The sequence below is a fragment of the Cellvibrio sp. KY-YJ-3 genome (genome assembly GCF_008806955.1).
Classification (GTDB): domain Bacteria; phylum Pseudomonadota; class Gammaproteobacteria; order Pseudomonadales; family Cellvibrionaceae; genus Cellvibrio.
Genome location: NZ_CP031727.1, coordinates 2,730,418 through 2,788,088 on the forward strand (window position 1 = coordinate 2,730,418; position 57,671 = coordinate 2,788,088).

Here is a 57,671-nt window from a genome sequence, read left to right on the forward strand (position 1 = left end):
CGAAAATTTTATCAGTTTGGTTGGGCGTTTAGAGATGTGATGCGCAATGCGCCAACTATTTGTTTGCCTGATGATCACGATATTTTGCAAGGTAATTTATGGGGTGAGGGCGGTGCTGCTGCGCCAACAGATGCACCTATTGCTGGTAATGTAGATGCTTGGGGTGGTTATGTAACGCCAGTCCATGTTGTTAATGTGGTACACAAAACCAATACGGCGCATCACCCGGAACCCTATGATGCAACCCCTACGCCGCGTGGTATAAGTGTTTATTACACCGATTTAGTATACGGCAATGTAGGCTTTGCGATTCTTGCTGATCGTCAGTGGAAGAGCGGCCCGGAACGGTTAAATATTCAAGTGGGAGTAACTGGGGAGGGTGAGGCCCCAACCTATATCAATCCCCAATTTGATCGTGCCGATTTACACCTGTTAGGAACCAAACAAGAAGAGTTCTTGGCGCAATGGGCTAATGATTGGCGCAGTCATTCATTAAAAGCTGTGTTAAGCCAAACTGTTTTTGCTGGTATATCAACACATCAACCGCTGCCTACCAAATATTTAAAATATGATTTTGACTCCAGCGGTTGGCCTGCCAGTGCACGCAATCGCGCAATTGAAATCATGCGCATATCAAAAGCGTTGCACATTTGTGGCGACACACATCTGGGTTCGTTGTGTCAATACGGCGTTAATGCTCAGCGCGATAGTAACTGGGCCTTTTGTACACCTGCTATTGCAGCCGGTTGGCCAAGATGGTGGCGCCCTGATGATATCAAAATTCCTTTTGCTCATCGTCCTGTCCATGGTCACGCGCAAACTGGCGAATATTTGGATAGCTTCGGAAATAAAATTTATGTTTATGCTGTTGGTAATCCAGAAGTGGGTAAATCGCCTAATCGTTATATTCAAGCGCATGAAAAGGGCAGTGGCTTTGGTTTTATTGTGTTTGATACTGTCGCAAAAACCTATACCACTCAAGCGTTTAAATTCTTAGTGGACGTTGCAAGCAACAGATCGGAAAATCAATTTTTGGGTTGGCCGGTGACTATTCATCAAGACGAAAATATCGGGGTGAATAGTTTGAGCTAATTGTTTAATTCCTATAGCTGATCATCCACATGTCTTTCTCTTCTTAAAGCTGCGGCCTTATGCCGCAGATTTTTTTGTTTAGACGAAAAGGTTATTTTCCTGACTATTGAATAATGTTAACAATTAACATATATTTGGGTTGTATTGATTAGACATAGATGTCGCCTGACTTATAAAAATAATAATTAACCTAGTTCAATTAACGTCATATCAACAAGCGTTTTTCCGTCCCGTATAAAAATAATTTCGTGGAGTTCTGTTATGAAAAAGCATATTTCATGCTGTATTGCATTAATGTTGAGTTCAGTAGCTTCGTTGGCTGCAGATTGGGATGCATATCCTGTGCCCGCTAGTGCAGGTGCTGGAAAAGTTTGGCAGCTACAACCTCAATCCGATGAATTCAATTACAACTTCTCTGCAACCCCATCTGCAGCCACCTTCGGCGGTAAATGGACTAACTTTTATCACAATAGTTGGGAAGGGCCTGGGCCAACTCGTTGGATGCGCGAAAATACCTCAGTATCCGGCGGACAATTACAAATCAAAGCAACACGTGTTGCGGGTGAAACCAAAACCTACGACGTGGATTTAAATCTCGATGGGGTTAATGAGCAATTCACTTCTCCTGCTACGCGTGCTGGCTGCATCACCTCAACGACTAGAGTGAAATATCCGGTATTTGTTGAAGCGCGGGTAAAAATTGCCAATGCGGTAATGGCCTCTGATGTCTGGCTGCTCAGCCCTGACGACACAGAAGAAATTGATATTCTTGAGGCTTATGGTGGCAAAGCGGCGCGCAATGATTGGTTCGCGCAACGCTTGCATTTAAGCCATCACTTATTTATTCGCAATCCATTTACCGATTACCAACCGCGCGATGCCAGCACTTGGTACGCAGGGGCAGGGGTAACTTATTGGGCTGATAATTGGGTTCGTATAGGTGTGAATTGGGTTAGTCCAACCCGCCTTGAATATTATGTAAATGGCCAGTTAGTTAAAGTGATGGACAAACTGAATACCGTCAACGGCATTGATGGTATAGATCCGTGGAATATCACGGGTGGTAAAGGTATTACTAAAGAGATGGATATCATTATCAATATGGAAGATCAAAATTGGAATGCAGCGCAAGGGCGCCAACCTACGGATGCTGAAATTACTAATGCAAGTAATCACACCTTTAAAGTGGATTGGATTCGTGTTTATAAGCCTGTAACCGCAACAACCAGTTCATCGTCTAGTAATAGTAGCGCTGCTAGCAGTGCTTCAAGCAATACAGTTCAGCTGATCGATTTCGCCAATTATTTTGATACAGGTAAGGTTACGGCGAGTGTTTCTGGCGATAACTATATTGGTTTTAATAAGTCCGGTGGCGGCAATATTAATTACAACACGGTCGGTGATTGGGGTGATTATTTAGTGACACTGCCTAGCGACGGTAAATATAAATTTGAAATTATTACCGCATCGCCTATGACCAGCGGTCTTGGTGCAAAACTCATTATTGATGGAATTTATGTGGGAACCATCAGTGTGGGTTCTACCGGTGGGTGGGAGGTGTATAGCGCATTTGCGCTGGCTAATAGTATCTCCATTGGTGCTGGTACCCACACTGTGCGCATTGAAAGCACTGGTAGCAGCAGCTGGCAATGGAATGGCGATCAAATTCGAATTACTCGAGTTGGCTCACTCTAACCTTTAGCTAGCTTGTTAAATAATGATTGTATTTTTTACGGTTTCGTTAATATAAAAATAACTTTTGGAGTTTTTGCAATGAAAAAAATCACTTCATGTATTGCTGCAGCTTTGTTGCTGTCGGCTCCTTTGGCATCATTCGCTGCCGATTGGGATTCAGTTCCTATTCCTGCAGCAGCTGGAACAGGTAAAACGTGGCAGTTGCAGTCAATATCAGACGAGTTTAATTACACTGCTAGCCCCACCGTTAAACCGGCGGAATTTAATACACGCTGGAATCCCTCTTTTATTAATAGTTGGACTGGCCCAGGCGATAGTGAATTTAACGCTGGTCATTCCTATACTTCGGGAGGTTCTTTGGCCTTGCAATCAAGTGCAAAGGCGGGCACCAACAAAATCTATACCGGCATTATTTCGTCCAAGGAAACGTTTACTTATCCGTTGTATTTAGAGGCGCGGGTAAAACATACCGGCAACACTCTGGCAAATGCGGTGTGGATGCTAAGTGCTGATTCAACGCAAGAAATTGATGCCATGGAATCCTATGGTAGCGATCGTGCAGGGCAAGAGTGGTTTGATCAGCGTATGCATGTGAGCCACCATGTATTTATTCGCAGTCCGTTTCAAGACTATCAGCCAAAAGATGAGGGATCATGGGTTGTAAATCCGGCGGGTGGCACTTGGCGTGGCGCTATGCATGTTTACGGAGTGCACTGGAAAGACCCTTGGAATTTGGACTACTACATTGATGGCGTAAAAGTTCGTACAGTTTCCGGTCCTGCGATGATTGATCCATATAACTTTACCAATGGCACAGGCATCAATAAACCGCTGCACATTATTATTGATGTGGAGCATCAAGATTGGCGCGATGTACGACCAACAGCAGCAGAGTTGGCTGATACTAGTAAGAGCATAATGTTTGTGGATTGGATTCGCGTATACAAGCCGGTTACCAGCAGCGCGACTAGCTCCAGTAATAGTGTAAGTTCTTCAAGTAGTAGCCTGAGCAACTCAAGTAGCAGTAGTGCGACTACGGTTATTGATTTTGCAAATTATTTTGATACAGGTAAATCAACAGCAAGTGTAGCGGGTGATACCTATGTTGGTTTTAACAAGTCCGGTAGCGGCAATATTAATTATAATACTGCCGGTGATTGGGCTGACTATTTGGTTACTTTGCCGAGTGATGGGCAATACAAAATTGAAGTTACCACTGCATCGCCAATGACTAGCGGTATAGGTGCAAAGCTCAGCGTTGATGGTATTTATGTCAGCACCACTAGCTTGGCTGCAACCGGTGGTTGGGAGTTATATAGTGCCTCCACGCTGGCAAATAATTTGTCGATTGGTGCAGGCACCCATACGGTTCGCATTGAAAGTACCGGTACTAGTGCATGGCAATGGAATGGTGATGAAATTCGCGTGACCAAAGTAGGCAGCGCACCTGTCGGTTCGCCGACTACGCCAGCACCGGTGGCCATGATCATACAAGCGGAAAGTTTTTCAGCAACGGGCGGTGTTTACGATGGCTTTAAGACCTATAGCGTAAATGGAGTAAGTGCGATTAATTACAATCAGCGTGGCGACTGGGCGGATTACGCCGTTAATGTAGCGGCCGACGGCAGCTACACCTTCAACGCTTATGTCAGTTCACCCATGTCGGGTGCTGCGCTGGAAGTCAGTGTTGATGGAGTAAAAGTATTAACTCAAGCCGTGCCCAATAATGGCAGTTGGGATAGTTTCCAAAAAGTCAGCTCTGCCAGCAAAATTGCCCTAACCAAAGGCGCGCATACTATTCGCGTCACTAGTGCTGGCACCACCTCATCGACCTGGGAGTGGAATGCAGACAAGTTTGAATTGATACCCTAATAATATTTTGCGCGCGTAGTTTTAAATATCTATTAAATAATCAATGATAAAAAGATCCAGCAATCGCGATATGTTTATATCTCAATTGTTGGATCTTTTTTTTGGTTAAACAGGATTTTTGGAATTGGATGAATCCCTGCAATTAGCTTGTAGTGGTAAATCTAATTAAGATAAAACTTAAGGATTTCATAAATGAATATTAAAAATATCTTCATATTACCTTGCGTTATCTTAATGCTTTCTGCTTGCACAGGGCGGGAGATTGTCTCCGGTGTGGCTCAATTTGAAGCAGATAAATACTGCAGTAACACCAGTGATATTAGCTACTTGCAATGTGGAACCCAGGTTGATGATGAGTATGTAAAAAATAGACTGTTAAAAGAACAGCAATTGCGTGAGGCTGATGAAGCTCTGCGACAAGAAAAGTTGGAGCAATTAAAAAAAGCCAAATAACTAAGGTGGGTGATTGGCCCTTATCAAAAACGTAATCTGTTGCTGGAAAACCTTAAGAAAATCGAATGGAAAGCGGGTGAGCCTGCTATATTTATTGCTGCTGAATCAGCCCGGATGCAAGCGATAAAGCTATATGTAAAGAGTCAGCCAGGTTATAGTAAAATCCAAACTTACGCATCTGGATACTGGAAGGCATAAATACAGAATCTCTCATATCAACTATCAAAATGAAGATGCTGAGGCTGCATTAATTTCCGGGGAAAATAAATACAGCCTCAGCTCGACAATAGGTTTGACACTCGCGATCGCGATTATTGTTAAAAAAATAGTTTTTCTTTTATTATTTTCCAAAACGCTTAATGTAAAGGCTTTTATTGACTTCTTGCGCCGCCTTTACTAAGGGTGTGTAGGGGATGTCGGCAACACTTACAAAACCCACATTATAATTCTCACCGTCATAAGCCCGCCCAGTTAATGGCGAGTCAATATACTGAAACCAGTGTGCCCCCACAAAATAGGGGTTTTCAATCACACTATTGAGATAGCTTTTATATTTTTCACCGCGATCAAATTGAGATTCTGCATGTATTAACCCAGGGTTTAAGAGGCCAGAGTCAATGGCGCCATTATGGAATTCACCAATAATGCTGGGTTTGTCTAACTCAGCTAAAAAATCCCAATAAGGTTGATCAATACCTTCCCTATAGTAGTTGTAGCTCATCACATCTACATATTTTGCGGCGGCTTTTAGTACTTCAGGTGTCATAGCCCAATGCGCAAAGCGTGGGCCCATATACAGATGATTCGGCATATATTTTGTTAGTGCTTTATCTACGCGACTGAAGTAGGCATCAGCATAAAGATAAAGCAATTCAGAGAAGTCACCCAGCATTTGTGCATTATAAGATGTCAGCTCTACCGGCCGAGACAGCTGTGCCCAAGAAGTATGTTTTAAATCCCATGCGGTATTTAAACTTTCTATATTCTGATACTTATTTTTCAGATGATTGATAAACTCCTGTTTTAAGGGGCTGTCATTAGCATACTTTTTTAATCCATTGATAACAATTCCATACTGGAGCGAAGGGCTACCCATGCTCCCCCAGCTTTTTTCATTATCAATAAATACGCCTACACACCATGGGTTGTTTTTTACTTCATCGGCTATTTTTTTAATGGCCTTGTTGGTGCGCTGTGTAAATACTGGGTCAAATGGATCGGGCATGGCACCCCAATAGTCGTTGCCTGAATTAACTGTTTTGAAGTCACCAATAATCCAACCATTAGCAAAATAAGGAAGTCTATTCATTTGATAGAAGCTAGCGTCCACCCAATTACCAAAGGATGTAAAGCCCCAATTATGCATACGTTTGATGGTGGTGTCGCGCCAGTCTTGCATTAGTGCTTCTTCATTTTGCGTGGCGTATTTACGGGCTAAATTAGCTCTATAGAAACTAAAGGTTTCGCCTTTTTTTAAGCTGCCAGAATGTACGCTGCGGCGATATCCATAATTGGCGCCTGCAGCTTCACTGTAGCTGGGCAGCCAAGTAAACATATCAGCCCTCAATTGGGAGCTTATATGACGCGATGACCAAGCTTGTTTCGGGGCAGTGTTTAAACCTATCGAATCTTCGGGGGTGTAATCGCCAGCATCTCGTTGTTTGATTAGGGCAGCATCAAAATCATAACCGGTAATGGTTGAGGTGTTCGCCATGCGAATATTGGCAATACCATTCGAGAAAAATAGATATCCTTCTGGATCAACGAGAGACCATTTACCCTGATATTTCTCAGCCCGAAAGTAACCGGTACTTTTTAACTTGGGGCCATTTATCCAGCCATTAAATGTTGAACGGGATGGGAATTGTTGGTCAGTTAAATTTTCTTGCTCTTGTTGTGAAAAACTACGTAATTGATCGGCGCTGTAAACCTTCCCAGCGAAGTCTTGTTTTGCATTTTGGCCATACTCATCAACTAAACCAGTGAGGTATTCTGGGTCAAAATTATTAGGTTTAACTACGCGGAGGTTATCAATGATTAATTGTTTATTTTCCAATACGCCTGAAATAAGCAGACGAATAGATGTGATTGCACTAGTGTCGAGTGTTTTTGTGCCGCCTCGCCAAATAGTTGAAATATAGTTATGGGGCCAACTGGGTGGGTCGTTGCGAATTCCGGTATTAAGAAGAAAAGATGGTACTTTAAGTTCAATTAAGTAACTGTTATTTGATTCAGCTGGTACGGCGACATTACTTAGTTGAAATGCTCCGCTTTTATCGTAAGTATATATGTAGATGTGGGTTGAACTTTTTGTTGAATTTTCAATATCTAACACGAGAGCTGCTGATTCATAATCATTAAAATTCCATGTGTTTGACGGGTTGATGTAAACCGATGAATCATGATTGTTGAGTGAGTCAAAATTGATTTCTAACCCGTGATTTCCCTCATTAACAATGAGTTTCGATCTGGCGTTTTGTAGCTCAATTGCTTTTATGTCGCTCTCGTTTTCAAAATCAAGCAGAATGCGTTCTTTAACTTCAAGCAGGTTAATTTTATCATTCTTGCCTTTTTTGTGTTTTGGTTCAGCGCAGGATGCTATTAAAAATAGACTAATTATGCACAATATAATTTGATTAAGATGTTGTGAGTTTTTCATTGGTAGGTTCCTGGTGCTAATGGCCAACAGTATTTTTTTTCATTAGGTTTTTAATCTGCGGTTCATCAAGAGCCGAGTCAAAGATGTATAGTTCATCTAATTGCCCGCGGAAAAAACGATTATTTTGATTGGTGTTTTGATCATCAAACGCAATATTACGACCCATGGTTAATGGTTTTGAATTTGGGTGATTAAGGTCGGTAAAGACTTTAGCTATAGATTTGTGATCGCTGTATTCTAAGTTGCCATCTACATAAATAAGGACATTTGTACTAAGATTTGCGTCTTTGCCACCAAATAAAACAATTGCTAAGTGATGCCAATTGTCATCGCGTAAGTCGGTAGTTCCCACTATTTCACCTTGATTCGTTCCTATACGGATGCGACCAAGGGGGCCACTAACAGCTAATGGATTCAATGAAATTTGCCATGCGGATTGCACATCGCTCAAACCCCAATTCAATATTCCAAACCCTTGTGATAAAGAAAAATCTTTAGGTGCTTTCAACCAAAAAGCCACAGTTCGAGGTTTGTGCCCGCCGATCCCTTTATATACAGTGGCCAGCCAGCTGTTTTCACCATCAAAATTAACGGCATTTCCAAATTTACCTGGTACGGTTGATATGCCTGCAAGTTTCTTGTTTAGTGAATTTACTTTTGCGTTGTAACATTTTCCGTCTATTCCCGTCCCGACACAGGAAAATTCTTGTTGTGACAACTCATCAAAAGACCAATGCAGGTAATTGGGTTGTGCTACTGATTGACCAGGAAGGCTGCGCATAAAATGATTGGGGTTATTTTTAATGTGAATAACCTGTTGTTGTAAATCAAAGGCGCGCGCTTGATCTTTCACTAATAATTGGTAGGGTTGATCGGTGCTGGCTCTTACTTTTACTTCACCGGTAAGTACGTGCACCTGACTTTTTCCATCATCTTCAACACTAACGCCAAACTCTGTACCTAAATCAATAATGCTCGAACTGGGCGTGTCAACTTTGAAACCGGTGGCGGCTGGCGGTACATTGGCCACTAGTTTTCCGCGTCTTAACAATAGGTGCTCATCCGATAGTATATCTACACTCATTGGTGCTTCTAATAAAAGACGAACACCATTTTTCAGCGTGATTTCGGCATAACCTTGGCTTAAGGAAAAAGGGCCTGATAATATTTTCTGCCCTTCAGTCAATGGTTTGCCTGAAGAAATGGCGGAAACAACTCGATATACCGCACCTACCTCGGTAATTTCCGGGGAAAAAATCTTTAGTACAAACAGAAAAGAAAAAAAGCTAATGGCTGCAGCTAGTGCATACCAGTGTCGCTTGATATTGAATATCTTTACAGTTTGGTTGCGTATGGCAGGTTGGCTATTATTGCCATAACGACTATTAAGTTTCTGTTCTAGTTTTTGCACAAAATCATCTGTTGAGTTTTCATTTAATAAGTGACCCAATTGCCTGTGCATGGCACGTTGACTAGCTAACTTATTTAACAGCTCTGGATTTTTAGCAATGGCTTCTGCCAATTGCGACCCAACTTTTTCGCCTGCGAGATAGTCCGCTATTAATTGTTCGTCATGATTTCTCATTCGCTTTCTCCTTGCTGCTGTTTAATAATGCAATCGCGCAGCCATTCACGGCAGCGATATAGCCGCATGGTCATTGTTGAATGTTTTACGGTAAATTTTTCACAGAGTTGTTTCACACTAAAACCCTCAACGTAATGATCGCGTAATATCGCCTGTTGATCAGGCTCAAGCTTCAAAAAACATCCTGAAAGCCCGGTAAAATCAATTGCATCCTCCGTGCTTATGCTCCCGCTTAATTGTTGTGTGTCTAGTAACTCTTGAATAATGTCGGGTTCATAAGGTGTGGAGCGCAGATGCTTTCGGCGATGATTGCGGATAAGATTTAAAGCAATACCAGAAATCCATGAACGAAAAGCGGCAGGGTCATTTATTTTTTTTAAATTCTCATAGGCCAATATAAATGCCTCTTGTGCGAGGTCATCTACATCTTGAGTGTATTCAGTGCGGCTGGCTATAAAAGCGCGCAAATAACGTTGATTTAGCTGCACTAGTTTACTGAAAGCAGACCGATCACCCGCTTGAGCCGCCTTTACATTGGTGCATACATCTTTGTCGGCTACTTTATTTTCCATAAAGCTACTCTTGGCTGACTCATGAAATTTTCGAAAAAAGAATGAGTTTTAAAAAACCTATTACAGATTTAATTAGGGGCATTCTCTTGTAAACGCTAAATCTTTACAGAATTTCAATTGCAAATAGACTGGCGGGAGCGCCAGCTTCAGTATGAGACAATTCGATATTTAAACAATTGGACAGCAGTGGAGGGTTAAAATGAATGATCTTTATGCTTTGATAATTTCCCGCGCAGGCATATAGCTCTTCGCCATATGCATTTAATACGCGGATGGTCTGTACACAACAAGGCATTTGAGTTTCTGGATGCTCCATCAGTACAGTTTCTAAGGCGTGATCAGCATCAGTATCGAAAAATAGTTTTAGCCCAGTTATTTTAACGTTATCTGACCAAGATAATTCGATATTAGGGTTTTTATCTTCAAGTTTAGCAACCCAAGCATTTGTGCCGAGATAAGGGCGAATAAAACCACCGCGTAAATGCTCTGCCGAATAAGGTTTGAGTGCGGGCGATAGGTGTAAGGCAAGATTATGTCCATTGGGGCGACGCTCAGGCGTCCAAAATTCAAATGCGTCTAAACCACTATTTTCGGGCGGGTCTTGGCGCCCAGTGTTTGAAACAGCCTTATGCACTTTGTTAAGCAGTGTGCATAACCCAGTTATACGTTGGTCGCTCAACGCCAGACTCAGGGTGTTATTGCGCATAAAACATAAAAACCCATATTGTTGCTGACTTAATTCAGCCGTAAATTCTATATCGATATTTTGTTCACCTGGTGTAAGTGGTAACTCAATTCTTTCCACTAAAATATCGGGCGTATAGTTTCCGGTTTTACTGCTTATGCGTAATTCGCAGATCAAAATGCTTTCCGTTTGTGCGCGCACATCGACACTTATCTTTGGCACCGGGCCTGCGTTCAATGGGAGTAATTGCGCCAAACTTTGGTCTAATGTTTTGAATTCACCATTAGGGCGCAAATCATTTAATTCGAATGTGGAGCTGACTTTAATCTTGGCTTTTTGCATTAAAAGAGAAGGTGATATCGGAATCAGGGGGATTGACTGTCCATTAAGATTCAAGCGTTGTTGAAGTTCTCGCATGTGTTTAGGCGCAAGTAGTGCAGCGGGTTTGCAATTCAACTCACGGCAAAAGGCGGCAGCCTCGCCAACTGCCTGACCACCATGGGCACAGGTAATCATTACGCGAGTGGATCCAAAAGCCATATGGCTTGCACTGATAATGCGTCCCGCTAAAAATAGATTATCAATATCACGACTCACAAAACAACGATAGGGAATTTGATAAACCCCTTTAGAGTGAAATTGCGAGCATGCAGGCTTATCGCTATAGATGCCTTCGGCTGGATGTAAATCAATCGCCCAGCCGCCGTAAGAAACTGCATCGTCGAAAATGTGTTGCGTCACAATATCCTGTTGCTTCAGCATGTAATGCCCTTCGAAACGCCTACTTTCGCGCTTGCCCGGAATAGTGCCCACCCATTCTAAGGTTAAGTTTTCTACGTCTTCAAATTTTCCGCTATTTTTTATGTAATCCCAAATGCCATAAACAATTTTCCAAAGCTCCCATTTTATATCTTCACTTTGGTAGATCGTATCAAGCACGCCGCCAAATTCTAACCACCAAAACTTACAACCGGAATCATTGCCATTAATATTTTTGCAGCGAGGAATAGCGGCAATTTCTTCGTGGCTATAAGCAAAGTCAGGTTTGGTGAATACCACTGGACGGTCTAATTTTTTACTGTAAAAAAATAACGAATGACCGAGTAAGTCGGTACTTTCATTTTTAGGCGCCATGAGTTCGCCAAACTCATCGCAAGACTCTGCACCCATACGAAAACTTGCACCAGCATTAAAAGCCAGTATGCCATCACCACTTGCGTCACAAAATAACGGGGCATTAATATGGTATTGAGTAGAGTTTTGGCTACAAAAGGCTAAAACGCTGTCTATGTGTGTAGCTAAGGTTTTATTTACTTGAAATACTGCAGTGTTTAACAGCAGAGTGATATTAGCTTCAGCGGCAACTTTATTTAACAAAATACTATCAAAAATTAGCGCATTACCCAGTTGATTTTGTTTTAAGTTGTCAAGCATGATCTCATCAATCACGCCTCCCTCACGCGACCAGCGATTATTATTGCCCATGTGAGAGGTGGCACCGAGGGCCCAGAGTCTAACTTCGGAAGAGGCATTGCCACCGAGCACAGGACGATCTTGTACTAATACTACACGGCTGCCTGCGCGCGCTGTAGTTATAGCTGCACAAACTCCCGCTAAACCACCACCTGCAATCACTAAGTCGGTATTAATAACTATTTCTTTGTTTAAACGTGATGTTGAACTAAAGGGTGTAGTAATCATGAAGGGACTCTGAAAATTCTATGTTTTAAAATTTAGATTATGGATTGGATTTTCTAGCTTTTATTTGATCGGGGCTTAGACTCTGATAGAAATATACCTCAGGTTTATGCACCAGATCTGTTTCTTTCATGTCAGTGTTATTGCTGTCGGGGATTAAATTACAATCAAATCTGCCGAGAAAGCTGAATTTTTTATCAGATTTTTCTTTGTCGCAAAAATGTGCTAGCCCCCAGCGGATTCCTTGCCCATTACCGGAGTCATCAAACGCATCTGGCACATAGGGGCCTGCTGCAATCGGCATTAAAGAGCTGACAGCCGCTAAGCTAAAGTTCACGCCATCTTCTGCATATTGAATCGTATTGTTTTCATTGCCATTGCGTGTAGCTAAGGCAGCAATACCTTTTTTAAAGGGGAAAAAACATGTTTCATGCCCTGAATTTAATACGGGGTTTAAGGCGTGTTTTTTAAAGGGTCCCAATGGTGATTCTGCGATAGCCAAACCATTAGCCACTAAATATTCAGGCCTATCACCAAAGGCGGCTTTGTAATAAAGATGAATTTTATTGTTATAGATAAGTAAATAAGGATCATGAATGGAGTATTGATCCCACTCACCGGGTGCACCATTAGGTACCACCACATTGCCGCAGGCTTGCCAGGGGCCATTGGGTGAATCAGACATCGACATGGTTACCGGGCAGTGATCACCCTTAAGTCCACTTGCTTCCATGAACGCCTGATAATAAAGATAGAATCTACCCTTCCAAATTAGAATGTCAGGAGTGCTCACGGAGCGCCAGCCAAGCTCAGGTTTTTGTGGGCGTTTGATTGCCACTCCTTGTTCTTGCCAACTAAAGCCATCTTTGCTTGTCGCGTACCATATTTCTGCTAAATCCCAATCTGTTGATGGAATTTCATCGCTACATTTAAGCGGCCCTTGGGGTGCTGCGATGGTGTGACGTTTGGTATACCAAACATAAAAAATTTCATTGTGTTTAATGATTTTAGAGGGGTCTCGACGAGAAACTCTCCCTGTATCACCTTGGTAATCAAAACCTTCTATTCGCGTATATTTAAAACTGCTGAATAGATCATTGTCCTCTGGGCGAGGGCTTTGGTAATTATCATAGAGTCTACTCATTGCGGCACTTAACTCACGCTTAGGGCGCTGTTGAGGAATGTCCCATGGAAATCCGCCAGAATCTTGGTCGCTCATTAATTGCTCCTTGAAAACAATTTATCTTTACCTAAAAGTATCAGAGCAATTGCAGTAATAGCTAAGCCCATGGTGGTAATAATAAGGGTGCCAGTTTCAGCTGTTACACCTAAAATAAACATCGTTAAACCCACGGCGGAAATTCCAATAGCAATCACCCGAATACCGCGGTTATTTTCAGTTGTGTTTTTTGTTTCTAAGTTGGAGGAGTTTTTTTCATGAATTTTTTCAGCTGAAAATTCGCCTATCTTTTTATGACCAGGCGCTTCGTAGCCACGCACTCTAAGCCGCCATTCAAATATAGCTAGTAGGAGCGCAGGCAGGAGCACGCCTAATAACATTTCTTCTGTGCGATTTAAGGTGATATTGAACAGAGTGGGGGATATAAATTTAAAAAAGATATTGACAGATAAGCTTATGAATGTGGTTGCCAAAATGCTCGCGCCAGTTTGAAAACGAGAAAATAACAACCATACCGGAGGCAAAAATAATGCGCCTCCCGTTAGTGCTGCCATGGTCATAACTACATTTACCACACCGCCTAAAAAGGGCACCAGTAGTGCAACTGTAATAGTGCCAAACCCTAATAAAACAGTGGCTAGTCGGCCCACAAATACTAAATGACTTTCTGATGATTTGGGTCTAAGAATACGGTACACATCATTGGTGATTACGCCTGCAGTAATATTTAGTGCAGTATTGATTGAACTTGAGGTTGCGAAAACCATACCTGCAACAATTAACCCTAACATGCCTGCCGGTAAAACTTCTTGGCACATCAATAAGTAAGCTCCCTCGGCTTCACTGAGGGATAAATTAGGATTTATCAAACGATAAGCCATAGGCGCGATCATCCAAATTAAGGGGCTAACCAAGTAGAGTGCGGCAAATAACCATGCTACTTTTTTTGCGTCTTTAGGTGTGGATACACAGGTGAAACGTTGAATGTAGGCCCAGTTCCCAGCAATAAAAAATAAATTAAATAATCCAAATGCAAAGATGAATGACCAAGTAAATTCGCCCGCAACAGGTGCAAAAAAATCCTCTGGCGCCTGTTGAATAAATTCATTTAATCCGCCAATACGATCAAGCGCTAAGGGTACTACAATTAATACCGCCGCCGTCAGCACTACAAATTGTAAAATGTCGGTCACAATGACGGCCCACAAACCACCCACTGCAGTATAAGCGAGAATAATTAGCCCTAAAATAATAATGGTTTCAGTGATCGGAATGCCTGTAGATACTTGTACAATTTTAGCGACAGGGTATAAAAATGTTCCGGTAGAGAATGTGCTAATAATTAAAAATGTTACCGTATATACTTTTTGCACTCTTAAACCAAGCCGAATTTTAATAAATTCGGCTGCTGTTAAGACCTGAGTCGCCTGCCATTTTCCCGCGATAAAAAATCCAATTAAAAGTCCAGCTATACACATAGTCCATTGAATGGTGATAGCTACCCATCCGTAGCTATAAGCGATAGAACCCCAAACAACAAAGGTACCGGCGGAAAAAAAACTCATGAATAGCGATAAGCCACTCATCCACCAGGGCAGCGCGCCACCGGCGGAGAAAAAACCACTGAGGCTTTTCCCTGCACCGGAAAAACTAAGGCCACAAGACACTACAATAAACGTAAATATGGCAATGACACTTAAATCAATTACACCCATTTTATTATTCTCACTGATTCATCCCCACTAGGATCTCCCTCGGCAGAGAGATCGCATAAGTACATTATTTTTTACGTGTGTAATAGCGCACATAATCAATTTTCATACTGGTACCATTGATGGCGTCGGTAACGGGCCCGGCTATTTCAGCTTTTAAAATAGCCAAGCTAAATAATATTGTCTGCTCACTGAAGCAAACATCATTGCGCATGCTGTAATACAATTTTCCATCCATATAAAAATGGAAATAATCTTGGTCCCACGCCATGCCGTAGGTGTGCCAATCACTAGAGTAGTCAGCAACATCGGCGGCATCATACTGGCTGATAAGCTTCCATTTTTTTCCGTCAAAATATTCAAGCGTATAGTCGGTAATTAAATTGCGATATTTTCCTAGTGACGGACCGCTTTCTTGCAGCCAACCATTGGTGAATTGGATCGCTCCAATTTCCTTAGGGGTGTCCCAACTCAGCTCCAACCATTTGAGACCATGCTTGCCAGACACCCAACGTGTATCTAGACGATTATCAATTGCAAAGCTTTCTTTTGAGGGGAGCTTATCGAATACACCACTGGTTTTGAGATTGGTATCTTTGGCAAGCGCATAATTTGTAACACTTGTTGAGTCCAATGGGCTCATTACATTGGGATATTTGGTCGCAGGGGGGAATACTTGAAATTCATGAATGTGTATTGATTCTGGGCTAGTGCTACGCAGACGAATTTTGGTTGTTTTGATCGGGGCCTTTAGCACAATGTTGTGTCCCGGCTCGCCATCTAAGGTGTGGTGCAATTGATTGTCATCATGGCTTACCTGACCATTGGGCAGAGTATAAGTATCGGTCCAATTGTGCACATTGGTATTAATGATATTGGGATAATGGCCTTCATTAATGTCGATTTCACAAGCCTTTTGTCCTGCCGCAACCCCTTGTTTCGGCCATAACCAAAATGAATTATTCGTACCGTAGGCACCGGCATATTTATAACGCGCCTCAAAATACCCATAATGGAAAGTTCGTTTGCTCCAAATGTTTCCCGTGGTCCAGGGCTGCGATTCTGCACGAGTCTCTTTTTTACTCAGTAATTCAAGTACGCCATTTTTCACCACTGCGTTTTCACGCCAGCGGCTACTCAACACCCACTCATTTTCAGTTGCACCATTCTGACTGATCCAATTATTCTCCAAATCCGAGTTTTTATAATTAAATTCGTCGCTCCATTCAAGCTTCCACTTTTTAAGGTCTAACTGACTTTCTTGGGCGAGTACTGTTGATGATGCCAATACAACTACCAGCATATTTATAGTAAAAAAACTTTTTTTAACCACCGGTTAACCTCGCATTAATATAAAAATATAGTAACTGAATTAATTGAGCTGAAACCCTATTGTTAGACTTATCATGGCGGCGCTGAACGCAGGTTCATGGCATAAATCTTCACAAATGCACTATTTCGAATAGCGAATACTTACCTTAGTGTGTTGGCTCTGCTCAGTTGACACATAATTTTATGAAAAATTTATATTTTATGCGGGAGCTCCCCTGATCCTGTATGGAGTAGACTTAGATAAGAGGTAAGGTTTAGCTAGAGAGTAAGATATTTATGCATATATCCATATGTATTTTATTGTTGGGTAAGTCTCATTGCGCCGCAGGGTTCAAAAGGTCACGTTAATATCTTGGCCTGTGTAGATGCTCTACCATGCGTTTCTTATTTTTACGAAAGTTGTAGCACTTATGATTGATATTCCCATAGATACCATTCTTTTTGTTTTGTTATCGATATTGTCGGTACAGTTGATCTTGGTGGTGCTAATTTATTTTTCATTGGTGAGTCTTCATCAGCATGTTTTCTGAGGCAGGCGATAAACTTAGCCGTTTGCAGATAAGGGAATAAACATTGGATATGGAGAGTTCTGGTTTTTATGGAGACATAAAAATTTTAATGACTTAAAAATAACACACAGAGATAAATAAGGGTTCATCGTTGATGAAGCACTTAGGTGGTAGGAGTTGAAGCGTTTAAAGAAACTCTAAAAAAAGCCCGCGCCTACAAAATAAATCTCTATCCTGTTGGAGCGGGTCAGTTATTTTCCAATAAAATAATGGGTAATTTCTACGTGTGTGAAATTTACTAGGGTACTAATTCAAATTTATCCGCGTTCCATTCCCATGTAGATGCGGTAGTACCCGCACTGGCCACACGAATGGTATGCGTGCCTTTGGTGAGTGCGATTTTGTTACTTGAACTTATTTTTTGAAAGTTATCCCAACTGCCGTTATTCGGCACAGCTTGGGTTAATACTTTTACGCCATCTACGGTCACTTCCAGTGCGGCGCCAGTCATAGGTGAACTTACGTAAGCATTAAAACTGTAGTTACCATCGGCAGCTACATTCACGGTGTAATTCGCCCAATCGCCACGTTGATTGTAATTAACCGCGCTCACGCCATTAACCGTGTAGATTTTAAAACCATCGTATACACCGCCTGTTGCGGCAAAATTTTCGGCTTGTAAGGTCATGCTTACGGGTGTGGGAGTAACCGGTGAACCTATAGGATCACTGCCTACTTTGGTCACTCGAATTACATCACCATTCCATTGCCATGCGCTGGTGCCTGTGCTTTCAATACGCAGAGTATGGGTGCCTGCGCCAATAGACAGATTATTGACAAGTGTGGTTGTAGTGTATGTTTCCCAGTCGCCGGTTGTGCCCAGGGTAATTGTACCCACCGCAATACCATCAATGCTCAGTTTTGCACCAATGCCGCTGGTCATAGGTGATGCGGTAACAATTTCAATTTTATATTGGCCGTCTGTTGGCAGTGTGACTAAATAATCGCCCCAATCACCAACAGAATTGTAATTAATATTGCCGCCGCCGGATTTATTGAAACCGATAATGGTATCGCCCGCTACCGCACTGGTTGCTTTACCGGTATCAAAATAATTCGCGAAATCGATGGTTTGTGTAGCGCCACTGGCAACACTGCTGTTGGCACTAGAGCTTGATTGTGCACTAGAGCTGGATGAACTACTTGCAACACCATCGACCAACTTGTAAGTATTAATCCAATCAACGTACATGGTATTCATTGAATCATCGTTGAGTTGGCTTTGAACAGCAAGGCCACCCAGCCAAGAAAAATCGGCAGTCCATAAATCCCAAATAATATTCATATCTCTGGTGAAATCCCGTGCAGAAACAACGCTACCTGCAGGATAACCATTTAAATAAAATTGAATATTTCGGGCATCTTTTTGCCATACACCGAACGTAAAATAAGCCTCGTTCCATCTAACCCCTTTTCCTGGCGCGCCATCCGGCAGGTTTCGGTTATCAAAGTTGCCATGGGCTCTTTGGGTATCGCCATTTACAACATGAAAATACTGAGAGTTCATTTGCCATGGAAAATTAGGCTGACAGTTACACGAAGGGTTAGGATTGTTTTCGATGATGTCTATTTCATCGCGATTGTTAATGTCCCCGTTATTCAACCAAAAGGTGCTGTACGCAGAAATGTTCGCGCTTTTAATTCTAGCCTCTGTGTAGTAAGGATATTTAATTTGTGCATTAGACATTACCCGAGAACCATTAAACCACCTTGCACCAGTGCCAAGCGTTCCCTTGATCCATAAGTTTCCGTTTGAAACACCAGAGTTTTCAGCCACCATATTAACGGGTTCGCCATAATTCCATAAAGGCTTCTGCCATTTGCTCGTGTCAAAGCCACTATTAAAATCATCCGAAAGATTACTTTGTTTCTGCCACATTTTTCCCGCAGGAGGCGTTGGTTGAGCAAAAATGCTGGTACTGAACAATGTTAGTGTCAGTATATAAAACAACTTTCTTTGTGTTAATTTTTTCATTTTAATGTTTTCCTCTTTATTATCTATTAACTGCATTTAAACATTGCGGGATATTATCCTGCTCTTTTAAAAGGTATAAAAATTCCCGCTTCAATCAAGAGGCGGGAAAATACCTCAATTTAATTTTTATCTACATTTAATTTACTGGCACAAACTCAATGCGGTCTGCATTCCATTCCCAAGTTGAAGCCGTGGCGCCTGCAGAAATAATACGCACGTTGTGCATACCCTGCGTGAGGCGAACACTGTTGCTGACTTCTAAGGCGGCAAACACATCCCAATTGTTATTATTCGGTACTGTCTTTTTCGCGACCGAAATGCCATCAACTAATATCTCTATCGCACCACCAACTTGAGTGGTACCCAAATAAGCATTGATACGATAGTTGCCGGTTGCGGTGACATTGATGGTGTAGTCAGCCCAGTCACCGCGTTGGTTGTAGTTAACTGCAGCTACGCCCGTTGCGGTGGTGTACTTTTGTAGGCCTTGATAGGCGCCGCCGGTAGTGGTGTAAGACTCGGCTTGAACCACTATCGGAGTTGGAGTAGCAGATGAGCTAGACGCGGCTGATGAGCGTGATGAAGATGTTGCCGCTATTTGAGTAAATTCAATGCGATCTGCATTCCACTCCCACGTTGAGGCAGTAGTGCCTGCCGACACAACGCGCAGCGTATGAGTGCCTGCACTCAACTGCACACCGGTGTTTAGGGTTAATGGCACAAACGCATCCCAATTATTGTTATTGAGTACTGTCTTTTTACCGACCGAAACATTGTCGATGAAAAGCTCAATTGCACTATCCGCTAGTGTGGTACCTAAGAAAGCATTAATTGTGTAAGTGCCGGCACTGCCGATAGTGAAACTGTAATCAGCCCAATCACCACGTTGGTTATAATTGATTGCCCCAATACCATTTGCAGTGGTGTATTTTTGGAAGCCTTGATAAGTGCCGCCCGTTGCAATGAAGTTTTCTGCTTGCACAATCACTTTAGCGCCTATGCCACCAATGCTTGATGCAACTGACGAATTAACGGCTGAGGATGGCGCAATGGATGACTTAGCTACTGAGGACGGAGCTGCCGATGACGTAGGTACTGACGATGCTGCAACGGAAGACTGTGCCACGGATGAGCGCGATGACATTGTTGATGCACTTGCCGCTGAACTGGAAGGAGAATTTGTGCCGTCCAATAATTGTAAAAATTGCGCGCTGTGACCAAACCACTGCCATTCCGATGCGCCCGCACTCATAATTTTCACCCAATGTTTGCCTGGGCTTACTGTAAAGGTAGTTGGAAACCAATTTTCAAAGTGTGCATCCCAATCGCCTGAAATATTATTTAAATTTTCAGACAGCACTTCTTCGTCATCAATAAATACTTTTACTCCGGTGCCAGTTTGAATAGGCGTGCCAGCACTGAGCATAAAACTAAATTTACCGCCGCTACCAAAATCGATTTGATAACTACCAAACTCACCGCGAGTATTGTCGGTGATGGCTGATGGAAAACCTTTTGTACCCCAACCCACAGCACTCGCTGCATAGCCTTCAGCAACGGTCGCATTGCGCCCGGTGGTGCTAAAGTTCGCAAGCGTGATGCTATTTTCACTGCCCACTTCAACCAATTTAACGCGCAGCGTGAAAACGTTACCCGGTAAATCTGCATGAGTGCCGGTTAATGTAACTTCACCTGATGCGATATGGGTAAGGCTACCGGTTTCAGCATCATAAGTTTGTGCAGGAACTATCACGCCGGAAGCAGTCACTGTTGCGATTGCGGGGTTGTCAGAAACCCATTTAATATTTTTGTTGGTGGCATTACTTGGCGTGATGATGGCATCAATCACGTGGCCGTAATGCGCGTAGTAGTAACGAATATTGTCAGCTGCTGCGCGATAAGGGCTAAGACGGCGCTCAGAAAGCACTAACAAATCCGTTGTTTTAAAATTCACTGCAGTGGCTTTTACCGGGTTTTGGGTACCAGATGTTGCGCTGCCAATATAACTTTCGACCGTGCCAAAGGGTTTGCTATGTTGTTGTAAATATTCTAATGGTTGATTGGCACCTTTGCCGTTTTGATGACCATCTCCATCGCGAGCTGCAACGCGCATGCTGTAGCGTGCGTTACCGTCTGCTTGAATTGCACGCCAGCCTTTACCGTTGTGATTTTCGAGGGCGTCGGTTGTCCATACACGCACATAATCAATTTCGTGGTCATGTTGTAGTTCAGCTGGAGTGGGCAAGCCAAACCAATCGGGCATGGTTTCGGTGTCGAGCAAAATATACAGCGGAGTATGGTGATAACGGTTTTTCATCGAACGAATTAATTTACCATCTACATACCAGCGAAGTTCATCTGGACCCCAATAGAGTCCATATACGTGGAAGTCGGCAGCAAAATCTATGTCGGCTTTCCAGTGGCCGCCGTTTTGTAGCCCAGCTGCATGGGGCAGCAGATCATCGCCACCTTGCCAGCCTTCACGACCGCAACTTTGACCAGAAGCTTTTTTACTGAAAATACGGTGATCGTCACCTTGGTATTCAAATACCCAAGTATTCATATTGTAATAAGGGGCCCATTCAGGACGGCGCCCCGCTTGTTCGTATACATCGATTTCAAGATTATGGTCTACCAAGGCTTTGGTAAATACTCGCTCGCCTTTGATGTAGCGCACATCTTCCATTGATTTTGAATACAACCAAAAAGCACTAGAACCGACCCCTACTTTAGAGCGCACCTCAAAATAACCATAACGCACAGGTGTAGCGTTCATGGCGGTGGCTGCGCTCCAACCATTCATAAAGTTAGCGTTCAAAAAACCATAAATTTGCGACTCTACTTTTTGTTTAAGGCTGAGTTTTAGTAGGCCGCTTTCCTGGCGCACATTTTTTGGCAAAAAAGGCGCTGGCTCACGCCCGCCCCATGTGTGGTTATTAGTCACCCATTTACCGGTGCTGTCACTTGGGCTTTTAAGTACATCTAACGTGGCTTGATTAAATTCATCACTTGCGGTTGGAACAAAACGCCAACCCGCTTTGTTGCTCAAATCAGACAGCGGGAAGCTTTGTGCGGCGGGAGTGTTATCGCGCACTATGGCTTCTGTAGCAGACCAAGGTGAGCGAATACGCATATAAGGGTATTCATAGGCTTCGGTGACTGAGTGGCCGTCTTTATCCCAATAGGTGTTGAGATTCCAAGGGGAACCATCGCACTTGAATTTATAAGACCAAGGATCACCGCCACTAAAGTCATCGGCTTTGGCTGCTGGGTTTTCTTGGTCCCAATAATTGACACTTTCAACGCGGTAATCGTGGAAGTTACCTTCCCACGCAGTAGATTTTGCTGCATACGCGGTGGGTAATATGGCTGTACTTGCGGCAATCACAACGAGTGATCGCGCCACACAGAATAGGGGGCGAGATAGTTTTTTCACAGTTGGCTCCAGGTATTATTAATTATTAACGCCGGCTGCCAAATGCTTCATTGAGGTTAAAACCGCACGAGGCAAATAACCAACAATTAAATGTTGACAATTGACAGGGGCTGACACTGTAAGCCACATGCAGGGGGTAGGGCAAGTAATTGGTATTTTTAGGCAATAAAATGCTACTCAGGTAACATTTTATTGCTTTTGAGGGGGTTGGGGCGGCAGGTAGTTATCGAATATGGATGTAATCAATTTCCCATTGGCCACTTTCACTCGCGCCGATAAACTCAATGCGCAGACGTTTCAGTACCGCATGTATGCGCGCTCATCAATAATACCTAACCTGTTGTTAGTAAATTTTCTTGTGTTAATTCGTACTGAGAATTAGCAAGGTTGGTTTTGTTAATTTTGCTATTTGTTTTAATCAATTTGGTTCCGAGAACATATGCTTTGGCATTGTTAATTGCATCTACCGCCAGCAATTCATCCCCTGCAAAATACCAAGTGGAAAATTTCTGTTCAGTGGTGTTTTCGCGCCGAATTATGATTTGATCATAACCACTGGAGAGCCCTACCATTTGTAATTTTACATCGTACTGATCCGACCAGAACCAGGGTAGGGCATTATAATGTTGCGCTTTACCACAAATATCCAGCGCCGCAATTTTGGCTTGATCGACAGCATTTTGTACCGATTCCAAACGTATGTGACGTTGATAGTGTGGATTAAAGTGATAGCTGCAATCGCCAATGGCATAGATGTTTTCGTTGCTGGTGCACGCCTGTGCGTTGACACAAATGCCGTTTTCAATGGTTAAACCAGCTTGTTCTGCGAGGATTTTATTGATCCGCACCCCGACCCCCACAATAATAATATCAGCTAGATATTCTGCACCGTCGCTGGTATGCACTTTATTAACGCCAGCATCGGTGGTGATGGCACTGACATTTTTCTCGGTAACAATTTTTACACCATGAGCTTCATGCAGTTGTAAAAAAAAGGCCGACATTTCAGGGGCGGTGACACGGGCGAGAATGCGATTTTCACGCTCTAGTACCACCACAGATGCGCTCAATTTTTTCAGCGAGGCCGCCGTTTCCAAGCCAATATAACCACCGCCAATAATCACAACACGTTTGTTTGAGCTGCTGTGAAGAGCCGCTTTGATGCCAAGGCTGTCTTCCAGATTGCGCATAAAAAAAAGATTGTGCGCATCAGTTAAGCCACTGATCGCCGGCACTATAGGGCTTGCGCCGGTCGCTAGAATTAATTTGTCGTAATAGAGTTCATCACCACTATAGGTAGAGATTTTTTTTGCCTTAGCATCCAGCTGGGTGACTGTAACTCCCAGCAATAATTCGATGTCATCTTGTGTGTAACTGGCTTCTGGCTTGAGCGCCAGTTTTTCGATTGGATCATTGCTGGTGATATAAGTTTTTGATAGTGGCGGGCGGTGATAGGGCAGCCTTGGGTCACTATCGATAAGTACAATTTTTCCTGCCCAGCCCTCTTTGCGCAGTGCAAAGGCGGCGTTAACACCGGCGTGACTGGCGCCGACGATAATACAAGTTGCTGTTGTAAGCGGATGCTTAGTCATAGCCTTTAACCCACAAATAATTGTTTATTGTTGTTTGAATGTTGTTGATTGGTTTGGATTGTTTAGCCAACAACTTCGAGTACCAAGCCATCTACCTGAGGGGTGATTTCAATTTGGCAACACAAACGACTGAACTCATTTACATTGTCGTCCAGCTCCAGCATGTCTTTCTCAATGTCACTGGCAGCGGTTAATTTACTGGCATGCTCTGCTGGAACATAAACATGGCAAGTTGCACAGGAGCAAACGCCACCACAGTCGCCGCCAATACCTGGAATGCCGTTGTTAACCGCCAGTTCCATTGCATTGCCTGAAGTTGCCTCTAAAGTGATGCTGTCTTTACCGGGAGTAATAAAGGTAATTTTGGCCATTTTGGTTTCTCGTGTAAAAATGTTATATTCAAGAATTGTTCGAGTAAGAGATTATTTTGATAATTGCAGCTGCAACTTGTGGTAACCCACCTTGCGCTGAAATTCACCCCAGTTTTCAATATTTTCCTGTGCATCACCTAGGGTTATTTTATCGACTTGTTGGCACAGCTCATCCAACAGAATTTGCATGATTACCCGCGCGTGAGTTGCACCAAGGCAATTGTGATGACTAAAACCAAAACCGACGTGCGGGTTTAATTTACGATCCAACACTACCTCGTTGGGGTTTTCAAAAACGGTTGCATCGCGGTTGGCGGAGGCCCAGCAAAGTGAAATTCGGGTGTCGTTTTTGACTGCATGGCCACAAACTTCACTGTCTTTAGTCGCAACTCTTCCCATATGGGTGAGTGGTGAGAAATAGCGAATTAATTCTTCAATTGCACGGTTATGAATTTCAGGTTCTTTGCGTAAACGTGTCAGCGACTCGGGGTTTTCACCCAAGTAAGCGAGAGTATTGGTGACCATATTAATTACTGTGTCGCGACCGCCAGCAAAGGTGAGCACAATGATGCCTTTAATTTCGTCGTGAGTTAATTTTCTGCCCTGTAATTCAGTGGCTAATAAAACGGAAAAAATATCGTCACTGGTTGATTTTTCTGCCGCAGCGATTTTTTTATCAATATAGTTATAAAGTACCTGAGCTTTGCTGCCATCTAATGGATTATCTTCACTGCGGAAAACGTGTGTTCCCCAACTGATAAATAAATCTGCTTCTTCATAAGGAATGTTGAGCAATATGGTTAATGCTCGGGATTGTAAGGGCAGCGCAAAATCGTAAATGGCTTCAATTGAATCCTGTTGTAGAGATTCTTGCACCAATGCCGAAATTTGTTGGCGCAACGCTTGGCGATAAGTTTCTTCAAGTGGCCGTTTAAGCCAAGGCTCTAAAAAAGCGCGGTAATCGCCGTGTAGGGGCGGGTCTACTTCAAAGGGAACCTGGCGAATATCGCGAATGTTGACTTCGGACGGCACCACAATTCTGCCGGGGGTGGCAGCGGAGCTAAAGGTTTTCCAGTCGTGCGCACATTTGCGTAAATCTTTATGGCGCAGCACCATCATCACCGGGTCATTTTGATCATCAATAAACCCAACGCCTTGCTTTGCGCGAGCTTGCTCAAAAGGGTCGGGAATACCAGTGTGATTAAACGGGCACTTACTCATGGTGGGAGTCTCCAAGCGATCATTGATGGCTTTTATGATAGAGCGGAGACCTTGCGGCTAATACACAGATAAGGTGAAAAAGTATCAGAAATTTGACATGAACTTCAATGGACTAGTTGAGCTAATACAGAGTTGCTTGTTCGCCGCGAGTAGTAAAAACGACACTTTCAACGGCTAGCTGAAAGTGTCGTTAATTTATTCAATATAGCAATTTATTTAACATTTTACTCTTTTAAGAATTCATCAAAAAATGCTTTGGAGTTGTTAAGTGTTAAGAATCCAAATATCCAGGCATTTTCAACGCAGTCGGAAAAATCAAAACCACCGGCTTTAATTGAGGGGTTTTCGTATCCGCTGATATTGTTGTTTGCATCCGCAACTCGTTGCGCTTCACTCCAGATATTGCCTACACCAACATCGGCTTTTGCTCTCTGCCAATCACTACCGTCTTTGGTGTTAAATCCCGGTGTGCCGTTACCCGTTGAATTGCCGTCTGCAATTTTGTTGTATTGCGCGGTATTTTTCACATAGGTTAAATCGGCGGGTGTTGTTTTATCTTCGTTCCAGTTGCTGTGTTGTACAACATGAAAGCGCGTTTTCAAATTAATACCGGGATTAGCCTGCTGAATGGCTCTGAGTACATCGGCGGTAAAATCCGATTGACCCGCTTCTTGTACCCAAATATCGCCGCCGGCATTCAATGTTGCCAACGCTTTTTGCGTGACGTTATTAACGGCAGCATTCCAATTGGTAGAAGCGTTAGACCAATTGCTTCCAAACGCTAAGTTAAAAAGTTGTGGCGCATCTATATAGCGGCCACCTTGAGTGCCGATAGTTCCAGCTACTGCATGGTATTTCACATTATTAAAGCGTGAATCGCGCAACATGGTGGCTAGGGCAGCAACTGCGTGCACATCATCTAGATCAGGTTTTTGATCGAAGTGGGCGAGCAATAAATCCTTGGTTGTATTGAATTTTCCGAGAATGACATTATCCACTGGTGGATTGTTGGTGTCTGGTTCTACTTTTTTAATGTCGATCCAATTGATGTTGAATCCACCTGTGAGCATATTTAAACGCAGCATTTTTTTGCCTGCGGTCAGACTTTTTTTAGCCGAGCTGAGTGTTTGCCAGCTTTGCCATCCGCCTGTGTTTGGAATAGACAGCGTGCTACCCAACAGAGCGCCATCAATATCAATACTGAGTGTGCCGGAAGTATCGGGCGATGCAACGCGGAGTTGAAGTTGGTATTCGCCTGAACTAGTGATATTGATGGGGTATTCCAGCCATTCTCTACTATTAATCCAGCCGATATTGAGGCCACCGCCAGTGTCAGTTGTCGCTTGAATATCAACATTGCCGGATTGCCCTTGTCCGCCTTGATTGCCGGGTGTTGTATCAAATGCTGTAAAAAAATCCTCTGCCTGAATGTTGGCTGGGACATTAGTGTAGTTAATAGTGGGGTGGCCAAAACTGTCGCAGCGCAGTTCGCCGCACATGCAAATACTAAGGCTGGATTTGCTGTTGGCACAATCTGTCGCAGAGCTGCCGTAGATGTTTTTACACTCGCTAGTAGTGTTGCACTGATCCTGTGCCAATAATGTGCTTGAAAACAATAATGCAGAAATAGAAAAACAAAATTTTATTTTATTCATGTTTATCTCCTTTTAGCTAAAGCTGACAGTAGATGGGTGTGTTTGAATAGATGTAGCGGAAGCCGCTAACAGATTGAGTTTATGCTTATGATGGAATTATTTTGTGTTGTTGTTCGCAGGTATAAGAATGAATAAATAATGCCGATTTATAATTATTTTATTTGTGATCTGCACTGTAAAAGCTCCAGTTGAACTGGAGCCTATTTACTTTTTTTGGGGACAAAAAAGGAGCAGCAATAATTAATGTTAATAATGTAATTTGCTGATGTGACGCTTGAAAAGTTCGCGATTAAGAATGGCCCCTTTGTGCTGAATCACCAGTGCAGATATTTTTGCTGCAAAACGAATGGCATTTTCGGGGTTTAGCCCGCGTGCGCGCGCCGCCAGATAGCTGCCGTTAAACGAATCACCTGCTGCAGTTGTATCTATAACCTGAGTGACAGGTTCTATAGCGACTTCCAAATGATCTTGGCCTGACTGATAAATAATAGGGGCAGGGCCATCTTTAATAATAATTTCATCAATATTATAGGCACTTAAAAATTTGCTAACCGCGATTGCGGAGTCTAGCTGATAAAGATTGGTGAAATCCTCCAAACTCGGTAAAACCAAATTGCTTGCATGAAAAGCGAGTTCGTATTGGGCTTTACAATCCTCAATGGAGCCCCATAATTTTGCGCGATAATTAGGGTCAAAAATGACTTGTGTGCCCTGTTGTTTTAATCGATGGATAAAATCCCAAAAGAGGTCGCGGCTGTCTTTTTCTAATATGGCCAAAGAAATGCCCGAAAAAAACACTTGATCGGGAGCTGTGAAAGTCGCAGCGGAAACTTGCGCCTGATGTAAATGCATGACCTGTTTTGCCGCTGAGTCATTGCGCCAATATTGAAAACTGCGCTCGCCACTGGGGGTATTGTTGATCATATAGAGCCCCAACGTTTTACTCGGGTGCTTATAGATCAAAGAGGTATCTATATCCTCTTGCTGCAGGCTGGAGATTAGTTTAGTGCTAGCGGCGTCTATCCCGACCGCACTCATAAACGATACTTGTATTGCTTCAGGGGCGCAGCGTTTTAAATATACCGCCAAACTGTGCACATCCCCCGCAAATGATTGTTGCCATAAATCTGGGCTAGCGGGGCTTAGTTCCAGCATACTTTCGCCAATAATCACAATTCGTTTCATCGCATATTCGCTTGTTTGGGGTAGGGTTAAAGGGTTGCTTTCTATTCTATAGAGCTATGCCTTTTATGTAAAATGTTGACAAATGTGGTATGAGGCATGTTGGTAGAATTACAGTATCCAAGCTATGCTTTTTCAGTTGATGAGCAATGATCTACTCTTCTCTAGGATGATATTGCTGGTTAACAGCGTATTCAGTGGGAGAAAAATTGTGTGTTTACATCTGCGCCGTATAATCGGGATTGTACTGTTGTCGGGAGTAGGGGCTTCTTGTAGCTGTTTGGGTATGCAAGTTGTCAATTATCGCATTCCCAGCACCCCTATCGATCAATACGAAAATTACACTATTGAGGTGCTGAGGCTGGCGCTCGAAAAAACTCGCGCTAGCTACGGTGACTATCAGCTCCGACCTTTGCCTGAAGGAGTTAATAGGCTTAGGGCTAAAAAAGCGCTTGCTAGTAATGAGTATTCTGATTTGGTTATTGAGGATAGTTATGATGGATCTGAAAGTGCTGATGTAAGTTATATAGAGTTTCCCATCGATTTAGGTGTTTTGAGTTATCGAGTATGTTTTGTGAATCCAGATGTGGCTCCAGTAGTGGCTGCGGCTAAAACCTTGGAGGAATTGAAGCGTTACCGTATTTTGCAGGGCATTCACTGGGCCGATACGAAAGTTCTGAATGCCAATGGATTTAAAACACTTGAGGTGTTTGCTTATAAAAGCTCCTTTCGCATGGTGGCGTCTGGTCGGGCGGATTTGTTTTGTTTGGGGGCCAGTCAAATTATGAATGAATACCTGAATAACAATACGGGCTTGCAGCTAAGTATTAATGATAGTTTCTACTTTTATTACAAATTGCCGCGCTTTTTTTTCCTTAGCTCCCGGAGCAAGGTATTAAAAAGGAGGATTGAACAGGGGTTGCTGCTTGCCTATCAGGATCAAAGCCTACAAGCACTATGGGATAAAAAATTTTTAACTAGTTTGAGGTTTATACAACTGGATAAGCGGAAAAAGTTTGCTCTCAATAATCCATTAAACAGTCATTTAAATCCAGCCTACGAACAATACTTTGCTCCGTTGCCAGAGATTACCCAGGCAATTGATACTTCCTCCAAAAAATAATCGCTAAAAATAAAAAAGCCATACTCGGGTGAGTATGGCAAACGGCACGACAAAGAATGTTTAGTGGGTAAAGTTTCGGCTGTAGTGAAATGCTCTTAATGCCGCTGAGCTTATGTGGCCGCCATCATCCGCAAAGGTCACCTCAATCTGATTGTTAGCTTTGAGGATTGAATAGGGCACAGGGATTTCAATTACACCAAAAAAGTTTTCCCGCCCTTTGCCTTGGTGGTATTGATCATAGCCGCGATAATCTTTTGGTACAGTTACTTCGGTGCCATTAATGGTCACTTTAGGCTGCAAGGATTTTCCGTGATCCCTACCTATGCCCAAGCGTAACGTAGCCTCTCCAAATGCTGCTGGAGTGATGCCGTTTATCGCAAAGTTAAGGGGACTATTGGTTTTAATTGCCTGCAAATAATTTGTTGCATATGTTTTCTGTTCAACTTTAGTTTGATCGATTACTACTGCACTTTCATAGTTCATGGTAATGATCATGGTGCCACTACCTCCAATGCTTAACGAATCTGGAAACTTGTCGCTAACCGTTTCGCTTAAGACCGGCGCGTTTTGGCTATCCAGATGTAAGTGTTTAATCGTCGCATTGGCAAAGGCAGGATTATTTAATGAATAATCATTCAGTGTGAATTCTTGCGCGTTAAATTCCAAATTGTTAATGATGAGATACACCCGCTTATTGTCGGCATAAGCATTGACGACCAGATCGGGATCGCTAGAGGTAATATCAATACGTGTTCCTTTTACGTCTGACCACAATTGATAAAACTTGATCATGTCAGTGAAAACCCATTCGTCACCAGTTTCGCCGGGTGCCTCTTTGCGTTGACGCATAAGGCGGTCATTGTAGGGTATGCCATTAACGCGGCCCCACTCGGCTTTTATCGGCAGAAACGGAATCGTTTTAGCAATATTGTTGGGGCGTTCAAGAAAACTCATCAATAGACCGTTAAATGCAATCAGGCGTAATCCGTCGCGCTGTGGGGTCCAGGGATCAGAAAACATGGAGTGAATGCTGGCGCCATATTCCGATATCACTAAGGGCTTGATCTTGCCAAATTTAATCGTGTCATATTGCTCGAGCAGATCGAGGGTTGCCTCGACGTTGCTGCCGCGACGATATTTCTCGCGATTATTGTGCGCCGGAAAGTCATAGAGATGGATTGAGTAAAAGTCCATATTGGCACCGGCCAGATCAATAAAAACTTTGTCGCGGTTTAGCCATTGTTGAAAGTCATTTTTATCGTAATCGGGAAAGGCCACTGTGTAGCCGCCAATTAAAACATCGCTATTGGTTTTGCGAATTTCTGCGGCCACCGTATTATGAAATTGAAACACCTTTTCTACTGGCACTGGTGATGCGCTAGCATCCACCAGGTCATAAAGAGGTTCATTCATCACTTCAACATAGAGTGGTTTGGGTTGGCCAAATAAATCGCCAGCGCCTTTACTAAAGTATTTTGCCAGATACTGCCCCATGTAGTGGCCAGTGGCAGTTCCAAAAGGTTCACTGGGGGTATCGGTCTGTGAGAGTGCCCAGCCTTTGCGGGTCAGTTTGCCATCTGGCCAGAAGGGGTGTTGCTGCGCCCCTATAATCATATCTGTTAGCCGGTTTTCAAACTGACGAATTTTGGCACTGTTGGCGTTGTTGCTATACACCCAGCGTGCGTCGCCACCTTTGGTTTGGGCGTGACTCTCGCTGACAAAACCCGGGCGAGCGGGGTCTTGATTGAGTTCCCCGAGTTGCCAGGTGATGCCGCCGGTATCGCGGCCGAAATACACGTCATAGCCGTCCATGACTTCGGTAATCAGGTCAGGTGAGGCGTTGGGGGCTCCCAAACTTTGGGCGTTTGAACCAAACCAGTCGGCTTCGGTGTTGGACGAGTGAATGGTGATGAATTTGCGCCGATCAAAACTGTGGATATCGCCAACAATATGTTTGATGTCTCTATTGAAACTGATTTTCGGCCTGCTGTCTGTTGAAGCGACTGAGCTGTTCGGTGTGCTCGACAGGCTAGTGCTGCTACTTGCGACTAAACTGCTAACGGAGGTGGACGATTGTGTGGGGCTGACACTGGCTTTGCTTGATGCTGGAGGAGTTGATGTTCCGCCACCGCCACCGCCACAGCCGCCCAAAATAAGGGTATAGGTTGCGATGCTAATTAGTTGAGTGAGTTTCATATCACACCTGCAATGGTTATGTTTATTTGGCCAAATGATTGGCTGCGATGCGAAGGTTAACAGTAGATTTATAATTTGTATATATTTAATTGTTAACAAAAGTGGCGCGTGTTACACTTGATTTAGAGTTTCGATTAAAGTGGTGTGTGTTCTGCAGATCTGCCCCTGATGCACCAGAGTAATTGCAGTAGGTTTGATTTTGTCGGTATTTATGGGCTGGGCGATCAGTTCAAATAATAACTATTGAGTGGTAATTAGATATGCAGAGAGCAAATAGAAACGCATTTTTCTTTTCCTTTATTGTGGCTCTAGGTGGATTTGTATTTGGCCTGGATATAGCACTGATTTCCGGCACCATTAAATACATTATTGCTGAATTTAGTTTAACGGCCTTTCAGGTGGGTGCCATTGTTGGTGGTTCTACGGGGCTTGGGTCAATTGTTGCGCTTCTTTGTGCGGGTTATTTTTGTGAGCGATTTGGGCGTAAAAATACCCTATTGTTCATTGCTGCATTGTATTTAATCTCTGCGTTGTGGTCGGCATTTGCTGTTAGTTTTGAGACGCTTTTTGCTGCGCGCTTTTTGGGTGGTTTAGCCTTTGCCTCTCTTACGCTTGCGTCAATGTACATTGGTGAGATTGCACCGCCAGACTTGCGCGGTAAGTTGGTGGGCCTGAATCAAATGAATATTGTGTTGGGGATTTTTATTGCGCAGCTATTAAATTTCTACATAGTGACAGTAATTAGCACGCAACCTGCTTGGGCAAATTGGATTGGTTTGACCGAGTTAACCAGTTGGCGTTGGATGTTGGGCTCGGAGATTTTGCCTGCGTTAATCTGGTTTTTACTGCTCTTTTTCATTCCGGAGAGCCCGCGCTGGCTGGTGATGAATGGTAAAAAGCATAAGGCGGAAGCGGTAATTGCCAAAATTGCACCTGCTGAGATTGTTGCCCAGCAGTTCAAACAAATTTGTGACAACTTAAAAGGTGCTGAGCATTCGCTGAGTGTGAGTGAGCAGCTGGGGTTGTTGTTTAAATCCAGGTTGCGTATCGCGCTATTCATTGGCGCTGGTGCGGCCATGTTGCAATCTTTGTGCGGTATGAATGCTGTTTTAGGTTATATGCCATTTATTTTTTCGCAGGTGGGCGGTGGCGATGCAAGCGCCTTTCAGCAAACCGTATGGGTTGGTGCTATAGGGTTGTTCTTTACATTTCTGGCGCTGGTGATGATTGATCGCATGGGGCGCCGTCCTATTTTGCTCTGGGGTTCGGTCTGGGCTGCTGTGAGCATGGGAGTGGTGACTTATTGTTTTGCGGGGGCGACTTATATGTTGAGCGCAGAATCCGTCGCAGCCTTCGCTGATCGGATTGATACGTCACTATTGGCCCCTATGTTTGGGGTTGAGTATGCCAGTGATCTGGAATTTAAAGGGGCATTGGTGACTCATTTAGGATCGGCAGCGCTGGGTTCACTTCAGGTTGATTTGCTGAATACGGCTGCGCATATGCAGGGTGTGCTGGTGTTTATTGGATTAATTAGTTTTGTGGCGGCATTTAACTTTTCCTTAGGCCCAGTCATGTGGATTTTGTTTTCCGAAATATTTCCTACGCGCATCAGGGGTGTTGCCATTCCTGCTTGTGCGCTGGTCTGTACACTCTTTGGTGGCGTATTGGTGCCTACATTGTTCCCGTGGCAGATAGAGGTTCAGGGTGTTGCGGTCACATTTTTGATCTATACCTGCTTTTGCGTGTTGGGTGCTATTTTTGTTCTAAAAATGGTGCCGGAAACCAAAGGGAAAAGTTTGGAGGAAATCGAGAGTCAACTTGTCGCCGTCAAATAAAACCCTGGTTATTGATCGCCGCTGTTTTTATCTCTTCTGTTTAGTCTCTTATCGCTCGCCAGATGTAGGCAAAAAGTGCCGCCATCTGGCCGTATTGGTAAGTATTACCTCGCGCTTTAGTGCTTTTCTATCGTTATTGCATTTCCGTATCCCACTTTTGAAATTATCAGACTTTTCTCCTTTACAAGTGTTTATCCTGAGTGTAGATTGTTAGCAATAAACAAATGCATCAGGATAGGTCTATGCTAAATACAATTTCTTGCGTGAGTCACAACGAACTCTCTGCAACACATATCAAAGCCGTCAAAGTTGAATACTACCAAGTGCCACTGGCCGAGGTGTTATCCGATGCAAAACACGGCGATCACACCTGCTTTGAATTGCTGGTGTGCCGCATCTATTGTCAGGATGGCACCGAAGGTGTTGGTTACACTTATACCGGCGGCAAGGGCGGACGCGCCATTTACTCACTTTTGGATGACGAACTAAAGCCAATGCTGATTGGTCGTGATGCATCGGATATTCATGCAATTTGGGAGGATTTGGGTTGGCACCTGCACTATGTGGGTCGCGGCGGTTTGGTTAGTTTTGCAATTTCTGCGGTCGATATCGCCCTGTGGGATATTCGCTGTAAGCGCTTGAATTTGCCTTTGTGGAAATTGGCTGGCGCCGCCAGTAATAAAACCCGCTGCTATGCGGGTGGAATTGATTTGAATTTCAGCGAACAAAAACTATTGAAGAATATCGATAGTTATTTGGATCGCGGTTTTAACGCGGTAAAGATCAAAGTCGGTAAAGACAATTACAAAGAAGATGTTGCGCGCGTTGCTGCGGTTCGTGAACTAATTGGTAAGCAGACCACCTTTATGGTCGATGCCAATTATTCAATGACCGTTGAAAAAGCTATTCGTTTTGGCCGGGCGATAGAGCAGTACGATATCACCTGGTTTGAAGAGCCAACCATTCCCGATGACTATGAAGGTTATGGCCGGATTGCAGACAGCATTAACATCGCTTTGGCGATGGGTGAAAATCTGCACACCATCCATGAGTTTACCTATGCCATCAGACAAGCCAAATTAGGTTTCTTGCAGCCAGATGCATCCAATATCGGTGGCATCACCGGCTGGTTAAAAGTCGCTGAGCTTGCTTACGCGCACAACTTGCCTGTTTGCAGTCACGGCATGCATGAGTTGCATGTATCGCTGATGTCTTCCCAGCCGCACGCGGGTTATCTAGAAGTTCACTCCTTTCCTATTGATGTTTACACCACGCGTCCAATTGTGATCGCCGATGGCCTTGCAATCGCTTCCGATGAGCCGGGAACCGGTGTGACATTTGATGAAAAATTATTACGTCCACATTTAATCAAACAATCCTGAGGGGATCGAAATTATGTTAGCTGCTCAATATGTTGGTAATAAAGGCTTTCAGGTTGTTGAAGGTCAAATGGTTGCTCCTGCTGCGGATGAAGTGCGTTTGCAAGTAGGGTTTGTAGGTATCTGTGGAACGGATATGCACATTTATCACGGTGTTATGGATCAGCGCGTTGCACCGCCGCAAATTATCGGCCATGAAATGTCGGGCACCATTGTTGAGATGGGAGCCAATGTAAAAGGTTTTGCCATTGGTGATCGCGTTGTTGTGCGCCCGCTCGATTATTGTGGCGAGTGTCCTGCGTGTGCTGCAGGCCACAGCCATGTGTGCCACAAATTAAAATTTATGGGTATCGATAGCCCGGGCGCTTTCCAAAATTCATGGACTGTAAAGGCGCGCACTTTGCACAAACTGCCTGAGAATATTGACTTAAAACAAGGTGCGCTTATTGAGCCACTGTCGGTAGCGGTGCACGATATTTCCCGTGCGCGTTTAACGGCTGGTGAAAAAGCGGTTGTGATTGGTGGCGGCCCCATTGGTCAGTTGGTTGCATTGGTAGCAAAAAGTGTTGGCGCTGAGGTCATGATTTCGGAAGTGAATCAGGTGCGCAATGAATTTGCCCAGAAAAATGGTATTAAAACCGTTAATCCGCTTGAGCAAGATTTAGATGCAGCTGTCAAAGAGTGGACCAACGGCAAGGGCGCAGATGTTGTGTTTGAAGTGTCTGGTGTGAAAGCGGCGATTGAAGCTATGACCAAGATTGCCTCGGTGCGCGGTCGTATTTGTATGGTGGCGATTCACTCACAAAAGCCTGAAGTGGATTTGTTCCAATTCTTCTGGAAAGAACTGGAGTTAGTGGGCGCGCGCGTTTACGAAGCGGCTGACTTTGATATGGCCATTGAATTGGTTGCATCCGGTAAAGTCAAACTGGAGCCATTCATTAGTTCGGTATCTAGCTTGAACAACATTGGCAGCGCTTTTGCGAGCATGGATAACAATCCTGCTGGTATGAAAGCCCTTGTGTCTTGCGCGGAGTAATCACGATTATGTTGGAACAATTTAGCTTAAACGGTAAAGTCGCTTTGGTCACTGGCTGCAAGCGCGGCATCGGTAAAGCAATGGCGGTGGCCTTGGCAGAAGCGGGTGCAGATATTATTGGTGTATCTGCATCACTGGAGTTGCAAGGCTCAGAGATTGAAAAAGCGGTAACGGCTACCGGAAAAAAATTCAGTGCTTATCAATGTGATTTTGGTAATCGCGACAGTCTTTATGCCTTTATTGAAAAAGTAAAAGCAGAGCATCCGGTAATTGATATTCTGGTCAATAATGCCGGTACAATTTTGCGCGCCCCTGCGGCCGAGCATAGCGATGAGTATTGGGATCAGGTGATCAATGTAAATCTGAACTCGCAATTTATTTTGAGCCGTGAAATTGGTAAAACCATGCTTGCGCGCAAAAGCGGAAAAATTATTTTCACTGCTTCATTGTTAACCTATCAGGGTGGTGTGACTGTGCCTGGCTATGCGGCAAGTAAAGGTGCTTTAGGCCAGTTGGTGATGGCGCTGTCAAATGAGTGGGCATCACAGGGTATTAATGTGAATGCAATTGCGCCTGGTTATATCTCTACCGATAATACAGAAGCTTTGCGTAATGACAAAGATCGTTCTGCGTCTATTCTTAGTCGTATTCCGCAGGGCCGCTGGGGCACACCGGAAGATTTTAAAGGGCCGGTTGTCTTTTTGGCATCAAGCGCCTCTAACTATATGAATGGCAGCACCGTGTTGGTTGACGGTGGCTGGATGGGGAGATAAGCACCATGAAAAATGATCTCAACTTTATTAATGGCCAATATGTGCCATCAAAAGCGGCTGGGCATATTGTTGTTTACAGCCCAAGCACGGGTGCTGAAATTGGCCGCATCCCCGAAGGTTGCAAAGAGGATGCACAAGATGCATTAGAGGCTGCGCAGGCAGCACAAAAGCCTTGGGCTGCCCTTACCGCGCGTGCGCGTGCAACATTGCTGCGTAAATTTGCGCAGGCTATTCGCAATGAAACTGAATTGCTGGCTACTATGTTGGTGCAAGAGCAGGGCAAGTTGCTCGATGTGGCGCGCGGTGAAGTAACTGCAACGGCCACGTTTATCGAATACGCCTGCGACAATGCACTCACGATAGAAGGCGATATTTTGCCCTCCGATAAACCCAATGAAAAAATCTACATCCACAAAGTGCCGCGCGGTGTTGTGGTGGCGATTACTGCCTGGAATTTTCCACTGGCATTGGCAGGCCGAAAAATTGGCCCTGCGTTAATAACAGGCAACACCATTGTTATTAAGCCGACTCAGGAAACTCCGTTAACTACTATGGAGTTGGGTCGTATTGCCAATGATGTTGGCATTCCTGCGGGGGTGTTAAATATCGTCAATGGTTCTGGTTCGGTGGTGGGGCAGCATTTGTGTGAAAGCCCGATCACTCGTTTAATTACCATGACCGGTAGTACGCGAGCTGGGCAAATTATTTATAAAGCCAGTGCGCAGCATTTAACCCCTGTGATGTTGGAGTTGGGCGGAAAAGCACCGTTTATTGTGATGGAAGATGCCGATTTGGAGTTGGCTGCCGAAGAGGCGCTCTGGGCCCGTTTTGCCAACTGCGGACAAGTGTGCACCTGTGCTGAGCGCTTGTATGTACATGAGAATGTGTACGATGATTTCGTTGCCAAGTTTGTGCCCAAGGTGAAGGCCTTGAAGGTGGGCGACCCAATGAATCCTGCGACGCAAATGGGCCCCAAGGTTAATCGCCGTGAAATCGAGCAAATCGATGGGTTGGTAAAACAGGGTTTGGCGCAAGGGGCTGAATTAGCCTGTGGCGGTAAACCTGCGATAGTGCCTGGTTTTGAACAGGGTAATTGGTATGAGCCAACAGTCTTGGTGAATGTGAAACAAGATAATATTTTGGTTCATGAAGAAACCTTTGGTCCTATTTTACCGATAGTGAAAATTAGCAGTATTGATGAGGCCATCGCTTACACTAATGACAGTGAGTACGGTCTTTCGGCCTATTTATTTACCCAGAGCTTGAACTACATCCATCGTTCTATCGCGGAAATGGAAGTAGGGGAGGTCTATGTCAATCGCGGTATTGGCGAGCAGCATCAAGGCTTCCATAATGGCTGGAAAATGAGCGGCGCTGGCGGTGAAGATGGCAAGTACGGTTTGGAACAATATTTGGAAAAGAAAACTGTTTATTTAAGTGAGAAATAAGTCGTTAATCTGCCGTTTTATAATGGCCGGGCTCAATGGGTAGGTGTGCTTTTTGGAAGCAAATAGTCACATCTACCCATTGTTATTTGCAGAGATTATTGTCTAATGTCTGCAAATAGCTTAGCCTTATATCACTATCCAATAAGGCTATTTGCGAAAGGTCATCCAGATCATGAAAGAAACAAAAAAAATCATTCCGGTTCGGGATCAAATTGCTGATCAAATCAGATCGGACATTATTGCGGGGGATATGCCACCCAACGCCAAATTAAATGAAGTGGCTTTGGCTGAGCGCTTTGGTGTTTCACGCGGCCCAGTTCGCGATGTATTGCTGCAACTCACCAAAGAAGGATTGCTGGTCGCCAAAAATAATTGCGGTGTTTCAGTGAATAGCGTGCTCTCACCAGAACTACAGGAGCTGATGATCGATATCCGAACCAAAATTGAGCTTCACGCGTTAAAAAGTTTGAAGGGCAAGTTGCAGGAAGCAGATTTTGCTGAAATTGATGCAATTCTGGATCGCCTACAAGATGCTTTTGATAACGAAGATTATACAGAAGTGACAAAGGCTGACATGGACTTCCATCGCTATCTGGTTATGAAAGCAGGTGGGGAAGAGCTGGTTAACTTATGGCAGCCTATTATTTTGCGTATGCGCATGAACTACAAACGAATCACCAAGCCAGTGGATTGCGTTAATGAGCATAGGGCGATTAGTGATGCATTGCGCAAAGACAATATCCGCGAAGCAACTGCTGCGCTCAAAGCGAATATTCGCTAAGGTAAAATACTGTTATTTAGCTAATTAAGTTACCAACTACCTGAGCTTAAATTGCGACCAACCTAGTACCGCGGGTGGCAATTTAAGTTCAGGTTTTTTATTGTGTAAGCGTTTGTTTAAATATTGCCGATGTTTACAGTTCATAAAAAACGCCAGACCGACAACTTGCTCAAGTTCAATGATTGAGTCAGTCGTAGGTCTGACGCTTTTATTGCCGCAATGATTTTCGGTAATTATTGTATGGGCGCTATTTTACTGCGACGTTTATAGAGTGATTTATTCACCCGCTTGGCAGCATCCACCATGGGTTGATAGGGAATATCGGTATTACTTACCCAGCCTACGTTGTAATTTTCGCCATCATATGCGCGGCCGGTGACTGGGTCATCAATATATTGGAACCAATGCGCGCCCACCATATAAGGGTTGTCGATTACGCTATTCATGTAGTTTTCATACATTTTTGCGCGGTCAGTTTGGTCGGCAGCAATCACTAATCCTGGATGATAAAAATCTGTATCCGACGTTGAGCCTATGTGGTATTCACCGATGATGGTGGGAAAATCCAAATCTTTTAAAAATTCCCAAGTGTCAGGGTGCATGCCTTCGCGATAATTATTAAAGCTCAATACATCGCTGTATTTTTTTGCAGCGGCGACCACTTCAGTCGGCATACCCCATTCGGCGGCGATTCTTACACCCATGTACATATGGTTGGGCAGGGCGCGTTTTAGTTCGCTGCTGACAATGCGGAAATAGGTTTCTGCGTAATCGGCGTAGAGCATAGAAAAATCTGCGCGAGAAGCATCATTCAACTTGTCCATAGTGATGCCAGTTGCAAAACTTGACCATGAGTCAATCTTCGTTCCCCAGGCTTGGTTAAGCGTCGCTATATCGCCGTATTTTTTAGTGAGCAATTGGGTAAATTGTTTCTTTGCAGGGCTTTCATCGGCAGTTCTGCTGAGTGCGTAATAGACAGCGCCGAAGTGAGCGCGGTCATTTTTCATCGAGCCCCAACCTTTTTCATTATCGACAAATACGCCGACACACCAGGGCGTATTTTTTACTTCGCGAGCAATTTGTTTAATAGTCAAATGCGCGCGACGTTTAAATTCCGGGTCGTAAACATCGGGTAGCGGCGACCAATAGTCTTGCCCGGAATAGATCACTTTAAAGTCGCCAATAATCCAACCGTTGGCAAAAAATGGCATGCGCTGGTTGTCGTAAAACATGGGATCAATCCAATTGCCAAATGAGGTAAAGCCCCAGTCGACCATACGATCCAGAGTCACATCGCGCCAGATTTTTATGTAGGAATTGGGTGAACTTTGGCCGTAGCGGCGTTCCAGATTGGCTTTGTAAAAGCTGTAGACTTCGCCCTGTTCGAGTACGCCTTGGTGCACTGTGCGACGGTAGCCATAGTGTTCGCCCAGCTCGTGATCGTAAGGAGGCAACCATTCAAACATTTCTCGGCGCAAAGGCGACGCGAGAAAGCGCGAATTCAAGGATTTTTTACCGACAGGAATAATATCGCGCGAGTCTTCCGGGGTTAATTCTTCCGGATCTATTTTGCGCACGCTGGCATCGTTGAAATCATAACCGGTGATGGTTTCCAAATTGGCCATACGTACATTGGCGATAGCGCTGGAAAAAAACAAATAGCCTTCCGGGTCTACCATCCACCAGCGGCCATCTACTTTTGCGGTGCGGAAATAACCTGTGCCTTCCAATTTAGGGCCTTTGCTCCAGCCACCAAAACGCGATCTGTCTTCCGGTTGTTTGGCATTGGCCAAACTGGCTAACTCGGCATCTGCCGCTGCTTTTAATTGTTTTTCTGAATGAATTTTAGTGGGGTAATTTTTTTTGGCGGCTTGACCAAATTTATCGACTATCCCTACCAGATATTCAGGATCTTGGGCTGGATTAACACGCAGCTCTAGGTTGTCCACAATTAAGGTATTGGTTTCAAATTGGGCGTAAGCTTTGAAAATAATTTTAGTCACTTTAGTGAAATCAAAATCGCGATCGCCTGAGCGCCACGCCAATTTCTCTTCGCTGGTTTGCCATGCTGGTGGAGTTTCACGCATGCCGGTTTGCGCATTGGCAACACGCCCGGTTAAGAGTGCATAAAAACGGGCAGATTGCCCCGCATTAATCACTGCGCTGCGCTCTTGTTTGCGGCCGCTTGCATCCATTAATGTCAGCCAAAATTGAAATGATTGGCTGCCTGGATTGGTAACATCCAGTGCCAGATTTAAATCACCTGCGTATTCCCAATTCCAATAACCTTGTGCGGGAGTAGGTAGCTCAATTGTGGATTCCTCGCGCGGCTCGAATACCAGTTTTAATGCCTTGCCATATTTTTTCTCTTGTCCCTCTATCAAGCTTGCCTTGACGTTATTTTCCACAGCTTTATTCAGCGAAAAACTATCAAAGTTTTCGACGCTGCCAATTGGGGAATCTTGATTGGCGGCGCAGCTGAGTGACAACCCCGCCAGAGTGCCAGCAAGTATCTGCTTGATTAAACGTAGTTGATTTTTTTTCATTTTTATCTCCTCTTTTGGGTTGGTAGTGGCTCGCGTGATCTTTCAGAGAGTTGGATTCTTCTTAGTTAATGGTGGTTATGTCAACAATTTACAATGTAAGGTTTTGTAAGTTGCACTTATTTATCGGACAACCCAAAGAACTCTTGATTATTTAAGATTGTATACAATAGTATGTTAATTGTATGCAATATGAGGCGCAATGATGGCGTTGGTAGATACGGAATTGGCTTTTTCGGTGCTCTTGGGGCGGGAGCAGGGGCTGGTAGAGCAAATATTGGCAGATATCGCTCTGGGAACTTTTGTAAGTGGTAATCGCTTGGTTACGGCTCAATTGGCCGAGCGCTATGGAACCGGCGTAAACCCTGTGCGCGAAGCCCTTAAGCAGCTAGAAGGTGAAGGGTTTGTGACCTCGCAAAAAAATAGTGGTGCGCGTGTGGCAAGTTTTGAATACACCAGCATGCGTGATCTATTTGAGATTCTGCAATTGCTCGAACCGTATTTTATGGCTTGGTTTGTGGATCATTACAGTGATGAAAATGTGGCAAGGCTAGATCAACTATTGCAGCAGATGCGTGGTTTAACGACTAATGATCGGGTGGGTTTTTTGCATTTAGACAATTTATTTCATTGGGAAATGTATCGCCATCACTACAACAAGAGTGCACTAAAGATTTGGAAAACAAAACGGTTAATGCTGCTTGCGATGCATGGAAATTTAGCGGTCAGTCGTACGCGTATTGAGCATTCAATTGGTGAGCACCAGCAGATAATTGACGCACTGCGTGCGGGCAAGGGGGCGCAATCAGTGCAGGCATTAGCGTTGCATTTATCTTCCAGTGAAGATTACTGGTCAAAATTAATTCGTTAATACAGAGCAAAGAATGAATATAGTGGATATTAAAACCTATGCTTTTTGGCTGGGGTTTCGCAACGTCTGTTTGGTTAAAGTGGAGACCGATGAGGGTATCTATGGCTGGGGCGAGTCAGGCTTATCAGGGCGTGAAAAAGCGGTAATAGGCGCTATTGAACATTTTAAACAATTTCTGATTGGTCGCTCGGCATTGGATATAGGTGCACTGTGGCAAGAGTTGTATCGGAGTCATTATTTTGAAGGTGGGCGAGTATTGGCTGCTGCAATTTCTGCTCTGGATATTGCTCTGCACGATGCCTGCGGAAAACATTTGAAGGTGCCTGTATATCAGTTGCTGGGTGGCAAGCAGCGCAACAGCATTCCGCTGTTTGTTACTTCTGCCTTGGATTTTGGCCCCGCTTTTGTTGACCATCTACTGCAATTACAAAGTGATGGTTGGCAAACCATTCGGGCGACTACCGGTGAGCATGGTGTAAGTCATAGGCCGACTGTATTTGACGTGCGTAAATCGATTGCCAAATCTTCTCACTGGCTCACGCAGGCACGCGAAGCTTTGGGAAGTGAAATAATGTTAGGGGTGGATTATCACCACCGTTTGAGCGTGGCCGAAGCGGCTTCTTTTTGTCAGCGGATGCCAGCAGGCACTTTGGATTTTATTGAAGAACCTATTCGCGATGAATCCCCTGCGGCCTATCAAGCGTTGCGCACTATGGTAGATATACCCTTCGCTATTGGTGAAGAGTTCACCAGCAAGTGGGATTTTTCTCGCTATTTGGAGCCGCTGTTAACCCAGTTTGCTCGCGTAGATATTTGTAATGCGGGTGGTTTTACTGAGGCGATGAAAATTGCTGCGTTATGTGAAGCAAAATATGTGGACATGATGCCACACAATCCACTTAGCCCTATTTGTACGGCTGCCTCCATTCATTATTGTGCAGCTATTTCCAATCTCGCGAGTTTGGAATTGTCGCCTTACGACGGGGATATGTCTGAATTCGATCGCATTTTTACTCATCGCCCGCTCGTGCAAGCTAATGGTTTCAGTATCCCCACTGACCCGGGATTAGGTGTGGATGTTAATGAGCAATTAATTAAAAATCTTTCCTTCAAATATTGGGAGCCACCGCGACTTATAAAACCGGACGGCTCCTATACCAATTGGTGAATAAAATAATGAAAAAAAATGCACCTGCAAGTAAAAGTGGAATTTTGATTCTGCTGTTTTTGACAGTCGTTATAAATTACATGGACAGAACCAATATATCGGTTGCTGCCAATGCTATTGCGCAAGATCTTGAATTAACTAAAGTGCAAATGGGAATTATCTTCTCGGCATTTGGTTGGACTTATTCAATTATGCAAATTCCTGGTGGATTATTGGTTGATGCGCTGCGCATTAGAATTTTATATCCCATTATTTTGGTTGCTTGGTCATTAGCGACTTTAGTTCAAGGTGTTGTAAGTAGTTTTGCCGCTTTGGTGGGGTGCCGTATGGCGATTGGTTTATTTGAGTCGCCATCCTATCCCGCCAATAACAAAATTGTGACGCAATGGTTCGCAGAGCAAGAGCGTGCTGGAGCTATTGCTGTTTATACCTCAGGCCAATTTATTGGGTTGGCATTTCTAATGCCTGTTTTAGCATTCATTCAAGAGTTATTTGGCTGGCGCGGGTTGTTTATTATTTCAGGCTTAATCGGAATTGTTTGGGCACTGGTATGGCACTACTTTTATCGTGACAAAATAATTCAGTCTACCGCTTCGGTCATATCATCACCGGCTACATCAAAAAAAGAACCCATCGAAATACCTTGGAGCAATATCAAATTAGCTTTCTCCAATCGTAAACTTTGGGGCATTTATATTGGTCAGTTTTGTTTGGGTGGTACCTTAATTTTTTTTCTAACCTGGTTTCCTACCTATTTAGCCGAATATCGTGGCTTGAGTGATTTAAAAACCGGAATTTACGCGTCTATTCCGTTTTTGTTTGCTTTTTTCGGCGTTCTGTTTGCTGGGTTTTTGTCAGACTATTTGGTGCGGCGTGGTGTTTCTACTGAGGTTTCAAGAAAGGCGCCTATTATTCTTGGCTTTATATTATCTGCCAGTGTCGTTGGTGCAAATTATGTCGACAGTATTTCCTGGGCAACTTTTTTCCTGTCAATCGCTTTTTTTGGTAATGGATTAACGTCTATCGCCTGGGTTTTTGTATCACTGCTTGCCCCGCAAAAAATGGTGGGATTGGTCGGCGGATGTTTCAATTTTATTGGTGGACTTTCAGCCGTTATTGTGCCGATTGCAATTGGCTATTTGGTACAAGATGGTGACTTTAAGCCTGCGCTATTATTGATTACCGGTTTGGCATTGGCAGGCTTATTTTCCTATGTTTTTTTGGTGGGAAAAATTGCTCCCATTACAGCCGTTAATCTGGAGAAATAAATTGAGCATTACATTTTTTGGTGAGCTTATGTTGCGTTTAACCCCAGCGCAACCACAGCAGCGGCTCATTGTGGCACAGCAATTGTCGGTAGATTTTGCAGGGGCTGAAGCGAATGTTGCGGCCGCATTGGCTCGGTTAGGTGTGGCGACGGATTTCATTACGAAATTGCCAGACAACCTAATTGCGGAACAGGCTATTGCCAGTCTCCATCGCTGCGGTATAGCTACGAATAATGTCTTGTTCGGTGGAGAGCGCATGGGTACTTATTTTATCGAATTAGGTGCTTCGCTTCGTCCAACGCGAGTGGTTTATGACCGAAAATACTCCGCTATTTCAACCATCGTTGAAAATGAATTTAATTGGAATGAAATATTGCAGGGTAAACAGCGATTGCATTTGAGTGGCATAACGCCAGCACTTTCAGAGCAGTGTGCACTAGAAACAATCAAAGCTGCAAAAATTGCACATGGCATGGGGGTCAGAGTAAGTTTTGATCTCAATTTCAGGCGCAGTCTTTGGCCAGAACCGGCATTTGCCAAGCACTATTTTAAACAAATTATGCAGTATTGCGATTTGGTATTTGCCAATGCAGGTGTTATCAGTGATGTATTTGGATATCAATTTTTTAATTCTGATGCACTTGCAGAAGTTCAGGCTGTGGCTGAATTTTTAGGTGATGAGTTTAATGTAGATGCCGCCGTTACTAGCCGTATTCATCACAGCGCTTCAGTTAATTCGCTCACTTCACTGTTAAGGAAAAATGCCGACTCGTTTAAGAGTACCGAGTTGCGGGTAGATATCCTTGATCGATTAGGTACAGGGGATGCATTCGCCGCAGGAGTTTTATACGGCTATCAGCAAGCCTGGTCAGCGCAACAAACTATTGATTTTGCCAATGCCGCCTTTGCGCTGGCGCACAATTGTTATGGCGATCAGGCTTGGATGAGCGAGACAGAAATTAATGAGGTGGCGCGGGGTAATACTGCTGGTTATGTGGTGCGTTAATTCGTGTTTTGTTGAGCGCAAGTAATAGATGCAGCCAAAGTTTAAGGCTGCTGGATTAATAGTGGAATACATCGATGAAGTTTGAACGAGTCAACAAGTTACTTGCCGAAAAGCTAATTGTCATTTTACGAGTAAAACACTCAGAAGATATTATTCCCATTGTGCAATGTTTGGCGGCTGCGGGAATAAAGGTATTAGAGGTGACTGCCAATACGCCCAACTTTTGTGCGGCGATTAGTCTTATTCGTGGCGAGTTTCCTGAGGTTTTGGTAGGGGCGGGTACTATTACCAATGTGTCGCTTGCGCAGCAAGCGATGGCGGCAGGCGCCCAATTTTTAGTGACGCCGAATACCAGTTCCGCGGTTGTAAAGGTTGCTCATGAGCAAGAAGTTCCAGTTGTGATGGGAGCATTCACACCAACGGAAATTGTGGCTGCAATTGAGGCGCAAGCTGATATTGTAAAATTATTCCCGGCTGAGCCAATGGGCCCTGATTATTTAAAATCTCTGGCTTTTGGACCATTTAACAACACAATTTTTTTTCCGGTCGGTGGTATTAATGAACTCAATGTCGAACGCTGGGCGAATTCAGGTGCTAAAGGAATCGGTGTGGGTGGGAGTTTGGCTGCGCCGGTGCGTACACCAGAAGAAGCGCAGCGCTTGGTTGAGCGGTTAAAAATACTAATAGAAAAAGTTGCAACATTATTTTAATGACAGGCTCATTAAGGTGTCGTGGGCGGTAATAAACAAAGTTTTTTCATCGCTGGAAAGTGTGCAATTGGCGGTGAGTTTTTCAGTGTAAATTTTAGCGAGCACTTCACCCGCCGGAGAAAAGATCCACACACCACCGGGGCCTGTCGCAAATAAAACGCCGGATGAATGTGTCGCCATTCCATCAGGTACACCTTGGTGTTCGATGTTATTTTTAAATTTGGTCGCATCATAAAAAACACGTTTATTCGATGTGTTTCCTTGCTCATCAAGGTCATAGGCCAACCAATGGGGATGTTCTGGATCTGACACGCCGATGTATAGCGTTTTCTGATCTATTGAGAGGCCTATACCGTTAGGGGACTTTACTTGATCATCCAGCAGTACGCTTTCCCCTGAGGGTGTTACTTTATAAATACCTTGAAATGCAATGGCTCTACGCTTGTCAGTCATGCCACCTGCCAAGCCGTAGGGAGGGTCAGTAAAGTATAAATTTCCGCTGCGACTGAGCACGGCATCGTTAGGGCTGTTGAGTCTTTTTCCTTTGAACTCGCTGGCAACATTTTTGTATTGTGGCGCAGGGCGGTTTAACGGGGCGTTCATAAGTGCAATGCGTCGGTCGCCTTGCTGCAACAAAATCAATTCATTGTTGTTATTGAGTAATAATCCATTGGAACCACCGTTATCATCATCGGGAAAGAGTGCAGTTGCACCAGCGGGCTCTAAATAAAGGCGAGTTCCTATGCCGGGTTGATATTGCATAATGCGGTTGTTGGGAATATCTGAGAATAGCAATGCTTGCAATTCATCAACCCATAACGGCCCTTCAGTCCAGCGAAATCCATCGGCACGAATAAAGATTTTTTTCGTTGGGTCGATCAGCTGCAAAGCACGAGGATCAATAATCTCAATGGATCCTATCGCTTGGTTGAGTTCTGGCGCTAAGTGGCCTTCACTTTTATCCCATTTGTTTGTCGTGCAAGCAGCAATAGTGCAGGTCATAAAGAAAAGTATTGCAATTACATTAAGCTGTTTCATGTGTTGATCCTTGCAGGCGATTGTTTTTAAAATCAATTAGACGTTGTAATTGCTGTAAGGATTGGATAATAAATTTTATGGGAGCCAAAAAATGTTGCTCTTGTAACCGGTTTATTTCCACTTCACTTAAACTATTCAATCTATCGGTGTTGATGGTATAGATACCTTCGTAACTAAAACTTGATCCGTCATTAAGCGCGATGTTAATGCGCGCCGATTCCAGCAACTGATGGTTTAATAGCTGTGCAATAAATACTTTTGTCATGGTTTCACTGGGTGTTAATTGACTCAGTAATTCATTGATGGAATTTAAATAAGCGGTGGGTGTTCCGTCGCTATTAAAAAGCGACTCTCCTTGTGTGTGGCTAATACGTTTGCTCTGAGTGTTGATGCTAATAAAACCACTGTCGTGTTCTGTGTTGGGTGCTTGGGTATTCTCAGTAGCATGGCGACGCCCAACAATAAATGGCTGACGTTGGATATGGAGCGGAATATAATTGGCGTTCCATTGGTGTTGATCTAAATAAAGATTCTCTTCAGGCGCAAAACCTAATAGGGCATATAGATTAAACTGACCTGTGTCTGGGTCTTTCATAAAACATATCGGGTATTCATGGGCTAATTTTTTTAGCTCATGGATCAATACCGGAACGTTATTAATATTTTCACCGTATTCTGCACCATGCTCAGTAATCACTTTCAGTTGCGTGTGTATTTGGTGATTCAGTATTTCAATAGAAGTGCTCATATGTTCTCGCTATCGTAATTGGATAATAAAGTCCAAATTAAACGGGCTGTAATCCATATTCTTTAATTTTGTTAATAAGTTCTCTGTTGCTGGGAAGTTGGCTTTTGAGTTGTTGCGCCAACGTTGCATTTTTGTTGAATAACACTTGCGCTAATTGTTGATTGTGTTGCGACATACCTAGAGTGCTGGCTTCTGTTGTGTAGCCCATTCCGTACAGTAAATATTGATAGCTGGCAGCGGGGAATACCTCAGCCGCGCGATCAAAATCCATATGCCAAGGCGGTTGGTAGCGCCACAAAGTCATTAACTCTTGCAAGCTTTCTGGAATGCTACTTAAGCGTCGATTGTCTCTCCAAAAATCACTGTCGTCGCGTTTGCTAAGGGTGTAATGCAATTTCAAAAAATCAATAATGCGTTGCCAGCGATATAAAAAAGTTTCATTAAATCGTTTTGCGATGATGTCCATCGCGGGGCGTGTTGCTGGTAGTTGGTCGGCAATCATCGCGGCTGATATTTCAATCAATACCAATGCCGATGCCTCCAGCGGTTCAAGAAACCCTGCGGATAACCCTACAGCGACACAATTTTTTTCCCAAAACTTTGCTCTGTGCCCTGGTGTTATAGGAATTTTTCGCACAGAAATTTGCTCGGTGTTGGAGGAGTGTTGTCTGAGGTATTGGTGCAGTTTTTCTTCGGCTTGCTCTGTGCTGGTGTGCGCGCTGGAAAATACGTGGCCTATACCGTGTCTGCTTGGCAGGCCTATATCCCAAATCCATCCGGAATCCTGCGCGGTAGAAATGGTGTGCGAGGCGATAGGGCTGTTGTCATTTTCATAGGGCAGGTGGACTGCCAAGGCTGTGTCGATAAAAAGTACATCTTTACAGGATATAAACGGCACTTTGTAGTGTTTGCCAAGCAACAGCGAATTAAATCCACTGCAGTCTATAAATAAATCGCCTGCAATATCGCCCTGTGTATCGGTAGCAATTGAGGTGATATCGCCATTGTCGGCGGCATTAACATGAATAACATCGGCTAATAAATGGGTGACACCAAGGTTGGTAGTGCAATGCTTTTTTAAAAATTCGGCAAATGCACCGGCATCCAAATGGTAGGCATAGTTTGCAACAGCGGCATATTCCGGTGTGGTAATTAATTTCGGCGCTAAGCCCGCTTCACAAAGGGTTTCTTGTACGCAGACGGCGTTGGAGAAAGATTGGTTGTGTGGATTAGCTAACCAGTGGGGCGCAAGATTAATCTCGGAAAAGCCTTGCGGTAAAACTAAAGGGTGATAATAAAAATCGTCTTTTTGGCCAGTGCACCAATGCACAAATTTTGCTCCCTGTTTAAAGGACACATTACATTCACGCAGAAAATCTGTTTCACGCACGCCCATTTTTTTTAAGGTGTTACGCATGGTGGGCCAGGTTCCTTCACCGACGCCAATGATGGGTGTTTTGGGTGATTCTACGAGGCTAATTTGTATGCCTTCGCTATGCTGGCTGCGTATTTTGGCTGCGAGCGTGCCTGCGGTAATCCAACCGGCTGCACCACCGCCAACAATGACAATGGATTTTATTGCTTTTGTCATATTTGCACCGCCGTTTTTATTATCCATTTAATCTGTTTCGTTTTAAAAAAAAGGTCGCCAATAGTAGGCGACCTTTTTTGTACTCAATCATAATTGGGTGTTAAACACTGACAATTAGAATTTCGCACGTACACCTACGTTGTAACGAGAACCGTATTGCTCGTAATCTTTAATTTGATTAGTCCAACGGCCGTAACGATGGGTTGCTTCATCGGTTACGTTCAAGCCTTCGATAAATACGGATAGATTCTCATTGATTTCATAACTTGCGTTGATATCAATTTGATCATAGGCCGCAGTAAAGACGGGTTCATTGCCGGATGACAGGAGGAACTTGTCGCGCCAGTTATAGGCAATACGAATTTGGAAACCATTATTTTCGTAGAAGCCGACAAAGTTGGCTGAATCGCTCAAGCCTTGTAGCGCCAAATCATTGTCCAAACTGTAGACGTCGTAACTGTCATCGCTATCTACCATGGTGTAGTTAACAATGGTGCCGAAGCCTGAGTCGCCGAACATATGCTGTACATTAAATTCCCAACCATCAACCAAAGAGTCGTTCAGGTTTTGTGGTGTGGAAACTTCCCAGACAATAGCTTGATCACCAGGTTGTGAAGTACAGGCTGATGTTGGGTTGGCTACTGAGCCACCTGGGCAACCAGGGCGCGGATTGGCGCTGGGGTTAGTCAGTGGGCCATTGGGGCTGTTGATGATGCGGTCTTCTTGGCCTACAGCAATAAAGTTATCCACTTTCTTGCGGAAGTAACCACCGGATACATAACTGCCTTCGCCGTAGTACCACTCAAGTGACAAGTCGAGGTTTTCGGATTCGAACGGTAATAAACCCGGGTTGCCTTGATTTGCTTTGAATGGGCCGGTTGATAAGTGCGTGACTAAATCTGTGCCGGGATACATTGCATCAATATTGCTGCGCGCAATGGTTTTGCTGTACGAGAAACGCGTTACCAGGTCATCGGTTAAATTTAAACTTAAATCGAAGTTAGGTAAAAAATTATCGTAATTTCCTTTGAGTGTGTCCGACTGTTCGGTATCAGCGTATATCTTCGACATCTCCAGTGGCGATACCCAATTAAAACCTATCACTGGTTTAGTGATGGTGTAGGAGCTAACATCGGTTTCTTCGTAGCGCAGGCCAACATTGGCTTTAACCGGCATTTGGTTAAATTCCGCATCAAAATCAAATGACAGATAAAGCGCGTTAGTCTCTTCTTCAATACCATTGGTGCCATAGTTCATTGGATTATTAAGATTTTGCGCGTACACCAAATCAATAAATTCATTGGCGCTAAATACAGGTACATATTCAAAACCTATATCGCCTGTTTCAAAACTGAGATCCAGATTGGTCAGGTCCATGCCGCTTAATGCAAAGTTCGCGCTGTAAATATCTTTTACATCTACGGTGTTTTTGGTTTGTGCTACACCAAAATTAATCGCCGTAAGTGCACCTGCATCGGCATTTTGCCAAACGCCGTGCAATTGAACTTGTTGAATATTATTTTCCAGTTCATGACCGCGCTCTTGATACAGGTCGCCGACAATATTGGCTTTGTTGTAGGCGCCGCCGGGTAAGTCTGAATCGTCATAGGAAACGCTGGGCAATTTGCCAGAGAAATCCGCTGCGATATCCACTGCACCAAACGGGTTTTTGGTATTGGCAATGCGCTCGGCAGGTTGTGCTCCTGGGTTCGCATGAGAGGTTGAGTCATGTGCATCCAGAGTGAAAGACAATTGATCATTAACGTCCCACTCTACATTTACACCGAATGAATCATTTTCAGTATTAAAACCGTATTCCCAGGCCCAAAAGTTCAACTCATCGTTGCTGCGCGCCGGGTTAATGATGGTGCCATTGGCATCGGCTTTACCGGTTTGTACATCATCAAACCAAAAGCTCATGCGATTCATCGCGCCGTCTTCTTCAAGGCGTGACATGGTGTAATCAACAGTCGCGGTCAGGTTGTCGGTTGGGGCAAATTGCAATACCAATTGACCGTTTTGGCGGGTGCGCTCGTAGTTGGCATTTTCCAAATCGACAGTGGGGATGCGCCATGTCGCTTTAGTGGGGTTGCGATCAGTATCAATAGCGCTGGTGTCAGGATTTTGTTGGCCGGGATAGCCGCGGCTCCAACCATTTTGTGTGCCGATACGATCGACATGGAAGTTGCGTTCGGCGTAGGAATAAGATGCGAGTACGCCAAATTTTCCATCGGCAAAAGTGTTGCTAATCATGCCGGAAATTTCCGGTGTTACTTCATCGCCTGTTTCAACAGTGGGCTCGATTACACCTTTCACGCTCGCGTGAGCAACCAATTCATTAAAATCAAACGGCTTGGCGGTTTTCAAGTTAATGGTTGCGCCCAGTCCGCCTGAGGCCACGTTTGCTTTGCCGGTTTTATAAACCTCTACGCCGGAAACACTTTCTGCGGCTATTTCACGGAAATTAAAACTGCGAGAAATGGGTGTGCCATCCAACGCGGATGAGTTGGGCATTTGACGGCCATTTAAAGTCACCAGATTAAAACTGGGGCCGAAGCCCCGAACGGTCACTTGGTTACCCTCATTGTTGCTCCGGTCGATGGATACACCGGTAATGCGTTGTAAAGATTCAGCGAGGTTGGTGTCGGGAAATTTACCTATGTCTTCGGCACTGATGGCATCTACTACGCCGCTTGCTTGCCGCTTGGTTTCCATTGCGCCGGTGAGTGAGCTTCTAATCCCGGTCACTACAACTTCTTCCACAGCGCCGGAATCTTGCGCATAAATATTGATGCTGGATGCAGCAATCACTGCTGCTGAAAGTACTTTTAGTTTGAAGCGGTCTTGAATAATCATCGCCATACAACACTCTCCTAATGGTCTTTCATTTTTCTATATCGGCTTGTTTTGCCTTTGTTCGAATCAAAACAGGCCTTATGGTTGATTCGAAAGTAAGGGCGGTTTGCTAAAGATTGAAACGTTTGGTTTCCGCGCCTTGCCTTGCGCAGGTATCATCTGCCCACTTCTTTTTAATGTCAAACATTAATTGTTAACAAAATGTGTGGTTGTTGGTCGAAGTGATGGGGCATGGGCTGTGACAGTGAGGAGAGTGGGTATCAGCTGCGCATGGGCGGGAGGCGGGAGCGTAAAAAAGTTAAAGATTAACTGTGAAATGTTAACAAGGTTGTGTTAATGCAAAAAATATCGGTGTAAGATTCTATTTCTGCTACTGGCACAGCTTCACCAGCAGGGGCTTGGGATTCGCGTAAATCAGAATCGTCTTGGCCAATCATTAATAACAATAATATGTTCTTCAGCTGTTAGTGTTTTTTCCAATAACGATAATTATCATTTCATCAAAGAGGCAATTATGTTTAAACAACATAAACTCCGCCTTGCTGTTGCCGCTATTACTACTGGGGTTTTAAGTAGCATGGCGTCTTTAGCATTGGCGCAGAACGTTAAGGTTGATATCAACGCGAATATCAAACACTCGGTCAATGGCGTTTCTGATTTTGGACGCGAGCGGCGCATTACCATTCATGCCAGCCCAATGGAAAATGATTTCTTGGGTGAAAAAGAAAAGCTCGATTACCTGATGGATTTAGGTGTGACCTTTGGTCGCGATAATGGTTTGTCGATGTACTATTTCAGCCAAACCGGTGGTGATAAGGCGCGCTCTACCGATACCCCCAGCCCATTTCCTTTTGGTTATGCCAACAAGCCTAATCTGGCACAGTTGAGTGCTCTCTCGGCGCAATACAAAGAAAATTTGGATACCAAATACGCCGATGCGCAGGAATATTTTGGGCGCACTTCTTCATTGATTATGGGGTCACAACCCAGACCCGCTTACCCTAACTGGAGTTCGTATTCCTGGTTTGGTGGTGGCTTGACCAGTGAAACTCCGTGGCGACCACGCACCGCACAAGATGCAGCAGAATGGTATGCGGAATTTTTAAATAAATTTTTTGTGCAATACGAGAATGATCCTACGGCTATTCCTATGCCCAAATATTGGGAGGTAGTCAACGAACCCGATATGTTGATGAACGTTCCCAGTCATGAAGGTCATGTATCTACTTGGGAAGAACTGTTCGAATTTCACAACGTGGTTGCCAATACTGTACGTAGCAAGCTGGGTAACAAGGCTCCAAAAATCGGCGGCATGACCTGGGGTCTGCACGATTTGGAAAAAGGCGATGCAACTGCAACAGGTTCGCCGCGCAATCGTGGCGATGCATTATTGAATATGTTTTATGGCTCGGATGCGGGTAGTGAGGCGATCAAAAATGCTATCCGTGTAAACAGCTTTAATAAATCGCCCACGATGTCGCTCAATGGCCCAAGCCCAAGTTCGGATTGGTATCAATGGGATGTAATCTGGAAAGGCTTTATGGATGCCGCCGGTAAAAATATGGATTTCTATTCAGTCCATTTGTATGACTGGGCTTCTTGGGACGGAGCATCTACTCGCACCGGCGCTTTGCGTACGGGTTTCCAATCTGAAGGGGTTTTGGATTTGCTCGAATGGTACGACATGAAAATGCTCGGTCAACGCAAAGAAGTGGTGATGTCGGAATACGGCAATATTACCGGCACCGACATTACTAAATTGGATCGTCAGCGCATGCGCTGGGAAGTATTAAAGCCCTTCTCGCAAATGATGATGCAATTTATGGAGCGCCCTGATTACGTCACCTTGTCTATGCCGTTCATCGTGGTTAAGGGTGAGTGGGGCGATGAGGACAAAACCCATCCTTACGGCCAAAGTCTGTTGGATCGTGACTACTCAACTTGTACCGAAACACCTACGGCTTATACCAACTGTACCTGGAACTTTAACCCTTCCATTAAATGGTATGAATTGTGGCGTGACGTTGATGGCACCCGTGTAGATACCTATGCCAGTGACCGCGATATTCAAGTGGATGCCTATGTTAAGGGCAAACACATGTATGTCATTTTAAACAGTTTGGAAGCAAAGCCGACCACCGTAGACATGAACTTTGCGGGCATCAGCGGCAATGCGATCAAGAGCATCAAAATGCGCCACTTATATTTAGACGAGGCCATTGATGATGATAACAATCCAGCCAACGGTGTGGGTAAGCCAATTCTGGCCGATGCCACTCTGACCAGCCTGCCTAAAAACATCACAATTGGCGCAGATGCAACGGTGATTTTGGATATTGAGTACACCAATAACCCAAACCCCACACTCAACAGCAAAGAGCAGAAATACCCGGCTGAACCACTGACCGCCAATGCCCCGTATCGCGTTGCAGCCGCAAATGTGAGTGCGCAGGTGAACGGTGTGCCCAAACCGGCTAAAGGTGAAGCGCAACTGCGTGTGACCGGCGCCTTCTTTATGAATACCGGCATAGCGACTGGCTCGTCCGACAGCCGCGTATCGCTCAAAATTAACGGCAATACAGTACCGGTGAAAACCGATTGGCGCGGCGATGAGTCGAGAAGAAACGGGCGCTCCATGGCAACCTTGGAGATTCCGTTTGATGTAAGTTATCTAAGCGCAAGCGGCAATAACAACATTCAGTTAACGACGATTGCCCAGGGTGAAGTTGCGGCGGTGAGCCTGCAAGTGTGGGATATGGATACTCAAGTTACCCGTAGCATTCCCGCTGCTTGCAGCCCATGCACGGCCGTTACTGGCTTGAGCCTGAGCCAAACCAGCGTCAGCAATTTGTTGGTGACTCAATCGGTAGCGCTTCAACCAAGTGTTAGCCCAGCCAATGCCTCCAACCAAAACGTCACTTGGGTTTCATCTAACCCCAGTGTGGCCAGTGTTGATCAAAATGGTTTGGTGACCGGTAACAAGCCAGGTTCTGCCACTATCACCGCAAAAACAGTGGACGGTGCGTTAACTGCTACGGCTTCGGTATCTGTCAGCCAGTTGGTGCCTGCCGCTGTTTCTGTCGTGGGTTTGCCTAACCCTCTGTATATAGGCGCGAGCAAACAGCTAAGTGCGGCAGTTACGCCAATTCATGCACCTAACCGTAAAGTGACCTGGAGCAGCTCTAATCCGACCATTGCAACTGTGGATGCCCAAGGGGTAGTCACTGGCCTTAAGGCAGGCAATGTCACCATTACCGCAAAAACGGTCGCGAACAACATAGTGGGCACGGCAAACATTCAGGTGAAAGCCAAGTTGTTGACCGGGATGGCCATATCGCCCGCGAGCACCTTGATCCCACAAAATGATAGCCTGCAAATCCAAACCAGTTTCACTCCGGCAGACGCCAGTGATAAGTCGGTCACTTGGACCTCCAGTAATACTGCAGTTGCAACCGTGAGCAGTACCGGATTGGTGAAAGGTGTTGGGTTGGGTGTGGCAGAGATTACCGGGCGCAGTAACGACGGTGGCTTTAGCGGTAAAACCCGAGTGGAAGTTGTTGCCTCCAATACCACACTGACCTACGTCGAAGCCGAAGCTTTTAATCGCACCGGCGGAGCCTATGGCGGTTTTGTGAAAAGCACCACTGGTGCCGGCAATATCAATGACAACCAAACCGGTGACTGGGTGGAGTTCGATATTAACTTTGCGCAGGCGGGTATTTACCAATTGGTATTGGCAACCGGTACACCTTTAGATGGCGCGGGTGTGGAGTTCCTGGTGGATGGTGTTTCCAATGGCCGCTCCTCCTTGCCTAACAATGGCAATTGGGATCAGCACGTGACGACGGTAGTAACCAATGGTCTGCAGATTAACTCTGCAGGTACCCATACGCTGCGCTTGCTCAGTGTGGGTGCTGGCGGTGCTTATCAGTGGAATTTGGACAAGATTGGTTATCGTATTTTGAAAGCGACGACTGGTGGGGCATCCTCAATTGCTTCATCGACACCGGCATCTTCTTCACCTTCATCAACGCCGTTGTCATCTTCATCGCGTTCATCGACACCATCCTCGTCTTCCGTCTCATTGAGTTCATCATCGCGCTCATCCACACTTGTATCTTCAAGCTCGTCGGTTGCATCCAGTGTGGCAACGGGTGGCTTGAAGTTGGTGTTGGAGGCTGAAGCATATACCGCGACGGGCGGTGTCTATCAAGGCTTCCAAAAATACACAACGGCAGCTGGAGTAGGGGCTATTAACTACAATCAACGTGGCGATTGGGCCGATTACACCTTGAATGTCACCAGTGCGGGCACCTATAGTATTGACGCCTTCCTGGGTACCACACAAGACGGTGGTGCTATAGAGGTGTTGATTGACGGTGTGTCAGTCGCGAAAAAAACCGTTGCCAATAACAACAATTGGGATGTGTTTGCCAAGTTAGTGGTAGCGAGTGGCGTGCAATTAAGTGCCGGTACGCACAGTGTGCGCATTATCTCGGCGGGCACTACCGCATCGACTTGGGAGTGGAATGCAGATCGCATTGAGTTCACTCAAGTGGCAGTCGCTACTCCTTCCTCTTCATCGCGTGCTTCAAGTTCGGCGCCAGCGGCAGTACCGGTAGTGATGCAGGCTGAGTCGTACATCGCAACTGGCGGAACCTATCAGGGCTTCCAAAAGTACACCACTGCGGCGGGAGTAGGTGCTATTAACTACAACCAAACCGGTGACTGGGCGGACTACAGCATCAATGTGACTGCAACT

General features: G+C 44.5%; 38 protein-coding genes (2 of these 38 only partly in view). 18 read left to right on the plus strand and 20 right to left on the minus strand.

Annotated elements, in window-relative coordinates:
• The 5 genes from D0B88_RS11490 to D0B88_RS19270 form a co-directional block, all read left to right on the plus strand.
• Positions 1–1,092 carry the final stretch of an alkaline phosphatase D family protein gene (locus D0B88_RS11490; protein ID WP_151057292.1) on the plus strand. Its footprint begins 1,266 nt before the window's first position, so 1,092 of the gene's 2,358 nt are visible here — the last part of the coding sequence; its start codon lies off the left edge, out of view; it ends in the stop codon at positions 1,090–1,092.
• Between the two features lie 261 nt (positions 1,093–1,353).
• Positions 1,354–2,787 carry a carbohydrate-binding protein gene (locus tag D0B88_RS11495; protein ID WP_151057294.1) on the plus strand — a complete coding sequence of 478 codons (1,434 nt, stop codon included), beginning with the start codon at positions 1,354–1,356 and terminating at the stop codon, positions 2,785–2,787.
• Between the two features lie 78 nt (positions 2,788–2,865).
• Positions 2,866–4,659, plus strand: a complete 1,794-nt coding sequence (locus D0B88_RS11500; protein ID WP_151030830.1) for a carbohydrate-binding protein — start codon at positions 2,866–2,868, stop codon at positions 4,657–4,659.
• Positions 4,660–4,851: 192 nt separating this feature from the next.
• A complete protein-coding gene (locus D0B88_RS11505; protein WP_151030831.1) occupies positions 4,852–5,112 on the plus strand; it encodes a hypothetical protein in 261 nt (86 codons plus the stop codon).
• 9 nt (positions 5,113–5,121) lie between these two features.
• Entirely contained in the window at positions 5,122–5,310 is a 189-nt protein-coding gene (locus tag D0B88_RS19270; protein WP_151057296.1) for an SIP domain-containing protein, read from the plus strand.
• Between the two features lie 142 nt (positions 5,311–5,452).
• Here D0B88_RS19270 and D0B88_RS11515 read toward each other — a convergent pair whose 3' ends face one another.
• The 14 genes from D0B88_RS11515 to D0B88_RS11580 form a co-directional block, all read right to left on the minus strand.
• Entirely contained in the window at positions 5,453–7,771 is a 2,319-nt protein-coding gene (locus tag D0B88_RS11515) for a beta-galactosidase (protein WP_151057298.1), read from the minus strand.
• A 16-nt stretch (positions 7,772–7,787) separates the two neighbouring features.
• Complete coding sequence (locus tag D0B88_RS11520) at positions 7,788–9,356, minus strand: LamG-like jellyroll fold domain-containing protein (protein ID WP_151057300.1); 1,569 nt, start codon at positions 9,354–9,356, stop codon at positions 7,788–7,790.
• Positions 9,353–9,928, minus strand: a complete 576-nt coding sequence (locus tag D0B88_RS11525) for an RNA polymerase sigma factor (protein ID WP_151057302.1) — start codon at positions 9,926–9,928, stop codon at positions 9,353–9,355. Before D0B88_RS11525 ends, D0B88_RS11520 begins: the two co-directional genes overlap by 4 nt.
• 103 nt (positions 9,929–10,031) lie before the next feature.
• Positions 10,032–12,314 (minus strand): FAD-dependent oxidoreductase, encoded by a 2,283-nt coding sequence (locus D0B88_RS11530; RefSeq protein ID WP_151057304.1) that lies wholly within the window; start codon positions 12,312–12,314, stop codon positions 10,032–10,034.
• Positions 12,315–12,351: 37 nt separating this feature from the next.
• A complete protein-coding gene (locus tag D0B88_RS11535) occupies positions 12,352–13,530 on the minus strand; it encodes a glycoside hydrolase (protein WP_151057306.1) in 1,179 nt (392 codons plus the stop codon).
• On the minus strand, positions 13,530–15,206 hold the full coding sequence (locus tag D0B88_RS11540) for a sodium:solute symporter family protein (RefSeq protein WP_151057308.1): 1,677 nt from the start codon (positions 15,204–15,206) through the stop codon (positions 13,530–13,532). Before D0B88_RS11540 ends, D0B88_RS11535 begins: the two co-directional genes overlap by 1 nt.
• 64 nt (positions 15,207–15,270) lie before the next feature.
• A complete protein-coding gene (locus D0B88_RS11545) occupies positions 15,271–16,536 on the minus strand; it encodes a family 16 glycosylhydrolase (RefSeq protein WP_225318342.1) in 1,266 nt (421 codons plus the stop codon).
• 806 nt (positions 16,537–17,342) lie between these two features.
• Positions 17,343–18,791 carry a carbohydrate-binding protein gene (locus D0B88_RS11550; protein ID WP_370452431.1) on the minus strand — a complete coding sequence of 483 codons (1,449 nt, stop codon included), beginning with the start codon at positions 18,789–18,791 and terminating at the stop codon, positions 17,343–17,345.
• A 424-nt stretch (positions 18,792–19,215) separates the two neighbouring features.
• On the minus strand, positions 19,216–22,515 hold the full coding sequence (locus D0B88_RS11555; protein ID WP_151030839.1) for a carbohydrate-binding protein: 3,300 nt from the start codon (positions 22,513–22,515) through the stop codon (positions 19,216–19,218).
• Positions 22,516–22,847: 332 nt separating this feature from the next.
• On the minus strand, positions 22,848–24,107 hold the full coding sequence (locus D0B88_RS11560) for an NAD(P)/FAD-dependent oxidoreductase (RefSeq protein ID WP_151057312.1): 1,260 nt from the start codon (positions 24,105–24,107) through the stop codon (positions 22,848–22,850).
• Positions 24,108–24,169: 62 nt separating this feature from the next.
• Positions 24,170–24,478 (minus strand): 2Fe-2S iron-sulfur cluster-binding protein, encoded by a 309-nt coding sequence (locus D0B88_RS11565; protein WP_151030841.1) that lies wholly within the window; start codon positions 24,476–24,478, stop codon positions 24,170–24,172.
• Positions 24,479–24,529: 51 nt separating this feature from the next.
• Positions 24,530–25,699, minus strand: a complete 1,170-nt coding sequence (locus tag D0B88_RS11570) for a cytochrome P450 (RefSeq protein WP_151057314.1) — start codon at positions 25,697–25,699, stop codon at positions 24,530–24,532.
• A gap of 224 nt (positions 25,700–25,923) precedes the next feature.
• A complete protein-coding gene (locus D0B88_RS11575; protein ID WP_151057316.1) occupies positions 25,924–27,354 on the minus strand; it encodes a carbohydrate-binding protein in 1,431 nt (476 codons plus the stop codon).
• A gap of 246 nt (positions 27,355–27,600) precedes the next feature.
• Positions 27,601–28,539, minus strand: a complete 939-nt coding sequence (locus D0B88_RS11580) for a sugar kinase (RefSeq protein WP_151057318.1) — start codon at positions 28,537–28,539, stop codon at positions 27,601–27,603.
• A 283-nt stretch (positions 28,540–28,822) separates the two neighbouring features.
• Between D0B88_RS11580 and D0B88_RS11585 the strand changes: the two genes are divergently transcribed.
• On the plus strand, positions 28,823–29,659 hold the full coding sequence (locus D0B88_RS11585; RefSeq protein WP_050976984.1) for a hypothetical protein: 837 nt from the start codon (positions 28,823–28,825) through the stop codon (positions 29,657–29,659).
• 60 nt (positions 29,660–29,719) lie between these two features.
• On the opposite strand, the gene D0B88_RS11590 is transcribed toward D0B88_RS11585, so the two are convergent.
• Positions 29,720–31,855, minus strand: a complete 2,136-nt coding sequence (locus D0B88_RS11590) for an agarase (RefSeq protein ID WP_151057320.1) — start codon at positions 31,853–31,855, stop codon at positions 29,720–29,722.
• Between the two features lie 260 nt (positions 31,856–32,115).
• On the opposite strand from D0B88_RS11590, the gene D0B88_RS11595 reads away from it, so the two are divergent.
• The 6 genes from D0B88_RS11595 (at position 32,116) to D0B88_RS11620 (ending at position 39,110) form a co-directional block, all read left to right on the plus strand.
• Entirely contained in the window at positions 32,116–33,693 is a 1,578-nt protein-coding gene (locus tag D0B88_RS11595) for an MFS transporter (protein WP_007640783.1), read from the plus strand.
• Positions 33,694–33,935: 242 nt separating this feature from the next.
• On the plus strand, positions 33,936–35,075 hold the full coding sequence (locus D0B88_RS11600) for a mandelate racemase/muconate lactonizing enzyme family protein (protein WP_040391650.1): 1,140 nt from the start codon (positions 33,936–33,938) through the stop codon (positions 35,073–35,075).
• Between the two features lie 13 nt (positions 35,076–35,088).
• Positions 35,089–36,108, plus strand: coding sequence for a zinc-binding dehydrogenase (locus tag D0B88_RS11605; protein ID WP_151057322.1), 1,020 nt, complete (start codon positions 35,089–35,091; stop codon positions 36,106–36,108).
• An 8-nt stretch (positions 36,109–36,116) separates the two neighbouring features.
• Positions 36,117–36,881 (plus strand): SDR family oxidoreductase, encoded by a 765-nt coding sequence (locus D0B88_RS11610; RefSeq protein ID WP_049629444.1) that lies wholly within the window; start codon positions 36,117–36,119, stop codon positions 36,879–36,881.
• Between the two features lie 5 nt (positions 36,882–36,886).
• Positions 36,887–38,329 (plus strand): aldehyde dehydrogenase, encoded by a 1,443-nt coding sequence (aldA, locus tag D0B88_RS11615; RefSeq protein WP_151057324.1) that lies wholly within the window; start codon positions 36,887–36,889, stop codon positions 38,327–38,329.
• Positions 38,330–38,501: 172 nt separating this feature from the next.
• Positions 38,502–39,110, plus strand: coding sequence for a GntR family transcriptional regulator (locus tag D0B88_RS11620; RefSeq protein ID WP_151057326.1), 609 nt, complete (start codon positions 38,502–38,504; stop codon positions 39,108–39,110).
• Positions 39,111–39,343: 233 nt separating this feature from the next.
• Here D0B88_RS11620 and D0B88_RS11625 read toward each other — a convergent pair whose 3' ends face one another.
• Complete coding sequence (locus D0B88_RS11625; RefSeq protein WP_151057327.1) at positions 39,344–41,656, minus strand: beta-galactosidase; 2,313 nt, start codon at positions 41,654–41,656, stop codon at positions 39,344–39,346.
• Between the two features lie 199 nt (positions 41,657–41,855).
• On the opposite strand from D0B88_RS11625, the gene D0B88_RS11630 reads away from it, so the two are divergent.
• The 5 genes from D0B88_RS11630 to D0B88_RS11650 all read left to right on the plus strand — a co-directional run bounded on the left by D0B88_RS11630 (position 41,856) and on the right by D0B88_RS11650 (position 46,676).
• Positions 41,856–42,524, plus strand: coding sequence for a GntR family transcriptional regulator (locus D0B88_RS11630; RefSeq protein WP_151057329.1), 669 nt, complete (start codon positions 41,856–41,858; stop codon positions 42,522–42,524).
• A 13-nt stretch (positions 42,525–42,537) separates the two neighbouring features.
• Positions 42,538–43,692, plus strand: coding sequence for a mandelate racemase/muconate lactonizing enzyme family protein (locus D0B88_RS11635; RefSeq protein WP_151057331.1), 1,155 nt, complete (start codon positions 42,538–42,540; stop codon positions 43,690–43,692).
• 8 nt (positions 43,693–43,700) lie between these two features.
• Positions 43,701–44,960, plus strand: coding sequence for an MFS transporter (locus D0B88_RS11640; RefSeq protein WP_151057333.1), 1,260 nt, complete (start codon positions 43,701–43,703; stop codon positions 44,958–44,960).
• Positions 44,905–45,966: a sugar kinase gene (locus tag D0B88_RS11645; RefSeq protein ID WP_225318343.1), complete on the plus strand. Its 1,062-nt coding sequence runs from the start codon at positions 44,905–44,907 to the stop codon at positions 45,964–45,966. Before D0B88_RS11640 ends, D0B88_RS11645 begins: the two co-directional genes overlap by 56 nt.
• Before the next feature lie 74 nt (positions 45,967–46,040).
• Positions 46,041–46,676, plus strand: coding sequence for a bifunctional 4-hydroxy-2-oxoglutarate aldolase/2-dehydro-3-deoxy-phosphogluconate aldolase (locus D0B88_RS11650; protein WP_151030856.1), 636 nt, complete (start codon positions 46,041–46,043; stop codon positions 46,674–46,676).
• Here D0B88_RS11650 and D0B88_RS11655 read toward each other — a convergent pair.
• The 4 genes from D0B88_RS11655 to D0B88_RS11670 all read right to left on the minus strand — a co-directional run bounded on the left by D0B88_RS11655 (position 46,668) and on the right by D0B88_RS11670 (position 52,915).
• Positions 46,668–47,714, minus strand: a complete 1,047-nt coding sequence (locus D0B88_RS11655) for an SMP-30/gluconolactonase/LRE family protein (RefSeq protein ID WP_225318344.1) — start codon at positions 47,712–47,714, stop codon at positions 46,668–46,670. The genes D0B88_RS11650 and D0B88_RS11655 overlap by 9 nt on opposite strands.
• Positions 47,701–48,462, minus strand: coding sequence for a SapC family protein (locus D0B88_RS11660; protein ID WP_151030857.1), 762 nt, complete (start codon positions 48,460–48,462; stop codon positions 47,701–47,703). The genes D0B88_RS11655 and D0B88_RS11660 overlap by 14 nt, the downstream gene beginning before the upstream one ends.
• Before the next feature lie 37 nt (positions 48,463–48,499).
• Positions 48,500–50,053, minus strand: a complete 1,554-nt coding sequence (locus D0B88_RS11665) for a tryptophan halogenase family protein (RefSeq protein WP_151030858.1) — start codon at positions 50,051–50,053, stop codon at positions 48,500–48,502.
• Positions 50,054–50,167: 114 nt separating this feature from the next.
• Positions 50,168–52,915, minus strand: a complete 2,748-nt coding sequence (locus tag D0B88_RS11670; protein ID WP_151030859.1) for a TonB-dependent receptor — start codon at positions 52,913–52,915, stop codon at positions 50,168–50,170.
• Positions 52,916–53,423: 508 nt separating this feature from the next.
• Here D0B88_RS11670 and D0B88_RS11675 point away from each other — a divergent pair.
• A protein-coding gene (locus D0B88_RS11675; RefSeq protein ID WP_151057337.1) for an Ig-like domain-containing protein crosses the window boundary here: on the plus strand, positions 53,424–57,671 show its 5' portion. The gene runs 255 nt beyond the window's last position; 4,248 of the gene's 4,503 nt are visible here — the first part of the coding sequence; the start codon lies at positions 53,424–53,426; its stop codon lies off the right edge, out of view.

What these genes read in the sequence shown, in the direction of transcription:
- D0B88_RS11635 (WP_151057331.1), top strand. Translation starts at nt 42,538, where the DNA reads ATGAATATAGTGGATATTAAAACCTATGCTTTTTGGCTGGGGTTTCGC.
- D0B88_RS11500 (WP_151030830.1), top strand. Translation starts at nt 2,866, where the DNA reads ATGAAAAAAATCACTTCATGTATTGCTGCAGCTTTGTTGCTGTCGGCT.
- D0B88_RS11640 (WP_151057333.1), top strand. Translation starts at nt 43,701, where the DNA reads ATGAAAAAAAATGCACCTGCAAGTAAAAGTGGAATTTTGATTCTGCTG.
- D0B88_RS11540 (WP_151057308.1), bottom strand. Translation starts at nt 15,206, where the DNA reads ATGGGTGTAATTGATTTAAGTGTCATTGCCATATTTACGTTTATTGTA.
- D0B88_RS11550 (WP_370452431.1), bottom strand. Translation starts at nt 18,791, where the DNA reads ATGTCTAATGCACAAATTAAATATCCTTACTACACAGAGGCTAGAATT.
- D0B88_RS11570 (WP_151057314.1), bottom strand. Translation starts at nt 25,699, where the DNA reads ATGAGTAAGTGCCCGTTTAATCACACTGGTATTCCCGACCCTTTTGAG.
- D0B88_RS11560 (WP_151057312.1), bottom strand. Translation starts at nt 24,107, where the DNA reads ATGACTAAGCATCCGCTTACAACAGCAACTTGTATTATCGTCGGCGCC.
- D0B88_RS11515 (WP_151057298.1), bottom strand. Translation starts at nt 7,771, where the DNA reads ATGAAAAACTCACAACATCTTAATCAAATTATATTGTGCATAATTAGT.
- D0B88_RS11595 (WP_007640783.1), top strand. Translation starts at nt 32,116, where the DNA reads ATGCAGAGAGCAAATAGAAACGCATTTTTCTTTTCCTTTATTGTGGCT.
- D0B88_RS11660 (WP_151030857.1), bottom strand. Translation starts at nt 48,462, where the DNA reads ATGAGCACTTCTATTGAAATACTGAATCACCAAATACACACGCAACTG.
- D0B88_RS11590 (WP_151057320.1), bottom strand. Translation starts at nt 31,855, where the DNA reads ATGAAACTCACTCAACTAATTAGCATCGCAACCTATACCCTTATTTTG.
- D0B88_RS11575 (WP_151057316.1), bottom strand. Translation starts at nt 27,354, where the DNA reads ATGAATAAAATAAAATTTTGTTTTTCTATTTCTGCATTATTGTTTTCA.
- D0B88_RS11580 (WP_151057318.1), bottom strand. Translation starts at nt 28,539, where the DNA reads ATGAAACGAATTGTGATTATTGGCGAAAGTATGCTGGAACTAAGCCCC.
- D0B88_RS11665 (WP_151030858.1), bottom strand. Translation starts at nt 50,053, where the DNA reads ATGACAAAAGCAATAAAATCCATTGTCATTGTTGGCGGTGGTGCAGCC.
- D0B88_RS11565 (WP_151030841.1), bottom strand. Translation starts at nt 24,478, where the DNA reads ATGGCCAAAATTACCTTTATTACTCCCGGTAAAGACAGCATCACTTTA.
- D0B88_RS11530 (WP_151057304.1), bottom strand. Translation starts at nt 12,314, where the DNA reads ATGATTACTACACCCTTTAGTTCAACATCACGTTTAAACAAAGAAATA.
- D0B88_RS11655 (WP_225318344.1), bottom strand. Translation starts at nt 47,714, where the DNA reads ATGAAACAGCTTAATGTAATTGCAATACTTTTCTTTATGACCTGCACT.
- D0B88_RS11585 (WP_050976984.1), top strand. Translation starts at nt 28,823, where the DNA reads ATGCAAGTTGTCAATTATCGCATTCCCAGCACCCCTATCGATCAATAC.
- D0B88_RS11525 (WP_151057302.1), bottom strand. Translation starts at nt 9,928, where the DNA reads ATGGAAAATAAAGTAGCCGACAAAGATGTATGCACCAATGTAAAGGCG.
- D0B88_RS11505 (WP_151030831.1), top strand. Translation starts at nt 4,852, where the DNA reads ATGAATATTAAAAATATCTTCATATTACCTTGCGTTATCTTAATGCTT.
- D0B88_RS11605 (WP_151057322.1), top strand. Translation starts at nt 35,089, where the DNA reads ATGTTAGCTGCTCAATATGTTGGTAATAAAGGCTTTCAGGTTGTTGAA.
- D0B88_RS11535 (WP_151057306.1), bottom strand. Translation starts at nt 13,530, where the DNA reads ATGAGCGACCAAGATTCTGGCGGATTTCCATGGGACATTCCTCAACAG.
- D0B88_RS11600 (WP_040391650.1), top strand. Translation starts at nt 33,936, where the DNA reads ATGCTAAATACAATTTCTTGCGTGAGTCACAACGAACTCTCTGCAACA.
- D0B88_RS11630 (WP_151057329.1), top strand. Translation starts at nt 41,856, where the DNA reads ATGATGGCGTTGGTAGATACGGAATTGGCTTTTTCGGTGCTCTTGGGG.
- D0B88_RS11610 (WP_049629444.1), top strand. Translation starts at nt 36,117, where the DNA reads ATGTTGGAACAATTTAGCTTAAACGGTAAAGTCGCTTTGGTCACTGGC.
- D0B88_RS11625 (WP_151057327.1), bottom strand. Translation starts at nt 41,656, where the DNA reads ATGAAAAAAAATCAACTACGTTTAATCAAGCAGATACTTGCTGGCACT.
- D0B88_RS11620 (WP_151057326.1), top strand. Translation starts at nt 38,502, where the DNA reads ATGAAAGAAACAAAAAAAATCATTCCGGTTCGGGATCAAATTGCTGAT.
- aldA (WP_151057324.1), top strand. Translation starts at nt 36,887, where the DNA reads ATGAAAAATGATCTCAACTTTATTAATGGCCAATATGTGCCATCAAAA.
- D0B88_RS11495 (WP_151057294.1), top strand. Translation starts at nt 1,354, where the DNA reads ATGAAAAAGCATATTTCATGCTGTATTGCATTAATGTTGAGTTCAGTA.
- D0B88_RS11670 (WP_151030859.1), bottom strand. Translation starts at nt 52,915, where the DNA reads ATGGCGATGATTATTCAAGACCGCTTCAAACTAAAAGTACTTTCAGCA.
- D0B88_RS11645 (WP_225318343.1), top strand. Translation starts at nt 44,905, where the DNA reads ATGTTTTTTTGGTGGGAAAAATTGCTCCCATTACAGCCGTTAATCTGG.
- D0B88_RS11650 (WP_151030856.1), top strand. Translation starts at nt 46,041, where the DNA reads ATGAAGTTTGAACGAGTCAACAAGTTACTTGCCGAAAAGCTAATTGTC.
- D0B88_RS11520 (WP_151057300.1), bottom strand. Translation starts at nt 9,356, where the DNA reads ATGAGAAATCATGACGAACAATTAATAGCGGACTATCTCGCAGGCGAA.